The following is a 57,222-nucleotide window of genomic DNA, read 5'->3' as shown; positions in this document are numbered from 1 at the left end:
CCCAGGCCGACCTCCAGTGGCCGATGATCGAGCGGCTCCTGGCCGAGGCCGGCCTGCCCGCCCCGGCGACCGAGGCCACGCTGCGCGGCTGGATGCGCCGGGTCGGTGCCGACCGTTACCGGCAGGATCTGGCCGAGCTGCTCCGCGCCGACCCCCACCTGGAGTCGATGCTGCCGCACGTGTTCACCATCCCGCTGCTCGGCCAGGAGCTCGACGAGGAGTGGACGAAAGCGCTGGCCAAGCTGGCCGCCGACGGCGTCCTCGACCGCGGGGCCCTGCTCGACGGCTGCGTGCTGCGCCTGCACACCGGCGACCGGACCGGCTCGCTGCGCCGCATGGTCGTCCTGCACCGTCTGCTGGCCCCGTCAGCCGACGAGTTCGCCGCCCGCCGGGGTGAGTACGCCGGCATGCTCGCCGGCCCCGACTCCACGGTCGCCGAGCTGGCCCTCCGGGGCCTGCGCCTGGCCGACGACGCCGGCCTGCTGGACCTCGACACGGTCGCCGAGGCTTCCTGGGCGGTTCTGCCCCGCAAGGAGAAGAAACTGGTCCGCGCCCAGCTGGACTGGCTCGCGGCGGCCCTGACCCGCAAGCCCGACCCGCTGTTGTTCGAGGCCCTGCTCACCGGCCTGTCCCATCCGGCCGCCGACTTGGCGGAGCGGGCCCTCAAACTGGCCGGCAAGCACCTGCCCGCCTTCGGCGACTCCGGCCTGGAGCTGCTCACGTCGGCCAGCACCGGTTTACAGGGCGACGTCCGGCGTCAGGCCACAGCCCTTCTCGCGGCCGCCACCGGCTGTTCTGCCCGCCCCGACCAGCCTTCCGCCTCGCCCGCTTCGAAGCCCACCGGCCCATCCCCGAGCGGCCCTTCCGCCTCGCCCACCTCGAAGCTCACCGGGCCGTCACCCGCCGAACCTCTCCCCTCGACCACCCCGACACCCACCACGCCATCACCCACCGAACCTCTCCCCTCGACCACCCCGACACCCACCACGCCATCACCCACCGAACCTCTCTCCTTGGCCGCTTTGACAGGCCCCTCTGCCGCCCTGTCCGGCGGCGCGGCGGATCAGCTCGCCGGTGCTGGAGCCACCGCGGGTTTCGCTGGGCTGCCGCCGACGCCGATGGCCGCACCGATGCCCGATCCGATCGCATCGATTCCAGAGCTGGCCGCCGAGGCGAAGCACTACCTTCTCCAGGCCGAGGACCCGATCCGCCTCGAATTGATCTTGGATGGCCTGGTCCGGTTCGCGGCTGCCGACCGGCCGGCCCTGGCCAAGGCGCTGGAGCCGCTCCTGCCCCAGTGGCAGTCACCATTCGCCAACCTGTTGCGGTCGGTCGTCACCCGCGAGGCGATCAAGTGGACTCCGGCGGCATGGGAGCGGCGGGCCGGCCCACCGTTCTGGATGACGGTCCGGCGGATGGAGGAACTCGCCGTGCAGATGTGCACCACCCCTCCGCCGGCACTGCTGTCCACACCCGCCACAGTCGACGGCCACGTGGACCCGGCCAGAGTTCTGCGCCTCCTCAGCGAAGGCTGGGAGCCACAGCCACATGACCTGTCCCAGGCGATGCTGCGCCTGCCCCGTTCAATCGCTCCAGAGATCCGGACAGCAGCAGCCGCCCTCGCGTTCCCCACCCACGGCCCCACATCCACCACGGACCACGCAGCCACCATGGACCTCGCCGCCACCATGGACCTCGCCGCCGCCGCGGACCACGCCGCCGCCGCGGACCACGTCGCCACCGCAGATCGCGGCTTCACCGGCACCGGTTCTGTCTCCAATCCATGCCTTGCCGATGCCGCCGGTCTCACTTCGGCTCGGATCTTCGCCGAATTCCTGGAGTCCGGCGGTCTGCCAGACCCGGCTGTGGTCACCCTCGATCCCACCCGTCCCTGCCATCATCGGCGCAAGGACAACTGCCGCTGCTCCAGCCGGACCCGCCGCCGGGTCGTCGCGTTCGACTCGATCAAGACCGACCTGACCGTCCAGCCCTACCTGCTGTTCCAGCCTGCCGAGTTCGCCGCAGACCGGGCGGACGCGTACAGCTGGGACCAGATGGCCGGGTGGCCGCTGATGTTCCCGAGCCACCGGGAGATCGCCGCCGCGCACATGCAGCCCCGGCTCATCAAGGCGACTGAGGGTAAGGGCGCCACCAGCGACATCACGGTCCTGCCGACTCTGGCGGCATGCGACGGCCCGTTCGGCGCCGCCATGGCACTGTGCCTGGCATACGGATTGAGTGCCGGCCGCCCCGAGGGCCGCCTGGCCACCAGCGACGCGTTCGTGGACCTGGCCGCCCGAGGCATCCTGAACGGCACGCTGATCGGCCGCGAACTCGCCGCGCTCCACAAGTCCAACGTCCTGACGCTGAAGCGGATGGTCGACTCCTTCACCCAGATCCTCCAGGCGGGCGCCGCCGCCGAGGTGTGGGCAGTACTCCGCGAGTACCTGCCGACGGTCCTGTCCGACCCGAAACCCCCCATCGGCACCCCTGACCTGCTCCTGGTCGCCGAGTCCGCAGCCGCCGCGGCCAACGCCCATGACGACATCCCCGAACTGACCGCCATCGCCACCCGCACCACCCGCAACCGCGTGACCACCGAGTCAGCCCGCCTGCACCGCACGTTGATCAACAACCGCCCATAACAGCCCACCCAACAGCCGAAACCACCCGCCGACCGTCGCCGTCCACTGTCGGCAGTCACCACCCCAGTCGCCCACGACAGCACTGACCACCAGCTCGATCCCGCTACCGGCCCCGACGCCGTCCACGGCGGCTGAACCGGCGCCCGGCAGTGGAGGGCCCGCCGTGGGCACCGTCTCCAGGCTGCTCATCCCACCCGGTTCGCGTACCCGCCGAACCGTGCGCGGCCCTCACCCGTTTCGGCTGGATGCGTGCTTGGCATCCACCTGCGGCCCGCTTTCGCTCAGCCGCAAGGACGGCGAGAGCACACACAACGTCAACGTGCGACACCATCACCGCCACGAGAATGAGCGATTGCTATCAATGGATTGCGCGCGCCGAACCTCGCTAGCGCGCAATACCGCCCGCTGACCGGAACCGACCCTGACTGTGGACACAGGAAAACTGCCCAGCAGACCAGATTCGGGTCGAGGCGGCGATATTGCGGATGGGTCGGCGGAGAAGAGGGCGCCCCGGCAACCGCACTCGCCATCCCCGATGGTGAGGCGTCGTGACATGCCAGGCCATCCTCGTCACCCCGACCGGCGGCAACCGCGACTATGACGCGGGTTCCACGCCCCCGCGATCAACCCCCGGTCGTGAAGACCCAGAGATGGGGCAGGCGTTCACCGGCGAATCTCGCACCCTGCCCGTTCAGGTCGACTCGTCAAGGACCGCCCCATGACGAGGACCGTCCGGAACACCCGCTGCCAGGCCGGGTACGCGAGCCCTCCTACGGCAGGACGCCAGACACACCCAACGCCGGACCGGGTACACGCGCCCTCCCTCAACAAGACGCCAGACACACCCAACGCCGCACCGGGTACACGCACCCTCCCTCAACAAGACGCCAGACACACCCATCGCCGGACCGGGTGCCGGTGCCGTCCTTCGACAGGGCGTCAGGCGCACCCAATGCCGGGCCGGGTGCGCGTGCCGTCCTTCGACAGGGCGTCAGATGTACCCGTCATCGGGTCTGGGTGCGACCACCGCCCCCAGGAGGGCGGTGACGGCACCCGCATCCGGCTCCGGGTACCGACAGGACACCCCCACCGAGAAGTCGTTCGCACACCAGGCCACCCTCCTCACCCCGACCAGCGACAACCGCGACCGGACCGCCGGTTTCACGCCCCGCGTGATCAACCTCCAGTGGTGAGGACTCAGAGGAACCCGGGGGCCGGCGGTACCCACTCGGATGATCAATATCAACACCCACTCGGGTGATCAATATAAACACGAATCCGACGTGCGTATTCGAAGGGCCGCCCGTCAACGTCAGGCTGAGCGACAGTTCCCGACGCAACGGTCATCGGATGCCTCGCTTGCGCGGTGACCACCGAGGTCACCGGGCTGCCCTGGCCGATTCTTGAGCGCTTCACCACCAGAAGCGGTGGTAGATCGGTCAAGATCCGGCAGGGCGGACCGGTAAACGATCGCGGTCAAGATCCGATACGGCGAACGGTGAAGGCTCGCGGTCAGTGCACCGGGTGCGATCGCCTGCGATCCGGACCCGGTTCTCAGTCGGTCACCGGTACCGACGTGATCGGGCAGTCGAGCGGCTTGCGCCCGGGACCCTGTTGGCTCGTTGCCGAGAGGGGGCCGGCAGCTGAGAGGGAACCCGCAGCCGAAAGGGCCGCCGGCCGAGAAGGAACCCGCAGCCGAAAGGGGCCGCCGGCTGAGAAGGAACCCGCAGCCGAAAGGGCCGCCGGCTGAGAGGGAACCCGCAGCCGAAAAGGGGGCCGCCGACCGAGAGGAGGCCGGCGGCGGGGCAGGTTCTCGTGCCCGCGTCGGTGATGAGCGGGTGTGAAGATTGAGAACGGGGAATGGACGGGCAACCGGAAATCCGCCTGGGAGCCTCATACTTTTCGCCATGACTGACTCGGATGAGCTCGTCGGCTACTGGGAAGACCGGCTGTTCGCCTACGGCTCGATGGAGGCGACCGACCTGGTTCTGCTCGCCGACGGAACCGGCTGGGGTCTGTGGGCGAATTCGGGTGGTGGGCAGGATCTGGTTCTCTTCGACTGGCGGCGGCTCGGGCCTGACCGGATCGGCATCGCCGAGAAGCTGATGGCCTCCGGAACCTGGGACGAGAAACGCCCCGGGCAGGTCATCTGCGACGAACCTCCGCAGCCCGCCGACGAACGTCAAGAGTTCCGCTACGAATTGTCGATCCAGGTCCCACCGTTAGGCGACGCCCCGGTGCGGACGTTGACGTTGGACAAGGCCTTCCTGTTCGCCCGCCGGTTCGGCCTGGCACGGCGGGACGTCACGGAGTCCGAGTGTCCGAAGGTCGTCACCGCCTAAACAGACGGGACGGCGAGACGGCGAGACGGCGAGACGGCGAGACGGCAGGACGGCAGGCGGGACGGCAGGACGGCGGGACGGCAGGACGGCGGGCGGGACCGTGTGGTCCCGCCCACCGTGGGCTACTAGCGGGTGAAGGCCTGGAACTCGGCGATGCGCACGTTCAGTGCCTGCGGGCTTGCCGTGGCACAGTCGGTGTTGGCTCGCGGGTCGAGGTCCTGTTCGCCGGCGAAGTCGGGAGCACCGGTGCACTGGTTGGTGACCGCTTCGATCCGGAGGTGGGTGGCGGAGACGTCCGGGATGTCGAACGACTTCACCAGTAGCTGCGGGGCCCGCGGGCGGGGCGAGACGGCCGGGAAGGCGTCCGGGCGGCTGGTGTAGACCGTCCGGAAGTCGGCGGGCGCCGCGCACGTGACGGTGGCCGTGGCCGTGCAGGCCAGGACCTTGAACTGGCGCAGAGCCGTGTACCTGTTCTGTGCGCCGGCGTCGACGTCACCGGTGACGGCCGGGCGGAGCATCGCGCTGACCTGGACCCGCCGGACCTTCTGCGCGTCACCGGCCAGGTCGACGGTGACGCCCTTGCCGGCGACCGTGCTGCCCAGCGAGGCCCAGTTGGTGGCCTCGTCGTCGTCGACGAGCCGGGCCAGGTTGATGCCGTCGCCGGTGGCGGTCGCGCCGTTGGCCGCCGAGGCGACGTTGCGCGGCAGCTTCACGGTGAGGCTCGCGGCCTTGCCGGACTTGAACGACTGCGGTGAGACACGGGCGTGGCCGTGGCCGGGAGCCTGCGCGACGAACGCATACGACCCGGGAACCAGGTCGACCGTGTCGGGCAGGGCGGTGGCCGGGTCGGTGTCGGCGACCGCGACGGCCCGCGCCTGATAGTCGCCCACGAACAGCTTCGCACCGGTCACGGGCTTGCCGTGCTCGTCGACCGGGCGGAACGTGACAGTGGACTCCTTGGCGTAGGCGGAGCTGAAGCTGGGCGTCGGGTCCGCGTCGGCGGCCCCGTTGCTGACAGCGCCCTCGCCGAGACCGCGCTTGGCGAACGCGTTCCAGATGATGTCCTGGTTGGCACCGCCGAAGCGGACCAGGTCGGCACCGAGGAGCGCGTCACGGGCGTCGACCTGGCTGTTGGCGCTGTTGGCCATCAGCAGGAACGAGTCGAACACCAGCTGGATCCAGCGCCGGTTGCCGGGGCAGGACGTGACCGGCTTCTTGCCGACGGCGCACGCCTTCTGCAGGGAGGCGGAACCGTAGCCGTAGCGCTTGATGAACGCCGACCGGACGTCGTAGTTGGTGGCACTCCACACCTCGCCGGAGGCGTGCACCTGGAGGCCGACGAAGTCATAGTCGACGGAGCTGTAGTTGAGCCGGTTGTTGCTCATGTTGTAGTTGCGGATACCGGCGACCGGGTCACTGGTCACGTACTCGCCGACGGTGAAGCCGCGCTCGCCCTTGGGGGCGTAGCCGTTCTCCGCCAGGTACTCCACGGCGAGCAGGTCGGACCAGCTCTCGCTCATGCCCTGCGGGGAGCTGAGGCCGCCGTTCGGGCCGGCGATCATGCGGTTGGTGATGGCGTGGGTGTACTCGTGGCCGATGACCGACATGTCGTAGTCACCGTCGGCGCACGCGCCGTAGAACGCGCCGGCGATCGGCTGCCACAGGTACATGTTGGTGATCGGTGCCTGACCGTCAGGCGGGGTGATCTGGTTGGCGTTGTTGCGGGCCGCGAAGTCCGGCGGGCCGCCGGTGATGCCGCCGGCCTGCGCATTGCCCTGTTCGGGGTCGCCGCCGTCCTTCTCCATGTTCCACGTGGCCTCGGTGAAGCCGAGAAGGTACGACCAGTCGTGCATCCGGTTGTGCTGGACGAACAGGTTGGCCCGGGCCGCGTCGATGTCGTTACGGGCGGGGGTGTCGAAGACGGTCGGCGCGCACCGCTCCCGATACCACTGGTTGGTCCATGGGTAGGTGTAGTCGCGGGTCGGGCTGGGCGTGGCCAGCTCGGTGCCGACAGTGAAAGCGTCGTTGGACAGCCAGTTGTGCACCGCGAACGAGTTGTTGCCGCTGGTCGTGTTGGTGGACAGCCCGGTGGCCGGGTCGACGTCCCACGCCTGCGGCGACGCGGGGCCGGAGACGACCTCGTCACAGCCGCGCGCCCGGACCCAGCAGAACGTGTCGCGGGTGTCGCGGGACGAATAGTCGGTACGCGGCGAGTTGGGGAAGACATCCCACTTCGGGTTGTCGGAGTCGTGGTCGACGATGTCCTCGCGGACCAGGATGCTGCCGTCGCGGGCGTCCACCCACGTCGTGTACGCCTCCGGGTCGGCGCTGCTCAGGCCGGCGCCGAAGGCCACCTGCCAGGCGGCCCGGACCCCCTGGCCGGGAGTGGGCACGGCGACCAGCTTGGTGCCGAGCGAGGTGGTGTCGGTGAGCCCGGCGTTGTCGGCGGCGATGCGCTGGGCCTCGGCCGCGGTCAGGGTGGCGGGCTGCGGTGCGGCGGCGTCGCGGGCGAGCGATGAGCTCACATACCACACCTTGCCGTCGCGGATGCCCACCGAGAGCAGGCCGTCACGGCCGGCTTCGAGGTCGCCGAACTTCTGCCGGAGCAGGACGATGCTGCCCTCGCCGAGGCTCTGCGTGGTGAGGACCTCGAGGGAGTCGGCGGCGGCCGCGGTGATACCGAGAACGTCACGGTTGCCTGCGACGTAGGCGTGGGCGGCGGCCACCGGGTCGGCCGGGAGCCCGGTCGCCAGCGGCTCGGCGGTGGTCGCCGTCAGGCTGGCCGGGGTGCCGAAAGCGTTCCACCGGGCGGAGGTACTCGCCTCGGCGGCGAGACTGCGCTGCGCCGCGGTGGGCGCAACCGTGCCCTTACGGTTGTCGATGATGTCGGCGTGGTCGTGGTCGCCGTGCACTTCCGGGGTCCCGGCCGCCGGGGCCGGGGTGGTTGGGGCCGCGCTGCTCCCCGCTCCTGGGGCGAGGACGAGCGCGGCTGTGACGAATGCTGTGGTGGTGGCCGCCATCGCACGGGATGGTGTGCGCACGGAACCTCCTCTATGGACGGTCGTTACCGGTCTCCTCGAATCCGATCGCACGAACGCATGATCACGGGATGGGCCGAACGTCCATAATCGAGATGTTTCAATCAAAGCTTCATCGATGTCTTGTGGGCGAACGCGACAGGAGACAGCCGCGAAACATCGCGGCAGGAAACGGCGCAAAACGCCGGGCGACAGCGGCGGGTTACGCCCGCCGACGAACGCAGCAGGGAGGGGACGGCGGGGAGCGGACCGCGGAGAAAGGACAGCAGGAAACAGACCGCTACGAGACGGCGGCAGGAAACAGACCGGAAGAGGAAGCCCACACGAGACAGACCGCCAGGACAGCGGCAGGAAACAGACCGCGAGGAGACGGCGGCAGGAAACAGACCGCAAGAGGAAGCCCACACGAGACAGACCGCCAGGACAGCGGCAGGAAACAGACCGCCAGGGGACGGCGGCAGGAGATAGACCGCAGGGAGACGGCGGCAGGAAACAGACCGCAAGAGGAAGCCCACAGGAGACAGACCGCCAGGAGACGGCGGCAGGGAACGGGCCGCGAGGAGGAGGACAGCGGGGAACAGGCCGCGAGGAGGGCTACCGGAACACGACCTCGGGGTGAGCGGTGGACGGGCTGTCGAGCAGGGGCTGTGGGATGCCGCGCAGATGCAGGTCGAAGAAGGCGGTGACGTAGGCACGGGTGATCTGGGCGGCCCGGCTGCCGGGAAGTGGGTATCCGGGGTCGGGGATGCCGGCCTGCTCGCCGATGACCGGGATGTCGGTGAAGTCCATGTGGCCGCTGCCGGTGACGTCGAGCCACCGTTTCCAGCCGTCGAGTGCCGGCCAGTCGCGCACCCAGCTGGCATCGGGGGTCGCGCCCGGTGCGCCCAGCAACATGAAGGGCCTCCGGTCGAGGCCCACGGCGGGCACGGGCGCGAAAAAGGTGCCGTCCATGTTGACCCCGGCCCGGACGCGCGGGTCGGTGGCCATCGTCGCGGCGGTGGCGTTGCCGCCGATCGAGTGGCCGGCCATGCCGATCCGGGAGCGGTCGATCAGGCCGGCGTGACGCCACGCCGGCCGGGGGCCGGTCAGGCGGTCGAGCACGAAGGAGAGGTCGCGCGCCCGGCTGGTGGCGACATCGGCATAGGCCTCCACCACGTCGCAGGCGGTGCAGGTCAACGTGCCGCCGGGGAAGTCGGTGCCCGCCGACTCGTAGGCGTGATCGACAGTGGCCACGACGTAGCCACGGCTGGCCAGCTCCTCGGCGAGCAGGGTGAGGGTGTGCCGGTGGAGGGTGAAGCCGGGCGAGAGGACGACGAGCGGGTAGCGGCCTCGGCGGGCGGGGGCGGAGAGGATCGCCGTGGTGGCGGTGGCACTCAGGTGCTCGGGAACGATGATGCCGGTGGCCCCCTGGCCGTCGATCAGCAGCCGCGCCTCGGCGGTGGACAGGTAGGGCGCGGGCCGGCCGGGCAACCCCACCGCCGGATAGAACATCGAGACCATCAGCTCGCGGGCACGGGACGGCACCCATGGGTCGGGCCTGGACCGGTCGGTCAGATGCACCACGTCACGGCCGACAGCGAACGGCCCCGTGGACGCCGGCAACACGAACGGCGAGGCGGCAGCGGCGACAACGCCCGCGGCAGGCGCGGCGCCGGCGGGAGTGGCCTGCAGCAGAGGCAGCGCGGACGCCGCGGTAGCCGCCGCGATCGTGACCGCCAGAGCCGCAGCAGAACGCCGGCCGAGCGAAGGAGGGGCGGACGGCACAGAGACGGAAGGCGGACCGGACGAGGACGGACCGGACGAGGACGGACCGGACGAGGACGGAAAGCTGGAGGACGGAAGGCGGGAGAGACGAAGGCTGGAGGGACGAAGGCTGGAGGGACGAAGGCGGGACGCGAAGGGCTCGGAAAAGGTCATGACCCAAGCCAACCCGACCCGAGCCCTCACCACAGTCGTCCTGGATGGACACTTCGAGGTAACGCCAGCACTACCCCTCGGCCACGACCTGGTACTTCACCATCCGGTCCGGCCCGGTCAGCAGGGCGAGATCCTCATCCTCCGCCACCGGCAGCGACCGCACCGTGTCGCCGATCGCGTCGAGCACTGCCGCCGACGAGGCGAGGTGCACGACGACGAAGCTCTGCTCCGCCGGCTGCCACAGGACGAGGGACCTGACCCGGCCCGGCAGGGGACCCAGCGCCGGATGGATCACCTCGCGGCCCCGGCGCCGGGCCGCGGCGATACGGGCCGGGCTGAGCGGACCGTCGAACCAGCCGACGAGAGCGGCTGTGGCCGTACCGCGGCCGGGAAGATCGTCTTCGATCTCGTAGACGGTGTCGGAGGTGAGCGTGATCGGCCGTGGTCCGGCGGCCGTCCGGGTGCGTTCGGAGGCGAGTTCGGCGTCCTCCCGGGACTTCCAGAGGGTCAGCAGGACGCCGGCCTGTCCCGAGGGCTCCGAGAGCAGGAACAGGCCGGCGAACCCGGGATGGCCGGAGATCACTTCGGTGAGGCCGAAGGAACCCGAGGGACGGTTGTCGGTGGTCTGGATCCGCGCGTAGGTCATGCTCCGATCGTCGACGCCACCGGCGTCAAGGGGATCAGTGGCAGTACTGAGGTGGCGGTACTGAGGTGGCGGTACTGAGGTGGCGGTACTGAGGTGGCAGTACTGAGAACGTCACGTGCGGCTCGTGCCCGCCGACGGTCCGGCGATCCGCTGGGCCAGCCACACCGGCAGCACCGACAGCACGATCAGCACCGCGGCGACCACGTTGACGATCGGCGCCTGGTTGGGCCGGAACAGGTTGTTGAAGATCCAGATGGGCAGGGTGGTGACTCCGGGCCCGGCGGTGAACGTGGTCACGATGATCTCGTCGAAGGAGAGCGCGAACGCGAGCAGGCCGCCCGCCAGCAACGCCGACCGGATCAGCGGGAATGTCACGTACCGGAAAGTCTGGAAACCGGAGGCACCGAGATCGGCCGAGGCCTCCTCGAAGTTGACGCCGGTCCGGCGCAGCCGGGCCAGGACGTTGTTGTAGACGGTGACCACGCAGAACGTGGCGTGCCCGACGACGACCGAGAACAGGCCCTTGCCGATGCCGAGGTCGCCCATGACGGATCGCCAGGCGCTGTCCAGGGCGATGCCGGTGACGATGCCGGGCAGCGCGATCGGCAGCACGATCAGCAGGGAGACGGTGTCCCGGCCGAAGAACTTGAACCGCTGCACCGCGAAGGCGACCATCGTGCCCAGCACCAGCGCGATCGCGGTGGCACCGAGGCCGGCCTTGACCGAGGTGAGCAGGGCCTGGCGGGCGCCCTCGTTCTCCCAGGCGGCGGCCCACCAGCGGGTGGTGAGGTCGTGCGGCGGCCAGGCGAAGGTGCGGTCGCCGTTGAACGAGTTGACCAGCACCAGCAGCAACGGCACGTAGATGAAGGTGAGCCCGAGCGCCATGACGACGCGCAGCACCCAGCGGGCGGACGGGGAGAGGGTCACAGCTCCTCCAGGGCGCCGGAGCGGCGGACCGCGACCAGGTAGATCACCATGATCAGGACAGGGACGGTGGCGATCGCTGCGGCGAACGGCAGATTGTTCGCGGCGCCGATGTTCGCGTAGACGAGGTTGCCGATGAGCTGCGTCTTCCCGCCGACGATCTGCACGGTGATGTAGTCGCCGAGCGACAGCGAGAAGGTGAAGATCGACCCCGCGAAGACCGAAGGGATCAAAACCGGCAAAACCACCGATCTGAAGGTACGCCCACCGCGCGCCCCCAGATCTGCTGACGCTTCCAGGAGCGAATCAGGTAAACGCTCCAGCCCCGCATAGATCGGCAGGATCATGTAGGGAAGCCACATGTACGACAGCACGAGGATCGTGGCGCCGATCCCGTACCCCGGCCCGCCGAAGATCGAGTCCATCGGCCCGTCGTTGGCCAGCAGGATCCGCCACGCGTACGCCTTGACGAGATAGCTGGCCCACAGTGGCGTGAGGATGGCGATGACGAGCCAGTGCCGTGATCGCGGCGAAGCCACCTTGGCCATGAAGAAGGCCATCGGCACCGCGAGGACCGCGCAGATCACGGTGACCGCGCTGGCCACCCCGAGACTGCGCAGGGTGACGTTCCGGTAGACCTCCTCGGTGAGGATGGTCCGGAAGTTCGCGAGCGAGAACTCCCGGACCACCTCTCCGGTGAAGCCGTTCACGGTCCAGAACGCCGACACCAGCAGCACCGCGAGCGCGCCGAGATAGGCGACGACCAGCCAGAGCAGGGGCGCCGAGAGCAGGCCGGCCAGGCGCAGGCGCGGGTGCCGGTGCAGGTACGAACCGAGACTGGTCACACTAGCCCTTGATCGTCGTCCAGGCCTGGGTCCAGGCCGAGTAGTCCTTGCAGGTCACGTCGGTCCGCCCGTCGACGCACTGGGCGAGCGGGGTGGTCCAGTACCAGACCTGCTTGAAGTAGTCCTCGTCGTCGGCGTGGAACGTGGCGCAGTGGTTCTTGTCCGCGGTCTCCGCGCAGGAGAGCTTGTTGGCCGGGGCCTCGCCGAACCACTCGGCCACCCCGGCGTTCGCCTTCGGGCTGATGATGTGGTTCATCCAGAGGTAGGCGCAGTTCGGGTGCTTGGCCTTGGCCGCGACCATCCAGGTGTCGGACCAGCCGGTGGCGCCCTCGGACGGCAGGATCGCCTCGACGGGCGCGCCGTCGGCCTTGGTCAGGTTGGCGATGACCTGCCAGGTGGTGCCGAGCACCGAGTTGCCGGCCTTGAACGCCTGCACCTCCTTGGTGTAGTCGGACCAGTACTCACCGATCAGCTCGTTCTGCTGCTTGAGCAGGTCGACGGCAGCCTGGAACTGGGTGTCGTCCAGCGCGTACGGATTGGTGATCTTGAGGTCGGGTTTGGTCTTCATCAGGTAGAGGGCCGCGTCGGCGATGTAGATCGGCGAGTCGTAGGCGGTGATCTTGCCCTTGTACGGCGACGCCGGGTCGAACACCGAGCTCCACGAGGTGGGGGCCGGGGTGACGTTGTCGGTGCGGTACATCAGCAGGTTGGCGCCACGGCCGTGCGGGACGCCGTAGGGCTGGCCGTCGACCGAGTTCCACTTCTGGTTCTTCAGGCCGTCGAAGACATCCTTGTAGTTGGCGATCAGGTCGGTGTTGACCGGCGCCACCTCACCGCCGTAGATGAGCCGCAGCGACGCGTCACCGGAGGCCGACACGACGTCGTACTCGCCGGTCTTCATCAGGGTGACCATCTCGTCGGACGTACCGGCGATCTTGTTGTTGACCTGGCAGCCGGTCTCCTTCTCGAAGCCGGTGACCCAGTCGACGGCCTTGTCGGTGCTGCCGTCCTCGACGTAACCGGCCCAGGAGACCACGTTGACGGTGCCCTCGCCGGCGCCGAGCGACGCCAGCTTGTCGATCTTCGGCACGCTCAGGCCGCCGGGGCCCGATCCGGCCGGCTCGGTGCCGCCGTCGCCGCCGCACCCGGCGAGGGTGAGCACTCCGGCGGCGAGGGCTGCGATGACTATTCTTCCGCTACGCATCCGCGGTCTCCTTTGCAACTGAGGGGATCTCGACGATGTGCTCGTCGTGCCACGAGAGCCCGACGCGGTCGCCGCGAGCGACCAGCGGCGCGCCGTTGTGGCGGTTCTGCGAGACGACCACGACACGGCTTCCCGCGTCGAGGTCGACGACATATCGAGTGACAGGACCTGCGTAAACGACCTCGGCGACGACTCCGGGGGCACCGTCGCCGGCGAACGAGATCTTCTCCGGGCGGACGGAGAAGGTGCCCTGCCGCTGGAAGAGGGCGGACGACACCGCGCCGGTGAAGACATTGGACGTTCCTACGAAGCCGGCGACGAACGGGCTGGCCGGTCGTTCGTAGACCTCTTCCGGCGTACCCACCTGGGCGATGCGTCCGGCCTCGAAGACCGCGACGCGGTCGCTCATGGTGAGGGCCTCGTCCTGGTCGTGGGTGACGAAGACGAACGTGATGCCGACCTCGCGCTGGATCTGCTTGAGCTCCACCTGCATCTGCTCGCGCAGTTTCAGGTCGAGCGCGCCCAACGGCTCGTCGAGCAGCAGGACCTTGGGCCGGTTGACCAGCGCCCGGGCGAGAGCGACGCGCTGCCGCTGCCCGCCGGACATGGCCGACGGCTTGCGCCCGCCGAAGCCCTCCAGCCGCACCGAGGCGAGCGCCTCCTCCGCTTGCGTACGGCGCAGGGCCCGTTTGACTCCGCGGACCTTGAGGCCGTACTCGACGTTCTCCTGCACCGTCATGTGCGGGAACAGCGCGTAGTCCTGGAAGACCGTGTTGACGTCCCGCTCGAAGGGGGCCAGGCGGGTGACGTCCTTTCCGGAGAGGACGACGCTCCCGGCCGTGGGCAGCTCGAACCCGGCGATCATGCGCAGCACCGTGGTCTTGCCGGAGCCGGAGGGCCCGAGCATCGAGAAGAACTCGCCGTCGGCGATCTCCAGATCGACACCGGCCACCGCGTCGACGGCGCCGAACGACTTACGGAGCCCGGTCAGCCGGATCGCCGGGGTGGGTGCATCAGTCACGTGATCGACTTTCTGAGAGGTCCCTGAGTGCGGGGTGCGGAAAACGTATGGCGTCAGACTTTAAAGGTCAAGACAGCCCGGTAACCGGTTCGTTAACAGCCGTACGGGAGAATCGCCGCCATGGGAACGGACCGAGCCAGCGCGCGCCCCGTGGTGTTCGCACCACTGGACCCGCACAGCCGCGCCGAGACCGTGATCCGCAGGCTCACCGACGCCATCACGTTCGGCCTGCTCACCGACGCCGAGCAGCTGCCCAGCGAGGCCGACCTGGCCGCACAGTTCGGCGTCTCCCGGGTGACCGTGCGGGAAGCACTGGTCGCCCTGCGCCAGCAGAACCTGGTGGAGACCCGCCGCGGCCGTGGCGGCGGCAGTTTCGTGCGCGCACCGGCCGCGAAAAACGACCTGCACTCCCGGCTCGCCGGGCTGAGCCTGCCCACCCTGCGCGACACCGCCGACCACTACGCCGCGGTCGCCGGCGCCGCCGCCCGGCTGGCCGCCCAGCGTGCCGACGCCGACGACATCCTGCGCATCGAGGAGGTCGACGCCGACGTCACCGGGCCACTGCACCGGATGGAACGGGCCTACCACCTGGAGGTGGCGGCGGTCGCCCAGTCGGCCCGGCTCGCCCGCGAGGAGGTCCGCTTCGCTACCGAGTTGGGAACAGTCCTGTGGTCGCCGGTTCTCCCGAGCGACGGCGGCGCATATGATCCGCACGCGGACCACCGGGCCATCACGGCCGCCATCGCGGCGGGCGACGGCGACCTGGCCCGCCGGCTCACCGAGGACCACATCGAGAAAGCCGTGGAGCGACTGGTCACCCTGCACCTGACGCTGATCGAGCAGTGAAGGCGAGTCTCGTGGGACAGACGACCACTCTGGAGGCCGCGGCCCTGGCCACGGACCTCGCCGAGCATGCCTTCGCGATCGCGGACGACCTCCGTGTGCAGGCCGAGCGCGTCCTGCGTACCCGGGCTGATCTCTCGGAGTTGCGGCCCGCGGTGACCGCGGCACTCGGCGGGCTGATCAGCGGCGCCGGCGTGATCACCGCCGAGCGCCCGCAGCGGCTGGAGTGGTGGATGGGGGCCGACCCCGCCCAGCGCACCCGGCTCGAGCTCGACCTCGACCCGGCCAGCGAGACGTTCGTCGACGTCGGCCGTCAGCAGTGGTTCGCGGTCCCCCGCGACACCGGCGTCCGGCACGTGACCGGCCCCTACGTCGACTACGTCTGCGCCGAGCAGTACGCCCTGACCTTCACCGTGCCGATCACCCACGACGGCCGGTTCGCCGGGATCGCCGGGGCCGACGTGTTCGTCGCCGACGTCGAGCGGGCGCTGCGCCCCGCGCTGCGTGCCGTCGGCAGTCCGGCCGCCCTGGTCAACACGCACGGGCGGGTGGTCGCCGGCACCACCGCCCACCACCTGGCCGGATCACTGATCCGCGACGAGCAGATCCGCGCCGCGCTGCTCGCCCACACACCGTCGACACTGCCCACCGGAGTCGTCCTGACACCGTGCGGCACACTGCCTTTGACGGTCCTGACCTGGCCCTGACCAAAACATGAAATAGTCTGAAATATGCGGACAGGATGGCGTTTCCTGGCCGCGCCGCTCGCGGTGTGGCTGGTGCTGACCTGTCTGGGTGCCGCCGTCCTGATCTGGGTCGAACGCACCACCAAGAGCGCCGTCGTCCAGCGCTACGACTGGCGGGCCGGCCTGGCCGCCGACTTCATCAAAGCCATGGTCAACGATTTGATCACCCGGCAGGCCACCCAGGCCGACGCGTTCCTCAGCGACAGGGCCGTGCAGGCCTCCGACTTCATCCGCTCGGTCGGTGGATTCGGCTACCCGGCCGCCGTCCTGCTCGACGGAGAGGGCCGGCTCCTCCAGGTCCTCCCGCCGAACCCGGCACTGCTCGGCGAGAAGATCTCCGACCGCTATCCCCACCTGAAGAAGGCTGTCGCCGAGGGCCGCGCCGCTGTCTCCCCCGTCGTCGCGTCAGCCGTCGAGGGCATACCGGTCGTCGCCTTCGCCGTCCCCTTCGACACCCCCTACGGCCGGCGCGTGTTCTCCGGCGCCGTGGCCGTCGGCAGCAGCCAGCTCTCGTCCTATCTGGCCACCGCCATCCCGTTCGACGGGGTCAAGGTGCACCTGGTCGACAACGCCGGCGCTGTCGTCGCCGCCAACCACCCGCATCCCAACAGCGTCACCCTGCTCGCCAACGAGGAACCACGCCTGCACACCGCCATCGAGCAGGCCGCCCGAGGCCGCTACCTGGACGGCGGCACCTGGTGGCGGTTCACGTCCCAGGCCATACCCGGCACCCCGTGGCGGCTGTCCGCCGCGGTCTCCGAGGACGTACTCTTCGCCTCCACCGCCGGCGGCCGCGCCGCCGGCCGGGCCGCGCTGGTCACCGCGTCGGTCGTCGGGCTGCTCGTCGTCGCGGCCGCCGCCCGGGCCCGCCGCAACCGGCGTGAGCTGCGCTCCAGCGAGCAACGACTGCGCAAGGTCTTCGACAACTCACGGATCGGCATGGCCCTGACCGACCTGGACGGACGGCTGTCACGGGTCAACCCGACGCTCTGCCACATGCTGGGCCGCACCGAACCCGACCTGATCGGCCGTCACGTCACCGACATCACCCACCCCGACGACAAGGTCCAGTCACTGCGCTGCGTCCGCGACTGCCGTACCGGCCGGATCGACGGTTTCGACGTCGACAAACGCTACCTGCACGCCGACGGCCGGATCGTCGACGTCGCCGTCACCGGCAGCCTGCTGCGCGACGAGGCCGACCGGCCGCAGTACATCGCCACCCAGATCATCGACATGACCGAACGGCACGCCCTGGAGAACGAGCGCCGCCGTGACGCCGCCGAACTCGCCCGCCACGCCGAACGCCTGGAACACGCCAACGAGCAGATGGCCGACTTCATGGCGATGCTCACCCACGACGTACGCCAGCCGCTCACCACCATCGTCTCGGCCGGCGAACTGCTGCTCGACGACTGGCCGGCCATGCCCGACGACACCCGCCTGCACTACCTGCGCCGGATGACCACCGCCGGCCACCGCGCCGACCAGCTGGTCACCGAGATCCTGACGCTCGCCCAGCTCGACGCCGGCGCACTCACCGCCCGCCCGGCCCGCCTCGACGTCAGCCACGCCGTCCGGGAGGCCGCCGCCGGTCAGGGCGCCGAGCCGGGCACGATCACGGTCACCGCCCCCGACGAGGTCACCGCGTTCGCCGACCCGGTCCACCTGCAGCTGCTGCTCGGCAATCTGCTGGCCAACGCGGTCAAATACGGCGCGCCGCCGGTCCGGGTCACGGTCACCCCCGACCGCGACCGTGTCCTGATCCGCGTGGCCGACGAGGGCGAAGGCGTACCGGCGGCGTTCATCCCGCACCTCTTCGAACGTTTCACCCGCGCGGAGACCGGCGTCGCCACCACCAAACCGGGCACCGGCCTGGGCCTCTACCTGGTCGCCCGCCTCGCGAACGCCTCCGGCGCCACCATCACCTACCAGGCCAACAAGCCGCACGGCGCGACGTTCCTCCTGTCACTGCCCTGCACTCCCGGCCCGGCACGGCCCGCGACGACCTCACCCGCCTCCCCCGTCGCGGTTTCCTAGACCCCGCAGCGGTACGGCCAGCCCGCCCCGCCGAATCCGACCCCGTCCCGGACCACACCGCGAGCACCCGCGCCGTCCCGCCCGAAACGCGACCGCCGGGGCGACGCGGCCCGTCACCCTCTCCCCTCCCGGCCGGGTGGCGCGGCAGTGCGATATTGACGGCGGGTCGGACCACGGAGGGGACGGCATGGCCAACGGCACTTCCGAGGGTGTGAGCAACCGGGTCCTGGGGATGCTCACCATGGTTCTGGTGCTGGTGGACGCCGGTCTGGTGGCGATCAACTCGATCATGTGGTCGGCCTACCGGGACGGAGAGGTGACCGCCGCCGAAGTGGCACCGTTCGTCCTGTTCGCCGGTTCCGCGGCCCTCGGCGCCGTGGTGATGCTGATGGCTGCGGTGGCATTGTTCCGCGACCGGCGCGGTCACCGCCTGGCCGAGGTGGCGGTGGTGCTGGCCGGTCTGCGGGTGGTCACGATCCCGATAGCCGTAGCGGTCGTCGTCACCACGGTCGGCACCTCCTCGGTCACCGGCCCATCCGACATCTTCCTGATCGTCCTGTCAGCCTTCGAGGCCATCGTCGAACTGATGGTCGCCCGAGTAGCCGTCACCCGAACCCAGCGCCCCTGAACACCCACCCTCGTCACCCCGACCAGCGACAACCGCGACCGGACCGCAGGTTTCACCGCCCCGCGTGATCAACCCCCGGTGGTGAGCAGTCGGAGGCGGATGCGCTCTTCAGAGGCGGATGCGCAGGTAGGCGCGGTCGTCGAAGCTCAGGCGGCCGGGCAGGACCGCCTTCGTGCCGGCGAGTTCAGCCACGCACCACGGGTCCTTCTCCAGCAGCCGGGCCAGTGTCGCCTCCGACTCGGCCAGCGTCTCGGCGATCACCGGATAACCGTCGCTCGCGAGGATCACCTCGTCCACGCCGCCCGGCACCGGATGCACGACGACCAGGGACATCGGCACCGGACGACCGTCGATCGCGGCATACCCGTAGGGCCCGGTCCGGTTGCGCAACGAGCCTTGGCGACCGACGAGAGCCCGCGCGGCCAGACGTCCCGGATCATCCTCGACGACCCGGTCCAGGCTGATCCGCCCGGCCGCGACCTCGGCGGCGATGACCGCGGCCCGGAACGACGCGGCCACCCGGTCGACGAGCTTGCGCGGCTGCCCGACCGACGACGGCAACCCACGGTAGGCGAACCCGACGTCACCGATCTGCCAGATCTCACGGCGTGCCGACGAGTAGACGGTCACCGACGCCGCGGCCTGCCCCGGTTCGGCCCGCGCCGCAAGTTCCCTGGTCAGGGCGCCGACTGCGGCTTCGGCGTCGACGTCGGCGGGGAGACACCCGATCACGTCACGGCAGGCCGCCATGGCCCACCATCCACCGGAACGGCCCTGGTGACCACGCCCGCTCACATCGGTCGCCCCGTCGATCACCGCTGCATACCCGGCGGTCACGACGACGGCGTCCTCACAGGTGTGCGGATCCCCGGCCTTACCGAGCACGAACTCTTCGACGATCTCCACGGGACCATTTTGGCCGTACCCCCTCAAGGTTTTTGTTATCCCGCGATGCGAGCCGCATCTACCGCAACGGGCGCCCCGGCCCCTCCCCCAGCGAAAGGAAAGCTCGTGAGCGGAAAACCCGGAAAGAGGCGGCTGTTCGGTGCGGTGGCGGTGCTCGCCGTGCCCGCCGCAATCGTCGGCTGGTCGATTCTTCCGTCGGATGCGGCCGTCGCGCCGACGACGGGGGTGACCTATCAACTGGTCGTCAAGAAGAGCGGGAAATGCCTCGACGTCCCGGCCGCGTCGAAGGACAACGGCGCTCTGCTCCAGCAGTGGGGATGTACCGCGAATTCGAATTGGCAACAGTTCACGCTGGTCGCGTCCGGCTCGAACTTCCTGATCAAGAACGTGAACAGCGGCAGGTGCATCGACGTTCCGGCCGCCTCGACGACGTCGGGCGTGCGGTTGCAGCAGTGGGGTTGCGCGAGTGGGCAGACCAATCAGCAGTGGAAGGTCGTGGCCAGCGGCACCGGCACGTTCCAGATCGTCAACGTGAACAGCGGGCTGTGCGTCTCGGATGAGGGCGCGTCGACCGCCAATGGCGCGTCGGTCATCCAGGAGACGTGTACCGCGAATTCGAACAAGCAATGGGCGTTCACCGCGGTCGGTGGCGGCGGATCGACACCGACGCCGACACCGACATCGGCACCGTCGACCGGCGTGATCGGCTGGGCCGCGCAGAACGGTGGCGTGACCGGTGGCGCGGGCGGATCGACGGTCACGGTGACGACGGCCGCCGCGCTGGACACCGCGCTGCAGGCGAGTGGATCGCGGATCATCAAGGTGTCCGGGACGATCTCGCTGACCGGCATGCACAAGGTGACCTCGAACAAGACGATCCAGGGTGTCGGCGCGGGTTCGGGGTTGAAGGGCGGCGGGTTGACGCTGTCGGCGGTCAGCAACGTCATCATCCAGAACCTCAACTTCACCGGATCGACAGATGACGCGATCAATGTTCAGGATGGATCGCGCAGCGTGTGGATCGACCACAACACGTTCTCCAGCGCCGCCGACGGTCTCGTCGACGTACGTCTCGGTTCGGATTTCGTGACGGTCTCGTGGAACATCACCCGCAGTCACGACAAGACGATGCTGCTCGGTTCGGCGGACACCGACACCGGTGACCGTGGCAAGCTGCGCGTCACCTACCACCACAACTGGTTCGACGGCACGAACCAGCGGCACCCGCGGGTCCGGTTCGGCAACCCGGTGCACGTGTTCAACAACTACTACGACGGCACGACCAGCTACGGTGTCGCGTCGACCATGGAGGCCGGCGTGCTCGTCGAGGGCAACTTCTTCGAGAACGTGTCGCGGCCGACCACCCTGGCGCAGGGCACCTCACCCGACGGCAACCTCGTGCAGCGCAACAACCACTTCGTCAACTCGGGAACGCCGGCGACCAACGGCACGGTCAAGGCCATCCCGTACGCCTACACGCTCGACACCGCGGCCGACGTCAAGTCGATCGTCACCGCGGGAGCCGGCACCGGCAAGCTCGGTCTGTGAGACCGGCGCCTTCCGCCGGTGGCAGGATCGGCGGAAGGCGTCGGACGGGGGAATCATGCGGCGGGCTGTCGTGCTCGTTCTGCTGCTCAGCGGCTGTGTGCGGCCGGCGCCCCCGGCACCGGCTCCGTCCCGGACGCCGGCACCGGCTCCGGCCGCTGTGTGGACCGGCACCTGGGCGGCCGCCGTTCAGGGTGGCGGTCGTTCGTTCGGCGACCAGACGCTGCGGCAGTTCGTGCACACCAGCATCGGCGGTGACGCCGCGCGGGTGCGATTGACCAACGAGTTCGGCACGGAGCCGCTGACGGTCCGGTCGGTGCGGCTGGCGCGGACGGCCGGAAGCGACACGATCGACCCGGCCACCGATCGCGCGCTCACCTTCGGCGGTCAGGACGTCGTGACGATCCCGGCCGGCGGCACCGCGGTCAGTGACGAGACGCCCTTCCCGGTGCCGGCCGACGCGGATGTGGCCGTCACGCTGCATCTGCCGTCGGCGACCGGCCCGAGCACCCGGCACGCTGTCGCGTCGCGACGTAACCAGGTCGCCGCCGGCGATCAGGTCTCCGCCGGCCGGCTGACCGAAGCCAAAACGGTGAGCAGCTGGTTCTTCCTTTCCGGGCTGGACGTGCGAGGTGGTGAGGGCGCGATCGTGGCGTTCGGGGCGTCGATCACCGACGGGCTGGGTTCGCCGAGGACCGGCGACGGGCGCTGGCCGGACCTGCTGTCGGACCGGCTGCGGGCGTCCGGCCGAGAGATCGGCGTGCTCAACACCGGGATCAGCGGCAACCGGCTGACCGCCGACGACCACGGCGAGAACGCGCCCGGCCGCTTCGAGCGCGACGTGCTGCACCGGCCCGGCGTGCGATGGGTGATCATCTCCGACGACCCGCTCAACGACCTCGGCGCGACCGCCCCGCCTCCGGCGGACCGGTTGACCGGCATCCTCCGGCAGCTGATCGCCGAGGCACATTCCTCAGGGGTACGGGTGATCTGCTCGACATTGACGCCGTTCGAGGGCGCCGGTTACTGGACCGGTCAGGGGGAGAGCGGGCGGGCCGCGGTGAACGCGTTCGTGCGTTCGGACGACAGCGGCTGCGATGCCGTCCTCGACCAGGCCGCGGCCGTTCAGGATCCGTCACATCCGTCCCGGCTGCTGCGACGCTACGACTCCGGTGATCATCTGCACCCGTCGGCCGAGGGGCTGCGGGCGATCGCCGACGCCGTCGACCTGTCCTGGTTCACCGACTGATCAGCGCCGGCCGCGCTCCCCGGCCGCACTGTCGGCCCGGCCACCGACTCGGTCGATCGTGCCAGCCGCTCCGGCGCGGCGGTCATACCCGCCGGCGGCGGTTCGGCGGGGGCGATGTCACGTCCTGCTCGTAGGCGGACATCTGTGGTCCGTACGGGCAACCCGCGGGAGGTGGCGGCCGCCGCACGTGGTGATCGGGCGGTGGTCCTCGGCATCCCGGCCGCCACCTGCCGTAACGGGACCGGGCCCGGCTCAGGGAGCTGTGGCCGGCAGCGGACGGGACGCCACCTTCCGGGCGTCTCCCTCGACCAGGCCGAACATACGCAAAAGGCTGAGGGCGAGACGGTCGGCGGCCTCGTCGATCGTCTGGTCGTCGGCGTGCAGGCTGTGGTGCAGGACGCCCAGCACCGAACCGTTCACGCAGGCGAGCGCCACCTCGGCGTCGTCGAAACAGAGCCGCCCCACGTCGTGGGCGTGCCGGAGCGTCTCGATCGGGTAGGCCGGCGGATAGCCGATACCGACCCGGTCGATGAGCCGGGCCAGGTCGGCGTGGGTGCGCGGGAACCGGGCGGTGACCCGCACCGCGACGGCCAGCGCCTCGGCCGGGTCGGTCAGGCCCGCGGTCGCGAGGTCGAGCAGCGCACGGTGCTCGGCCGCGGCCGCCGCCACCGCCAGGTCGAACAGCTCCTGCTTGGACGGGAAGTGGTTGTAGAAGGTGCCGAACCCGACATCGGCCGCCTCGGTGATCTCCTGAATGCTCACGCCGGCCGGATCCCGGCTGGTCAGGATCGAGCGGGCGGCGTCGAGGAGCGCGGCGCGGGTCTGTGCCTTGCGCCGCTCCAGCCGCCCACCGTTCATGACGGCCAGTCTAAGCCCGCTCGAAGGTGATGGATTCATCAGTTATGATGGCCTCCTCGGTTTGGGGAGGGCAGGATGACGATCATCCGAAATGCGGGTCAGGCGCTCCTCGGGGCGGTTCTGACGTTCGCCGGCATCACACATCTGACGGTGGCTCGCGATGAGTTCCAGGCTCAGGTGCCCGGCTGGTTCCCGATCGACGCCGACTTCGTGGTGCTCGCGTCCGGGGTCGTCGAGATCAGCCTCGGGGTCGCGCTGCTGACGGTGTGGCGACAGCCGGCCCGTGGGGTGCTCGGTCTGATCGTGGCGGGGTTCTTCGTCGTGATCTTCCCAGGCAACGTCGCTCAGTGGTTGGAGCACAAGGACGGTTTCGGCCTCGACACCGACACTAAACGGCTGGTCAGGCTCTTCTTCCAGCCGTTGCTCGTGTTGTGGGCGCTGGCCGCGACAGACGCGATCGGCACCGTGCGCCGACGACTCCGGTCTCGCGTCGGGGCCTGACCTCGGCTGCTACTACCGCCTTTACCGCCTCTACCGCTGGAGCGTTCAGCGGTTGAGGTCGTGGCGCCGGTGCACGATCTTCTCGACGATGCCACCGGGGAGCAGGCGTTTCAGGGCGAAGACGGCGGGGGCGTTGCTGCCGACCGCGTAACGGGCCTTCGGTCGGTCCGCCGCGATCGCGGTGACGATCGTCTGCGCGACCCGTTCCGCGGTGATCCCGGCGCGCTCGTTGCGGTCGAGGGCGGCCAGCATCCGCGCGAAGTCCTCCCGATAGGGCGAGTCGTCGCTGATGTACTTGGTGCGCCGCTCACTGATCCCGGTAGCGATCGAACCCGGCTCCACGGTAGTCAGCCACACCCCGAACGGTGTCAGCTCCTGCCGGGCCCCGTTGCTGAAGCCTTTGATCGCCGCTTTCGAAGCCACATACGACGAACGGTAGGCCAGTGGAAACGACGCCAGCATCGAACCGACCATGACCACCCGGCCGTAACCGCGCGCCCGCATCCCCGGCAACACCAGCTGCGCCAGCCGCACCGGCCCGAACACGTTCACCTGGAAGATCCGCCGCAACGCTTCCCCCGGCAGTTCCTCGATCGGCCCTGACTGGCTCTCCCCCGCGTTGTTGACCAGCACGTCCACGCCGGCCAGGGTTTCCGCGAGACTGTCGATCGACGCGTCGTCCCCCAGATCGAGCGGCAGATAGTCGACGCCGTCCGCCCGCTGCTCAGGCTTGAGGCGCTCCGGGTCCCGGCTGGTCCCGAACACCCGAAACCCCCGGGCGGCCAGGGCCGCCGCGGTCGCCAGACCGATACCGGACGAGGCCCCGGTAACCAACGCGGTGCGATCCATCGGCAAACCTTAGAGCCAAGGAGGTACGCCCGGTAGGCCCACCAGCCATTCCGGAACAACATGCCGCCCGCCCCACCTCCAGCCACCACCCGTGAACCCCGCTGGGTGGCGGCGCCACCGGCGGTAGCGGTCGGTCCGGGTGCCGGCGGGTCTTGTCCGGCTGGCCATCACCGCTGCGCCGAGGCCCGACAACCAGGCCTGACGACCAGGCCTCCGAAGACGACCAGGCCTCCGAAGCCGCCCCGGGCGAAGACCGGCAGCGGCGGTGCGGGCTTGTCGGGCTCAAGTGCGGCAGCGCGAAACTCCGCAGCGCGAACGGCGAACTATGGAAGGCGGGCCCGGGAGGCACACGCGGCACGGGCCGGGAGGTGCACGCGGCACGGGCCCGGGAGGCACACGCGGCACGGGCCGAGAGGTGCACGCGGCACGGGCCGAGAGGTGCACGCGGCACGGGCCGGGAGGTGCACGCAGCTCGGGCCGGGAGGTGCACGCAGCTCGGGCCGGGAGGTGAGGGCGGCTCGGTATGCGCGGATGGGGAGGTAGTGCTTGGTTCGGGTGGGCATCGGGGCTTGGAGGGAGGGCCGGGGATGGCGGTGGGTGTGGGGACGGTTGTGGGGGCGGGGTGGTGGTGATCATGTGGGTGGTGACGGTGTGGTTGCGGGGTCGTGGGGTGGCGGCGGCCTAGGGTTGGGGTGTTATGACTGTGCAGGAATCCGAATCTGAGACGCGGCCCTGTGGGCACTGTGGTCGGCCCGTGCCGCAACGATCGTCGGCTGGGCGGCCGTTCCGCTACTGCCGTGACAACGATGGGGAATGTCAGCGTGCGTCACGCAACGTGCGGATGCGGCATCGTCAGTCGCCTGGGCTGGCGGGGCAGGTCGCCCGTACGTGGGAGGTCGTCGATCGGCTTGATCAGCTCGTCGGGTCACTGACCGAGGCTCTGCACTCGGAGATGTCTCCGGCCGGAGTGGAACGGCAGGTCGCTGAGGTCCGCGCGGAGACGTCGGGGCAGGTAGCGGCTGCGCATGCGGAACGTGATGATGCCCGTCGTGACGCTGAGCAGGCGGCTACGGCGGCTGTGGCGGCTCAGCAGGTCGCCGGGGCCGCCACCGCCGAGCGCGATGAGGCACGCCAGCAGGCCGAAGCAGCGAAGCGTACCGCTGAGGAAGCCGGGAAACGGGCCCTGGAAGCGGCTACGGCGCGTGATGAGGCGGTGCGTGCGGCAACGGCTGCGGCTGCGCTTCGTGAGCGGGCCGAGGCCGAACGCGACGCTGCCGCCGAAGATCTGGAGGCGGTGCGACGCGAGCTTCAGGACGTGCGCGCGGCCCGCGACACCGCCGAGCGCGACTTGCGGACCGCGATTCAGGACGCCAAGGATTTCCGGGGTACGGCCGAAGCCGCACAACACCGCGCGGACGAGGCTCTGACGGCCGCACGGAAACAAGCCGAACAGCTCACCGCCGACACTGTCCGTGAGGGGCAGCGGGCCGAGACTGCGGAGCGTGAGCGTGACGCCGCTGTCGAGGAGTCCCGCCGTGTGGCGGCGGATGCGTCGGCAGCCAGGGAAGCACTGTCGGCCGCGCTGGGCGAACGGGACGCTTTACGGCGTACCAATGAAGATCTTGAAAGGTCCGCGGACCGTGCCTCGCGGGACCAGGCCGATCTTGAACGGCGGCTCGCGTTCGCCCGGGCCGACGCGGACGCCGCGCAGGACCGTGTTGCTCAGCTGACGTCGCAGGTCAGTGACCTGGCCGCGGCGTTGGCCGCGCTCGGTCCGGCCCGTTCGGCTCCGCCGGCGCCCACGCAGCCGTCCGCCTCCGGAAACAGCTGACCGCCTCCGCAACGACTCACCGGCTCCACCGTCGGCAGCCGATGGCCGGTCGGAGTCAGGTGCCGAGCGTGCGCCGGTCCCCGGCGGCAACCGGCAAGGCCGCCGGTCAGGGCCAGGTGTCGATGGTAGGCCGGGTTCCGGCGGCAACCGGCCCGGCGGTCAGTCAGGGCCAGGTGTCGATGGAGGTGCCGGGTTCCGGCGGCAACCGGCCAGGCCGCCGGTAACGGCCAGGTGTCGATGGAGGTGCCGGGTTCCGGCGGGAACCGGCCGGGCAGTCGATCAGGGCCAGGTGTCGATGGGTGTGCCGGTTCCGGCGCAGCTGTCGGCCATGTAGATCCAGGTCAGGGTGCCTGCCACGTTGCGCAGCTGGCGGCTGTAGAGGCCCACCTCGGTGCCCTCGACCTGGTCGAGGATGGTGAGGATCTCGGGCATCGCGTCGGGATGCAGTGTGTACAGCGTGCCCGGGGCCTTGCGGGTGGCCGAAGCGGTGAGGGCCGGGTAGCCGTAGCCGGTGTCGCGGAGGTCACCGAACGCCTCGGCGGGTGCCGGCTCGGTCGTCACGTGGCCGGTGAGCAGGTGGGCGCGGCTCCGGCCGGGCATCAGGGTGCCGTAGGTGAACACGGCCGGGGTGCACTCGCCCGGATGCGGATAGCGGCCGGCGGGCACGACGACACCGATATCCGTTGGGGGCGGGCCGCCGAGGGCCGGGCGCAACAGGGTCACGGCCTCCTGATCGGCGTGGATGACCCGGAGAGGGGCACCGTCGATCAGGGTGGGACGGCGTTCGGGGCGGGCACCCACATAGGCCGCGGGGCGCAGGACACGGGCGCCGTTCTCGAGTGTCACCCGGCCGGTGTGCAGGATCTGCAACGCGTACCAGCCGGTGGGCCGGCCTTCGACGACGTCCAGGCGGGCGAGTTCGGCGGGGGTGGTCATGGCCATCACCGCGGGCTCGGTGTGGGCGGGGACCGCGGCCAGAGTGGACGGGATGCGGCCGGCCCGGGTGGTTCCGGTGCACCACACCGAGGCCAAACCGTCGATCTCGCAGGCCAGGTTGACCGCCGGAAGCGGGGTGGCGTTCATCAGGATCTTGCCGGGGCAGGCGTTGGAACCGTAGCTGAGCAGCGGAATCCGGCCGGCGAGCGGGGTCGCGCCGCGGTCGGTCAGCCAGCGGTCGAGGCAGTCGGTGGACGCCGGCCCGATCACCGCCCAACCGCTGGGCCTGCCCTCGTCGGGACGCACCGGCCAGCACCGCTGCTCCCGGTCGATGACCCAGGAACCGGACGGGCGTCTTCCGGGGTACGGGTCGACGGGGAAATCGGTGGCCGGCTGCCCTGGGCGTACCGTCATGGAGGTTGCTCTTTCCCGCATCCCCTATTCTGCGCCGATGATCACGCTGGATCAGTGGCGGCGGCTCGACGACGACGGCCGGCTGCGGTATGCGCAGGCGCTGGCCGCCGCGATCGGGGCGGACCGGTACGAGCTGACGTGGCCGGCGACGGCCCACCGGGTGATTCGGGTGGCCCGGTTCACCGTGCGAGGCCGCGACTTCGTCTTGGTGCCGGGTGGTACGGCGCGGCTGGGTTTCGACGCCGGCCGGTTCGAGCCGACCCGCGCGGAGATGGGGTCGTTCCTCGGCGACGATGTGGAATTGTGGCGACGCGAGGACGACGACGAGCCGGAACCGGAACCCACACCGGATCCCTGGCTCCAGCAGGTCCCGGTGATCCCGGGGCAGGAGGCGCTGTTCCCCTGGGAACCCTCGGACCTGCCGTCAGCCCCCGCGTCGCCGCCGCTCGTCGCCGGACCCGACGTGCCGTGGCGGGCCGCGGACGAGGATCTGGCGCGGCTGCGGGAGTTCATGGCCGCGAGACTGACCGCACCGAGGACGGTGACGATGCCGACGCTGCTGGTGGGCGTCGAGTTCGTGCAGGCGGGGCGCGCCGAGGTGCCGGTTGATCATCCGGCGGTCGTCGCCAGGTTCGAGGCCTGCGAGTGGCCGCCGGGCGCGCTCGGCTGGGACACCGGGTGGATCGGCGAGGACAATCGGGGTACGTACACCGCGGCACGCTTCGAGGGCGGCCGGCTGGCGCGTGCCTGGACCGACTCGTACGTGACCTTCGACGAGGTGGTGGCGGGACTGGCCGCCGACGGCCGGCGGCTGCCGAGTCCGGACGAGTACGAGTACATGACCGGGCTGGGCTCGGGGCACCTGTTCGCGTGGGGTGACCGGATGGCCGAGCCGCCGGACCTGGACCTCGTGACGGGGCTGCGACGACCGACCGGCTACTTTCCCGAACTGACAGGTGTGCGCGCCGAGGTGCGGGGTAGTGACTGGGGTGAGGCGGCCTGCGGGGGCTACGGCGACTTCCACAACACGATCATGTGGGCGCCGGCCTATCGCAACGCCGAGGTCGTCGCTGGTGAGGCCGGAATCGACGGGGTACGGGCACGGGTGTACCGGCCAGTGTTCGAGGCCCCGCAGGTGAACATTCTCACGTTCGAGGGGTAGCAGGGGAAGGTCTCCGGAAGGCTTCAGCACGTGGCCTGATAGCCGATGACTACGGTGTGCGCACCCGGTCGTGACCGAAGGTGCCGTGAATTACGAGTGAATCTGGCCGAGTGACCGACATCGCACCACCCGAAGAAGCGTCAAAGACCCATAAAGTGGACCAAGGTCCACTCGAACGCCGGTTCGGTTTGCGAGCTGGGGTGAGTGGCCGGTTACGCTCATAGCGTTAACACCGCCGATACAGCGGTGCCGACAGACAACTTAGGCGGCCGTCGGGGATCCCGGCGGAGGAATCCAGCGGCCGCGCCTTTCGTTACACCAACGAGAGCAGCACCACGAGCGAGGGGAAAGCCGATCATGGGCGAACGCATGCTGCGCGGCAGCCGTCTTGGCGCAGTCAGCTACGAGTCCGACCGTAACACTGAGCTGGCGCCCCGACAGACCCGCGAGTACCTGTGCGTCAAGGGTCACCAGTTCGAGGTGCCGTTCGCCGTCGACGCCGAGGTGCCCACCACCTGGGAGTGCAAGTTCGACGGCAGCGTCGCCCGACTGGTCGACGGCAGCGAGCCGGAGCAGAAGAAGGCCAAGCCGCCGCGCACCCACTGGGACATGCTCCTGGAGCGGCGTTCGATCGCCGAGCTGGAGGACATCCTCAACGAGCGGCTGCAGGAGGTTCGCACCCGCCGCGGTCGCTGAGGACCACACCGTGACAAGGCCGTCCCTTTCGGGGCGGCCTTTTCGCATGCCCATCCGGTACGGGCGCGGCGCATCCGGGCCGGACACCGGACGAACTACCTCGAAGTCCCGGGCCGGGGTCGCGAGCCGTGGCCCGGACACCCCATCGGCCACTCCTGGGTGTCGGAGCCGCGGCTCACGGTGACTTCACGGGCGAACCCCTGCCGGGGAAGGTATCCAGGCAAGCGGCGGAGCCCGGCGAGCCGCAGCAACCTGGCAAGCGGCTACGGCGGCCAAGAGGGCGCGAGCCGGGCCAGCAGCGCGGGCGCACGGTCAACCGGGCAAGCAGGCCGGACACGGCAACCGGGCAAGCAGGCCGGACACGGCAACCGGGCAAGCAGGCCGGACACGGCAACCGGGCAAGCAGGCCGGACACGGCAACCGGGCAAGCAGGCCGCGCACGGCAACCGGGCAAGCAGGCCGGACACGGCAACCGGGAAGCAGACCGGGCACGGCAACCGGGCAAGCAGGCCGCGCACGGAAGGAAGCAGCCCGGGCGCACGGCAGCCGGGCAGGCAGCCCTGTGGCCTGGCGGGCTGCGGGGCCATGCGGGCCATGCCGCCCCGCCGCTTGTTTGGCGAACCCTGCAGGGAACCTGGTGGGCTATCGCTCTGGCGCCTGCCGGATCTTGACCGGGACACCACCGCTTTCGGTGGTGTCCCGGTCAAGATCGGCGGCTGACGACGCGGCAATCACCGGGTGGACGCCGCACCATGCAGAACCAGAGATCGTGCCGGGAACCGGGCCAGCCGCACGGAGACAGACGATCTTGTGAAACTGGCACAACGATCAGCACAGGCGCACCGGACCTCAGGAAGAGCAACGCCAGCGCCGAGGCCCGTTCGGGCAGGTAAGGCGGCCGATTCCGGGCGGCGAGGCGGGACAGGTCAGTGATCAACCCCGCCCACGACGGCCCGGAGGGGGCGATCTCGCCGCGACGGCCCGGAGGGGGCGACAGGTCAGCGGACGATCTCGCCACGACGACCCAAGGAGAAGGCGGACGATCTCGCCCACGACGACCCGAGGAGAAGGCGGACGATCTCGCCCACGACGACCCGAAGAGAAAGTGGCAGGTCCGCGGACGATCTCGCCCACGACGACCCGAAGAGAAGTGACAGGGCCGCGGACGATCTCGCCCACGACGACCCGAAGAGAAAGTGGCAGGTCAGCGGACGATCTCGCCCTCGATGGCTCCCGCTGGTGGGGTGGGGCGCTGCTCGTCGACGACGACCACGGTGACCGGGTCGCTCTGGTGGACCCGCACGCGGCGGGGGCCGAACAGGTCGCCCGTGGCAGCGCCGCCGAGACGGCGGGAAGCGATGCGCTCGACGCTGCGGCGGGCCAGGGCTCGGCTCGGGGGCAGCAGCAGGACGATGCCGGCGACACCGGTGATGAAGCCGGGCATGGCCAGGAACAGCGCCCCGCCGAGGCCGATCAGCGAATTGGTCACCTCGGCCGCGGGCGGACGGCCGTCACGGGCCGCCTCCTGGAAGGCACGGAAACCGCGGATGCCCTCACGGCGCAGCAGGAGCACGCCGGCGATGCTGGAGGCGGCGAGCAGCAGGGTCGCCCAGCCGAAACCGATGGCGTGGGCCACCGAGACGAAAGCCAGGAACTCAGCGAAGGCGAGCAGCGGAAACACTAGGGGCAGGTAGGCCAGTCTGCTTCGGCGCATCGTCGATCCTCCGGAGGGTGCCACGCGAGCCCGCCTCACGACGGGCTCGCTCAAGCATGACACCTCGAAGCTGTGCGTTTCCTTAACGCGCTTTGCGGCTGACGAGGTTGGTGAGGCTCTCCTTGCGGGCCTGCACACCCCACACGGTGACCCTCAGCAGCTGCTCCTTGAAAATGTTGCCGCTCATCTTGGAGACGCCGATCTCACGCTCGGTGAACGTGATGGGCACCTCCTTCATCCGGAAGCCCTGCTTGTAGGACCGCCAGGCCATCTCGACCTGGAACGAGTAGCCGGTGGACGCGATCGTCCCGACGTCGATCTTGTCGAGGACGGCGATCCGGTACGCCCGGTAGCCGCCGGTGGCGTCCTTGAACGGCATGCCCAGCGCCATCCGGATGTAGATGTTGCCGCCGCGGGACAGCAGCAGGCGGCGCATCGGCCAGTTGTGGACGCTGCCGCCGGGAATGTAGCGGGTGCCGAGGACCACGTCGTGGTCCTTCAGCGCGTCCAGCAGGTGCGGCAGCTCCTCGGGGGCGTGGGAACCGTCGGCGTCCATCTCGACGACCGCGTCGTAGCCCTTGTCCTTGCCCCACGCGAAACCGGCCTTGTAGGCGGCGCCGAGGCCCTCCTTGCCGGCCCGGTGCAGGACGAAGATGTGGTCGTCAGCCAGCGCGAGCTCGTCGGCGATGGCGCCGGTGCCGTCCGGGGAGTTGTCGTCGGCGATCAGGATGTCGACGTCGGGGGTCGCCTTACGCACCCGGTCGGTGATCAGCCGGACATTGTCCGCCTCGTTGTACGTGGGGATGATCACGAGGACCCGTCCCACTCCCGGGTAGCCTTCGGCCTCGCTCACCGTTCCTCCGAAACTGTCACGTCGTCACTGTCAATTCTGCTCTTGCGGCGGCGCAGGGGCAGCACGCCGATGAGGGCGACGACCGTACCAAAGACGATCGACATCTCGGGCCAGGAGCCCGAACGAGTCGCCAGCGTACGCGGTCCGTCGAGGAACATGTCACGGACCACCACCGCAGCGGTGTTGAAACCGGTCGAACCGTGGACCGATCCCTCGGCATCCACGAAACCGGACACTCCGACGGTGGACACCATCAGCGCCTCCCGGCCGTGCTCGACGGCCCGCAGCCGGACCATCGCCAGCTGCTGCAGGGCCTCGGCCTCGTTGAAGGTGGCGTTGTTGGTCTGCACGGTGAGGATCTGCGCGCCGCCGAGGACGGTGTCGCGGACGATGCCGTCGTAGGCGACCTCGAAGCAGATGACGTCACCGACGACGACCGGGCCGGTGTCGATGACGCCGGGGTGGTCGCCGCTGAGCATGTTGCGGACCAGGTCGACCTTGTCGGTGACGAGGCGGGCGATCGAGCGCAGCGGCATGTACTCGGCGAACGGCACCGGGTGGCGTTTCTCGTACTGCTGGTCGAGGTCGGGGCCGGCGCCGCCGGGACGCCACAGGATGCCGACGTTGTAGATGTCGCCGGGCACGTCGGTGCGCTGCAGGGTGCCGACCAGGATGGGTGCCTTGATCGCGTCGGCGGCCGACTGGATGAGGTCGCCGGCGTCGTCGTTGAGCAGCGGGTCGATGTCGCTGGAGTTCTCCGGCCAGACGACCAGGCCGGGCTGTTTCTGCCGGCCGGCGGCGACGTCGGCGGCCAGGGCGATGGTGGCGTTGACGTGGTTGTCGAGCACGGCCCGCCGCTGGGCGTTGAAGTCGAGGCCGAGGCGGGGCACGTTGCCCTGCACGATCGCGACGGTCGTGGAGGTGCCGCCGGTGGGCTGCAGCGGCAGGGCGGCCGGCCCGGCCAGCAGCGCGGCGGTCAGCGCGGCGAAGCCGGCGGCGGCCAGCACACCGGTGCGCCGCCAGGCCAGCGCGAGCAGAGCGCCACCGGCGACGGCGACGGCGAACGTGACCAGCGGGGCGCCACCGTACGCCGCCAGGCGCAGCGTGGGGGCGTCGCCCTGGCTGAACGCGAGCCGTCCCCAGGGGAAGCCGCCGAAGGGGGCCCGGTCGCGCAGGAACTCCTGCCCGGTCCAGATCAGGCCGGTGAGCAGTGGCCACAGGGCCCGCCACCGGTCGGCCAGCGGTGACGTCCACGACCCGGCGAGCCCGGCCAGGCCGATGTAGAGGGCCTGGAAGACGCTGAGGATGATCCACGGCAGCCAGCCGGCGCCGATGGTCGTCCACCACAGCAGCGGCACGAACAGCACCAGCCCGGCGAGGTAGCCGAGGCCGAACCCGGCCCGCAGGCGCCGCCGGTGCACGGCCGCGGCGAGCAGCGCCACCCCGACGGGGGCGAGCCACCACAGGTCGTACGGCGGCAGGGCCAGCAGCAGCGCCACGCCGGAGGCGACGGCGAGCGCCACGGCCACCGGCAGCCGCAGCGGGCGCGGCGGCGAATCGGCCGCGGGGCCCGGCTCGGTGAGCGCCGGAGGGGGCAGAGTCATTTCCACGCCAGGCAGGCTACCCGGCGATGAGCAGGCACGACTGAGGGGCGCGGTCACGGTTCAACCACGCCCCTCGGGTGCTCCACACCTGTTGACGGCCGGTGAGGAACCGGCGGGCGGCGGGCGAAATCCGGTGACCTCGTCATGACCTTCGGACCGACCCGCCGCGTGCCGGCTGCCCGCGTCGTGCCGTTGTCTACTGGCCATGATCCCGGCCCCCGGAGGGCCACCCGTGCGTGGCCCGTCTCGTGCCGCCTGCGTCTCGGCATCCCCTGGACCTGGCAGAACGCGCGACCCCTGCGGGGACTGCGGCCAGTGGACGACGAAACGTGGAACAGGACCTGAAGACGGTACGTCCCGCCCCCGCCCGGTTGTCAACCGGGCGGCCCGTGTCGCGGCGTGTCTCATTCATCGGCGTGTCACCCGGATCACCGGATCGAGTTACCCAGCAGCCGGCTGACGACCTCCGGATGATCGGCCGCCAGCAGGCCCGCCGCGGCCAGTATGTACTGCTCATCGACCAGGGAGCGGGCCCGTTCGGGTGGTGCCCAGCCGCCTCCGAAGTCGGCGAGGACCGCCTTGAGGACGTCGTCGCCACCACCGTGGCGCAAGACCCCGCCCGAACCTATGACGAGACGTACGTCACGTAGCCCGAGACGGCCGCGGGCGTGGCGGCGCATCGCGATCACCGCGGCCGTCGCGGCGAGCTGCCGGTCGCCGGTGGGGACGGGCAGTTTCTCGGCCACCGCGGCGGTACGGGTGCCTCCGGCGCCGACGGCCACACCGAGGTCGCCCTCGACGGTGCGGGAGCGCCACAGGGTGCCGGCGACGTCACGGCGCGGGCCGGTCTCGGCCTCGGCGTCGGGGACCAGTGCCGAGTAGACGTCGGTGGTGGCCCCGCCGACGTCGACGACGAGGATGCCGTAGCCGGTGAGGTCGGCCAGCGCCTCCACGCCGGCCAGCACGGCGTCGGGGGTGGCGGCACGCACCAGCCGGGCGAACCGGCGGCCCTTGGACAGCCGTTTGCCGCCGATGACGTGCCGCAGGAACACGTCACGGATCGCGGACCGGGCCGGCAGTGGGTCGAGGACGCCGATGCGCGGCAACACGTTCGCGGTAGCGGTGACGGGGACACCGCGTCCGGTCAGAATCGTGTGCGCCTCGTCCCGTACCTCCAGATTTCCGGCAAGGACCACCGGAAGCCGGATGCGGGCCGCGGCGAGTCGTCTCGCATTGTGGAGAAGGGTTTCGGCGTCGCCGCCGTCGGTGCCGCCGGCCAGCAGCAGCACGTCCGGGCGGGCGGCGCGCAGCCGGGTGAGGTCCGGGCCGGTCATCGGGCCGGCGGCGACGTGCACGACCTGAGCGCCGGCGGAGAGGCCGACGCGGTGGCCGGCCTCGGCGGTGACCAGCTGCTCGTAGCCGATGACGGCCAGGCGCAGGCCGCCGCCGGCCGAGGAGCAGACATAGAGCTCGTCGCCGCCGCCCACGGCGGCCACGGCGGCGTCCAGGCCTTCCAGGACGTCCGACGAGGAGGTGGTCGGCACCTCGGCGCGGTGGACCAGTTCCGCGCCGTTCAGATCGATCTTGGCGGCTTTGGTGTACGTGGACCCGACGTCGACGCAGACGGCGGTCGTCACGGCTTCGGTGGCACCACGACCGTGCCGACCGCGGTGGTGGCCACGATCGGTTCGTCCAGGGCCGCCGCACCCGATCCCGACGTGCCGCGGCAGACCACCCGCACCTCGAAGGAGATCTTCCGGGAGCGCGTGCCCATCTTGGTGACCGTGCCGACGATCTCCAGCACGTCCCCGGCCCGGACCGGCGCCTTGAACTGCACGTCGTCGTAGGAGGCGAACAGCCCCTCGTCGCCGTCGAGCTGGATGCAGATCTCGGTGGCCACGTCACCGAAGAGGCCGAGCGAGTAGGCGCCGTCGACGAGATTTCCGGCGTAGTGGGCGTGGGCGTAGGGAACGTAGCGACGGTGGGTCACGGTGATCATTTGCTGCCTCCGGCGAGGGCGTGGACGAGATAGGAGGCCACCTCACGCGGGGTGGTGCCGCGGCTGAAGATCCGGTCGACGCCCAGCTCCGGCGCCATCAGCTCGTCGAAGCGGGGGCCGCCGACGATCAGCAGCGGCCGTCTCCCGGCGGGCAGCGCCTCCCGGAACGCCGCCGACATGGCCCGGGTGTTCTGCAGGTGCGCGTCGCGCTGGGTGACCACCTGGGAGACCAGCACGGCGTCGGCCTTGCGCTCACGGGCGGTCTCCACCAGGTCCGGCACCGACACCTGGGCGCCCATGTTGGTGACCGAAAGCTCGGAGTAGTACTCCAGGCCCTTCTCGCCGGCGATGCCCTTGAGGTTGAGGATCGCGTCGATGCCGACGGTGTGCGCGTCGGTGCCGATGCACGCGCCGACCACGTTGAGCCGCCTGCGCAGCCGGCGCTTGATCGTGGCGTTCACCTCCTTGGCGCTCAGTAGCGGGAAGTCACGCTCGACGACCTGCACCTTGTCGGTGTCGACGAGGTGGGTGACCTTGCCGTAGACGACGAAGAAGGTGAAGCCGTCGCCCATCTGCTTGGCGTGCACGAGCATCGCCGGGTCCATGCCCATCCTGTTCGCCAGCTGCAGGGCGGCGCCCTCGGCCCGTTTGTCGTGCGGGATGGGGAGGGTGAAGGAGAGCTGCACCATGCCGTCGCCGGTGGTGTCGCCATAGGGGCGGACGATGCTCATGCGAGGCCCTCCGAGACCGGGTTGTAGTAGTCCTCGTCCTGCGCAGAGACGCCGTCGAGGCCCTTGCCCCGGTCGGCGGGGCGCTTCATGATCCCGAAGGTGCCGTCGGCGATCGCGGTGAGCATGCCGTCGTCGACGATCTTCTCCAGCAGGTCGATGGCCTCGCTCAGGACCTGGTTGGCGCGGCCGCGGATGAACGGGCCGGGGGTGAAGTCCTCGTGCAGGTTGCCGGCGCCGTTGAGCACGTATCGGACATTCTGCAGCGCGATGTCGCGATCCGAGAGCCACGGGGTGACGACTGCCTCGGTCATCATGCCGACCAGCAGGATGCCCTGGCCGGTCAGCGCGCCGGCCAGGTTGAAGAAACCGTCGAGCAGGTTGCCGCGGAAGACGTCGCCGGTCATGTGCTTGGTCGGCGGCATCCACTTGAGCGGGGCGTCCGGGAAGAGTTCGCGGGCGAGCAGGGCGTGCGCCAGCTCCAGCCGAAACGAGTCCGGCAAGTCCGGATTTATCTCAAATGCGTGGCCGAGGCCGAGCTGCCAGTCCTCCAGTCCGGCCTCATGGGCGAAGTACTCGTTCATGAGCTGGGAGACCGTCACCGTGTGCGCCGCGTCGACGGCGTCGGCGGTGGTGAGGTAGTTGTCCTCGCCGGTGTTGATGATGATCCCGGCGCGCGCGTGGATCTGCCGGGAGAACCGCTGGTCGACGAAGGTGCGGATCGGGTTGATGTCGCGGAACAGGATCCCGTACATCGAGTCGTTCAGCATCATGTCGAGGCGCTGCAGCCCGGCCAGCGTCGCGATCTCCGGCATGCACAGCCCGGACGCGTAGTTGGTGAGCCGCACATAGCGGCCCACCTCCTTCGACGTCTCGTCCAGCGCCGCCCGCATCAGCCGGAAATTCTCCTGCGTGGCGTAGGTGCCGGCGAACCCCTCCCGGGTCGCCCCCTCCGGCACGTAGTCCAGCAGCGACTGGCCGGTCGACCGGATCACCGCGATCACGTCCGCACCGGCCCGCGCCGCCGCCTGCGCCTGCGGGATGTCCTCGTAGATGTCCCCGGTCGCGACGATCAGGTAGATCCACGGCCGCTGTTTCGGGTCACCGAACCGCTTGATCAGCCGGTCCCGCTCGGCCCGCCGCCGGTCGATGGTCCGCAGACCGGCCGCGGTGGCCCGCTTGGCCCGCTGCCGGGCCTTGGCGGGACGGGACGGCATGGTGAACCGGATCGACCCCGCCGCCGCCTTCTGCGCCAGGACCGTCACGTCCTCCACACCGGCCGTCTCCATCGCGTGGAACACCGGGACAGCCACCCCGTGACCGAGCCCGACGTCCGCACGCACCGCGTCGACCAGCCGGTTCACCCACGGGATGCCGTCCGGGTCGGCGCCGGTCACCCCGGCCAGCCGCAGCACCGCACGCTCCACCGACACGGTGGTGTGCGACCGCGCCAGGTCGACCACCGGCTGCCCGGCCCGGGCCGCGAGCGCCCTTGCCCGCGCCACCACGGCAGCATCCAGATCCAGCTTCCCGGCCAAAAGAAACGCCTCCTGTTACCTCTCGAAAATCGTGTCGCCGTGCAGCACCGTGCGCAGGCAGACCGGCCGCTCCGGCTCGGCACCGTCGGAGTCGGCCAGCAGCACCGGCAGCCCGCCCTCCACACCGGCCGGGGTGTCCCAGACCGCGAACGTCGCCGACGCGCCCGGCTTGAGCACACCCGCCCCGCTGATCGCGGCCGCCCGCCAGCCACCGGCGCTGCTCGCCGCGAACGCCGACCGCACGCTCATCCGGAACCGCGGGTTACGCGGGGCGGCGGCCGCCACGACCGTCGCCCACGGGTCCAGCGCCGTCACCGGCGAGTCCGAACCGAACGCCAGCGCCACCCCGGTCGCGTGCATCGCACCGATCGGGTTGCTGGCCAGCGCCCGCTCCACACCCAGGCGCTGTGCGTACATCCGGTCCGGGCCGCCCCACAGGGCGTCGAACACCGGCTGCACCGAGGCGATCACGCCGAACTCGACCATCCGGGCGATCATCGCCTTGTCGATCAGCTCGACGTGCTCGATCCGGTGATGTCCCTCCCGCAGCCGGTCCACGCCGACGGTCTTCGCCGCGATCGCGAAACCCTCCAGCACCGTCGCGATGGCGGCGTCACCGATCGCGTGGAAACCGCCCTGGAAACCGACCCGGATGCAGTCCAGCAGGTGCTCGGCCGCCTGCTCGGCGGTCACGAACGCCTCGCCGCAGCCGTGGTCGCCGTCGAGGTACGGCGCACGCACCGACGCCGTCCGCGATCCGAGCGCGCCGTCGGCGTACAGGTCACCGGCAGCGCCGTGGGCGCCCAGCTCCCGCGCCCGGTCCGCGCCGCCCAGCTCACCCCAGAAACCGAACACCTGCGGCAGACCCTGCCCGGACAGGGCCAGCACCGACGCGAAATCAGCCTCGCTGGAGGTGCCCGGGCCGGCGCACTCGTGCACCGCCGCGATCCCCATCGACGCCGCCCGCGACAGTGCCGTCGTCTGCGCCGCGGTCCGCTGCGCGATCGTCAGCGAACCCAGCGCGATCGCCCGGACCGCGTGGTGCGCGGCCTCCCGGACCCAGCCCGACTCGTCGTAGCCGTCCACCCCGCGCGCGGCCGGGAGCAGCGACGACGACGCCAGCGCCGAATGCACCGACGCCTGCGACAGATACACCCGGCGGCCCGCCGCGGCCCGGTCCAGCTCGGCCGCGGTCGGCGGCGTCTGGTCGGTCCAGGTCGACTCGTCCCAGCCGTGCCCGTGCACCACCCCGTCGGCCGGGCGGGTCGCCGCGAACGCCGCGACCCTCTCCAGCAGCTCCCCCGGCGACCGCACCGCCGACAGATCCAGCCCGTCGAACGCCAGGCCGGTGTCGGTGGCGTGCAGGTGCGCGTCCACGAACGCCGGCGTGACCAGGGCGCCGCCCAGGTCGACGGTCACGTCGGCGGACGGGGCGTCGGCGGAGTCACCCAGCCAGGCGATGGTGTCGCCGCTGGTGACCATGGCGGTGGCGCGGGGTTCCGCGGCCGAGTAGAAGCGGCCGTTGACGTAGCGGACCGAGGGAGTGTTCGTCATGCCGGTCAGTCTGCCGCCAGACGCGCCTCGAACAGCGCCCGCACCGCGGGAACCTGGCGCAGCAGATCGACGGCGAACTCGGCGTGACCAGGCACGTATCCGTTGCCGATGACCATCGTCACGTCGGCGGCCAGCCCTTCGGCACCGAGCGCGGCCGCCGGGAAGCTGGTCGCCATCGAGAAGAAGACGACGGTGCCCCCGTTCGCGGTCGCCAGGATCGCGCCGTGCTCGCAACCGGGCACGTCGACGCAGACCACCGTGACGTCGGCGGGCTCCCCCACGGCCTCCGCGACAGCGACCGGGTCGCGGGCGTCGGCGATCGCGACCTCATCCGCCAATCCGGCTTCGATCAGCGCGTCCCGCTCTCTTTCATTGACAACCACCGCCTGGGTACGGGCACCCGCACGCCTGGCCGCAGCAAGAGTGAGCGACCCGCTCTTGCCCGCACCGCCGAGCACGACGACCTTCACCCCTGCCGGATATTTCCTGACAATGCGGTCGGTCAGCGCCGGCGCCCCACAGACGTCGTAGACGGCCAGCGCCAGCTCCGGCGGCAGGTCGTCGGGCAGCACGCCCACGATCGAGCGTCCGAACAGGATCGCCGTGCCCTCGGCCGGCACCTGCTCGCCGAGCCCGTCCCACCCGGCCAGTCCGTCGGTGATCAGCAGCGGGGTGAGCGTCAGCGACACCAGGGTGGCCACCCGGTCCCCCGGCTTGACCGGCAGCGGCGACTCCGGCCCGACCTCCTCGACCACCCCGATCAGCATCCCGCCGGACCCGGTGACCGAATTGTGCATCTTGCCGCGCGTCCGCACGATCTCGAGCACCTCGGCACGGATCGCGTCGCCGTTGTTCGCATGCTTCTCGGCCAGCTGCCGATAACTGGCGGCGTCGAGGTTGAGCCGCTGCACCCGGATCCGGGTCTCATCGGGCCCGATCTCCGGCGACGCGTCCAGCCTCCAGGCGGCCTGCGGCAGCACGCCGACCGGTTCCACTACCCGCCGCAACCCCACCATGCTCATGCTCCTCACGATCTCCACGCGTTAAAAACACTCTCACAGAGCTGCCTTCACCGTAAATCCTGCGTATACATGGTTACTAGACCGGAGGATCTCCGGTACCTTGATCCGAATCCAACGAGGGAGGATCTTCCGGTGGCGGACGACCTGGCAGGCCAGCCGTACGAGTACCAGCGGCGCGAGCTGATCGAGCCGGACTGGACCCGGTTCCCCGGCTGGCGCGACGTGACGGCCCAGCAGTGGCAGTCGGCGCAATGGCAGCGGGTCAACTGCGTCAAGAACATCAAGCAGCTGCGTACGGTCCTCGGCGACCTGGTCGACGAGAGCTTCTACGCCGACCTCGAAGCCGACCAGCAGCGGATGGCGACGATGTCGATGCTGATCCCGCCGCAGATGATCAACACGATGGTCCCCGGCCGGGTCCCGGACACCGCGTCGTTCTACGCCGACCCGGTCCGTAACTACATGATCCCGGTCGCCAGCGACCGCCGGCAGGACTGGCCGTCACACCCGCACGCGGCCCGCGACTCCCTGCACGAGCACGACATGTGGGTCGCCGAGGGCCTCACCCACCGCTACCCGACGAAGGTGCTGGCCGAGCTGCTCTCCACCTGCCCGCAGTACTGCGGGCACTGCACCCGGATGGACCTCGTCGGCAACAGCACCCCGGCCGTCGCCAAGCTCAAACTCCTGCAGAAGCCGGTCGACCGGTACGAGGCACATCTCGCCTACCTCAAGGCCCAGCCCGGGGTGCGTGACGTGGTCGTCTCCGGCGGGGACGTCGCCAACGTGCCGTGGAAGCAGCTCGAGGCGTACCTCATGGGATTGTTGTCGGTCCCGACCGTCCGTGACATCCGCCTCGCCACCAAGGCCCTGATGGGTCTGCCCCAGCACTGGCTGCAGGACGACGTCGTCGAGGGCATGCACCGGGTCGCCGTCACCGCCGAGCGGCGCGGCGTCAACCTGGCCGTGCACACCCACGTCAACCACGTCAACTCGCTGACGCCGCTGGTGGCGAAGGCCGTCCGCACCCTCCTCGAAGTCGGGGTCCGCGACGTCCGCAACCAGGGCGTGCTGATGCGCGGGGTCAACGCCACCACCGGTGACCTGCTCGACCTGTGCTTCGCGCTGCAGGGCGAGACGGGCATCCTGCCGTACTACTTCTACATGTGCGACATGATCCCCAACGCCGAGCACTGGCGGGTGCCGGTCTGGCACGCCCAGCAGCTCCAGCACGATCTGATGGGCTACCTGCCCGGGTACGCCACCCCGCGGATCGTGTGTGACGTGCCGTTCGTCGGCAAGCGGTGGGTGCACATGGTCGCCGAGTACGACCGGGAGCACGGCATCTCGTACTGGACCAAGAACTACCGCACGTCCATCGAGGCGAACGACAGCGAGGCGCTCTCCAAGCTGTACGCCTACTACGACCCGATCGACACGCTGCCGGAGACCGGCCAGGACTGGTGGCGCAAGCAGCAGCAGAACGCGGAATGACCTGAGGGGGAGGCGCCCGGCGCCTCCCCCTCACACATTGCCGTAGGTCGTTCCCGACCTACTTAAAAGCGTCGCGGACGTCGCGGCCGGCGTCCTTGACGTGCTCGCCCGCCTGCTTGGCGTGGGCGGCAGTCTCCTGCGCCTGACCCTCGGCGTAGAGGCGCTCGTTGTCGGTCGCCTCGCCGATGCCCTTCTTCGCCTTGCCGGTCAGTTCCTCGGCCTTGTTCTTGACCTTGTCGGCGATGCTCATATGTCCACGCTCCTAGGTCCGTATCGTCGCTGAACGCCTACAGTGGTGCCCGGTCCGTAATGCTTTGAAACACTTTGTGCCGTAGGCCACCTGTCGAGTGTCCTAGGACAATGTCAGTTATGATCTTCGTCGTGAATTCCCCATCCGGCGGCACTCACACCCCCTATCCCGACGAAGCCCTCGACTGGCTGCTGCCCGCCGGCAGCCCGCGGGTCCTCGACCTCGGAGCCGGAACCGGACGGCTCACCCGCCGCCTGCACGAACGCGGCCTCGACGTGACCGCCGTCGACCCGTCCGCCGCGATGCTCGCCGCCTTACGCCGCACCCTCCCCGGCGTGACCACCCACCAGGGCGTCCCCGAACACCTGCCGCTGCCCGACGGCTGCGTCGACACCGTGTTGGTGGCCGGCGGCTGGCAGTGGGACGACCCCGGCCGGGCCTGGGCCGAGATCGCCCGCGTCCTCTCCCCCGGCGGCCGCCTCGGACTGATCCGCACCGTCCGCGACGAACGCACCGACTGGGTGTCCCGCCTCGGCGAGATCCTCGGCGGCGCACCCCACCCCGAACCCCACATGGGCCCGCCGTTCAGCCGGGCCGAGCGGGCGTCGTTCCCCTGGGAGCAGCGGCTCACACCGGGCGACCTGATCAGCCTGGTCGGTTCGCGAAGCCACATGATCCTGCTGCCGGCCGACGAACGCGCCGCCGTCCTCGCCCAGGTCCGCCAGCTGATCGCCACCCACCCCGCGCTGCTCGGCCGCGACCGCTACACCCTGCCCTACGTCACCGCCTGCACCCGCGCCGACGCCGCTGCGCCCCTCGCCGGTACGCCGCTCGCCTGAGCCCGCCGCTTCCGCGGCGCGTTCTCCCCGCGGCGTCCGCGGGACTGCCGCTGCCGCACCGCGTTCTCCCCGCGGCGTCCGCGGGACTGCCGCTGCCGCACCGCGTTCTCCCCGCGGCGTCCGCGGGACTGCCGCTGCCGCGCCGCGTTCTCCCCGCGGCGCTCATGGACCCGCCGCTGCCGCGGCGCGTTCTCCCGCGGCGTCCGCGGGCCCGCCGCTCTACCGCAGCGTGTCGACGACCTGGTCGTAGGCTCGGCGGTGGCCCAGGACCTCGTCCATGTTCGTCTCGGCCCACGCCTTCAGGCCGCGCATCATCTCGTGCAGGGACATGCCGAGGAGAGTCAGTTCGTAGTGGACCATGACCGGCACCGTCGGTGTCACGGTCCTGGTGACCAGGCCGTCGCGTTCCAGAGCGCGCAGTGTCTGGGTCAGCATCTTCTCGCTCACCCCGGCCAGCAGGCGCAGCAACTCCGAGTAACGCATCGGTCGCGGGCCGCCGGCACAGTCGGGGCCGCTGCCCAGTGCGGACAGGATCAAGGCGACCCATTTGTCGGAGATCGCGTCGAGCAATCGCCGGCTCGGGCAGGCCGCGATGAACGCGTCGTACTCCGCCTTCGCCGCCGCCCTCTTCTGCGCCGCCGTCGCCATCCACGCACCTCCGAGTGCCTGACGCACCTGAAAGTGCGTACTTCCCGATAGGAAGTTACTCCCCGATAGTTACGCGCATGGTTTCCACATCACTTCCCGGCGGCACCTGGACGCTGGGGGATCTCACCGTCACCCGATTCGGCTATGGGGCGATGCAACTCGCCGGGCCCGGCGTGATGGGGCCGCCCGCCGACCGGGAAGGCGCGCTCGCCGTGCTCCGTGAGGCCGTCGACCTCGGGATCACCCACATCGACACCGCCGACGCGTACGGGCCGCACGTCACCAACCGGCTCATCCGGGAGGCGCTTCGTCCGTACCCCCAAGATCTTCATGTCGTGACCAAGGTCGGCGCGAACCGTGATGAAAAGGGTGGCTGGCCGCCCTCCCGGGATCCGGCGAGCCTGCGCCGGGCCGTCCGCGACAACCTGGAGAATCTCGGCCTCGACGTGCTCGACCTGGTCAATCTGCGGCTCGGCGACGCAGGAGGACCACGGCCCGAGCCGGTCGCCGAAGCCTTCGGGGCACTCGCCGACCTGCAACAGGAAGGGCTGATCCGGCACCTCGGGGTGAGCAACGCGACCGTCGCGCAGGTCGCCGAGGCCCGGACGATCGCGCCGGTCGTGTGCGTGCAGAACATGTACAACCTCGCCCACCGCCACGACGACGACCTGATCGACAAGCTCGCCGCCGACGGCATCGCCTACGTGCCGTTCTTCCCGCTCGGCGGGTTCAGCCCGCTGCAGTCGGCGGCGCTGTCGTCGGTGGCCGCGCGGCTGGACGCCACACCGATGTCGGTGGCACTCGCCTGGCTCCTGCAACGCTCGCCGAACATCCTGCTGATCCCCGGCACCTCGTCGGTCGCCCACCTCCGGGAGAACGTGGCCGGCGCGGGCCTCGCCCTCTCCCCCGAGGACATCGACGAACTGTCGGCGATCGGCTGACTCACAGCGCTGTACACGCGCAGGTGATCCGCGAGGTCGCCGTCGAGGTACGACAGGTAGCCGGCCTGGTGCGAGTCGCTCCACACGCGTGCTTCGCGGTGACCCACTCACGCGGGCGTTTCCCGGTCACGCCGCCACCCACGGACGAGCGACGGAGTCCGGTGCGCGTCGCATCGTGGGAGTCGGGCGCATCGTGGGAGCCGGTCGCGGGTTAGGGTCGCGGCGTGGACGTCGTCGTGGTGGGTGCGGGAATCGCCGGGCTCGCGTGTGCACGGGCCCTCGTCGACGGGGGCGCCCGGGTGCGGGTCGTCGAGCGGGGGCGGGTCGTTGGTGGGCGGCTGGCCAGCAAGCGCTACGACGGGCGGTACGTGGACATCGGCGCCGCCTATCTCGTCGCCGACGAGCCGGAGTTCGTCGCGCAGGTCGCGTCCTGGGAGGCGCGCGGTCTGGCCCGGCCGTGGATCGACACGTTCCGGGTGTTTCCGGGTGGCGAGGACGCGGCCGGGCCGGTGCGATGGGCCGCCGGTGGTGGGCTGCGCTCGCTGGCCGCCGACCTGGCCGACGGGCTGGACGTGCGGCTGTCGACGGCCCTCGACGCGGTGCCCGGGGGCTCCGACGCGGTCGTGCTCGCCATGCCCGGGCCGCAGGCGCTGCGTCTCGGGCCGCCGCCGGGTGTCGCCGCCGCGGCCGAGGCGCAGACCTGGCGGCCGGTGATCGCCGCGGTCCTCACCTATCCGTCACGGGAGTGGGGCGACCTGCGGGGCGCCTTCGTCAACGACCATCCCCTCCTCGCCGGCGTCTGTGACGACGGGGATCGTCGCGGTGACGGCGCGGCCGTGCTGGTGGCGCACTCGACGGGTGCGCTCGCCGCCCGGCACCTGGACGATCCGGAAGCCGCCGGGCCGGTCCTCGCCGGGGCCGTCGGTGAGCTGCTCGGACTCACGGCGCAGCCCGGGGTGCGGGTGCACCGGTGGACGTATGCGCAGCCGGAGGCCGGCGACGCGGCCTACGCCGTCGACGGGCGGGTCTGGCTGTGCGGGGACGCTTTCGGACGGCCCCGGGTGCAGACCGCCTGGCTGTCCGGCCGCGCGGTGGCCCAGGCGATCCTGAGCTGAGCGGGCGGCCGGTTCCAGGTCGGGCGGGAGCGCTCGGGCGGGTCAGGCCAGGGCGGCCTTCAGTTTCCAGTCGGTCTGGCGGGGGCGGGTGGGGAGGGCCAGGCGGCCGGTGCACCACAGGAGTGCGTCCACCGGGTCGCCGGGTGGGGCGTCCGGGAACAGGCGGGACAGGACGCGGGTGCACAGGGTGGGCGGGGGTGTCCAGCCGAGGTCGAGGCCCTGGGCGATGTCCCACGTGTGCACCAGAGTCTCGTTGACACCCAGGGCCGCGAAACCGGACGGGTCGGTCGGGCCCCAGTGCCAGGCACGGGCGTCGGGGCCGGCGGCACGCAGGGCCAGCGACAGGAGATCGGCGCAGGCCGCGACGATCTTCAGCACCACCGATGGCCGGGCTTCCGGCTGGACCAGCAGGTCGAGGGGCAGGTAGCCGCCGTCGGCACGGGCCGCCAGCTGGGTGGCGTAGGCGGTCAGGTCGTGGGCCACGTGCGCCGCCGTCTCGCGGCAGTCCCAGTCGAGCGGGCCCGCCCGTACCGTCCAGTCGCGGTCCTGCACCGGCGTGAGAACCCGCAGCATCTCCGCGACGGCCGCGTCGAGGTCATCCGCATTCAACGATTCCACGTGCTTCATCATGGACGGCATGCCCAAGAAGGTGGACCAGCGGGAGCGCCGCACCCTGATCGCCGACGCGCTGATGCGGGTCGCCGCCGACCGGGGGCTCGAAGCGGTCAGCCTGCGGCATGTGGCCGCCGAGGCCGGGGTGTCGACCGGGATGGTGCAGCACTGGTTCGGCACCAAGGACGAGATGATGGCGTTCGCGATGGAGGTGGTGCGGGAGCGCAACCAGGCCCGGGTCACCGAGGCGGTCGCCGCGCTGGGTGCCGATCCGGCGCCACGGGACCTGCTGCGGACCATCATCGCGACGCTGCTGCCGCTGGACGAGGAGAGCCGGGCGGACGGGCGGGTGGCGCTGGCGTTCCTGGCGTACACGGCGGTGCGGCCCACGGCGTCGGCGGTGCTGCGGGAGGAGACGGCGCAGATGGCCGGGTTCTTCGGGAGCTTGGTGCCCGTACCCGAAAGGGGTCTTGATCTTCTTGCTCTGATGGAGGGTCTCGGGGTCTATCTTCTCGGCGGGCAGTTCACGCCGGACCAGGCCCGTGCGGTGCTGGACGCACAACTCGACCTGCTATTCAGGACGCAGCACGATCATCGAGTGGGAGAGTGATCCGGTGAAGCAGGCGCAACGGCTCAAGGCGGTCCGGTACGACATTCGCGGGCCGGTGCTGCGCCGCGCACAGCAGATGGAGGACGCCGGGCACCAGATCATCAAGCTGAACATCGGCAATCCGGCGCCGTGGGGTCTCGCCACCCCCGAGCCGATCATGGCCGATGTGGTGCACAACCTCGGGTCGGCGACGGGTTACAGCGACGCCCGTGGGATCTACTCGGCGCGGGTGGCGGTCGCCCACAAGTATCAGATCCAGGGTGCCACCGACGTGCAGCCCGAGGACGTGATGCTCGGCAACGGCGTCTCCGAGCTGATCGTGATGTGTCTGCAGGCGCTGCTCGACACCGGTGACGAGGTGCTGGTGCCGAGTCCCGACTACCCGCTGTGGACCGGCGCGGTGTCGCTGTGCGGCGGCCGGGCCGTGCACTACCGCTGTGACGAGGGCAACGGCTGGCAGCCCGACCTGGAGGATCTGGCGTCGCGGATCACCCCGGACACCCGGGCCATGGTGATCATCAACCCGAACAATCCGACCGGCGCCGTCTACTCGCGCGAGGTACTGGAGGGCATGCTCGACATCGCCCGCCGGCACGGGCTGCTGGTGTTCGCCGACGAGATCTACGACCAGATCATCTACGACCGGGCGGTGCACCACACAGCGGCGGCACTCGCCCCGGACGTGCCGATGATCAGCATGGGCGGGCTGTCGAAGACGCACCGCGCCGCCGGGTTCCGCTCGGGATGGCTGGCGATCACCGGTTTCGGCCCGCAGGACACCGACTACATCGAGGGCCTGCAGCTGCTGGCGAACATGCGGCTGTGCCCCAACGTGCCCGCGCAGCACGCGATCCAGACCGCGCTCGGCGGGTACCAGAGCATCAATGCCCTGGTCACGCCGGGTGGCCGGCTCTACGAACAGCGCGAGCACGCGTGGCGGATGCTCACCGAGATCCCCGGTGTGGAGTGTTTCAAGCCGGAAGGTGCGCTCTACCTCTTCGCGCGGCTCGACCCGGCCGTCCACAAGATCCACGACGACGAGCGGCTGATCATCGACCTGCTGGAGTCGAAGCAGCTGCTGCTGTCGCACGGCACCGGCTTCAACATCGACACGCCGGACCATCTGCGGGTGGTCTTCCTCGCGCCGGTGGACATCCTCGACGACGCGATCGGGCGGCTGCGGAGCTTCCTCGCCACCTACCGGCAGTGATCACGCCGGCTCCCGGACACCGCCCTCGTCCCCGTCGTCCGGCATCGGCTCGACGGGGGCCGGCGGCAGCTCCTCCGGTGCGTCCGGAAGCAGCTCGCCCGGGTCGTCCGGGATCGGCTCCCGCGGGTCGATCGGCGGGTAGTCGTCGGGGTTCAGATCCGGCTGGCTCATGATCCCATTGTCGGTCACCGCGGCCGATGTCGCTCGGGCGTTCGGCCCCTGGCGTCCCGTTCCCGGATGGACCGGCCGGCTCTCGGCTACATTCTGCCGGTGAGCACATGGGAAGAGGAGTTCTCCCCGTCGGCCGCCACGCAGCGTGTGCTGGCCTGGGCGCTGCGGATGGGCGCGGCGACGCTGGGCGAGGCCTACGACATGCTCGATCACTTCGAGGAGAGCAACGATGTGCCCGAGGTGCTCGGCGAGGACGACACGATCGAGGAGGTCCGGGAGGACATCGAGTTCGGCCTCGACACGACCGGGCCGGACACCGAGCTGACGTCCCTGCTGTAAATCGGTTGGCCACCCTCTCCGGACGGGCCCCGTTTCGACCACGGGTCACCGTGCGCACAGGCCAGAGCCCGGCCACATCCGGGCGTCTGGCCCGCGGTCTTTCTCGTATCCTCCGCGTGTGGTGACCTTGATGACGTACGCCGGGGCGGCCGCTGCCGACGCCCCGGGGACGCGGACCGGTGGTGTCCCGCTCGTTCCCGCCGGGTTCGAGTGGCCGGTCTGTGCCGAGTGTGACGGGCCGATGCAGTTCCTGGCTCAGGTCGATCTCGGTGGCGGCCTGTTCTCCGTCTTCATGTGCCAGAACGATCCCGGCATGTGCGACGAGTGGGATGCGACGGCGGGAGGCAACCGGGCGTTCGTCTTCGGTGCCGGCGCGGTGCACGCCGCCACCCCGCCAGGCGACGGGGTCACGATGCTGGAGGAGGTCTGCGCTGTCGCCTTCGCGCCGGTCGACGCCGGCGGTTATCGCGAGGCGACGGAGAGCTGGAGCCGGCTCACCGGACGGCCCGCGCGGGAGGTTCTCGGCCACACCGGGACGGCTGCGCAGTGGCTGCAGAACGACGAGACACCGGAGTGCGGCGGGTGCGGGCGGCCGATGACGTTCGTGGTCCAGCTCGACGAGGGGCACGACCATCGCACGGCGATCAACTTCGGCAACGGGTACGGGTACGGCTTCCGCTGCGAGCCGTGCGGGGAGGCGGCGTTCCTGTGGCAGTGCTGAGTCAGCCGTCGAGGCGGGTGAGGGCCTCGGCCAGGCGGGCGTGCACCCAGGCGTGATGGTCGGCTCCCGGCAGTTTCCGGTAGTCGATCTCGACGGCCATGATCAGGGTCAGGTAGAGGCCGTACAGGCGACGGCGCACGCGCTCCGCACGGGTCAGGGGCGGGTGGCCGTACCCCCTGGTGAAAGGTTGTGAATCGCCGAAGGCGGGAAGCTCGAGGCCGGTGAAGCCGGCCTCGATCAGCGGGTCGCCCCAGAAGGCCCGCTCGTGGTCGATGATCGCGACGATCCGGCCGTCGCGGACCATGGCGTTGTTGTCCCACAGGTCCCATTCGACCAGGCGCGGCTCGGTGACGTCGTCCAAGCAGGCGGCGTTGTCGCTGATCAGCGTGCGGATGGCGGAGTAAGGGCGGCCGAGCCCGACCGCGCGGCGCTCACCGTCGGCCAGCACGCTGTCGATCATGGCGGTGAACGCGGCCCGCCAGGTGGGGACGCCGGGGCCGGTCAGCGGGCCGAAGGCGGTGCCCCGGACGGCGTTGAGACGGGCCGTCACCGCGCCGAGCTGCTCCTGGTAGGCGTCGCTCTCGGCCGCGGTCAGGCGGTCGCGGAGCATGCCCAGGTTGTCGCCGGCAATGAACGGCATCACGAACCAGTCGGCGTCGCACAGGTTGCGGCTCGTGTCGGCGTGGTCGACCGCCGGAACCGGCACGTCGGTGTGCTCGCGTATCAGCCGCAGCGCCGCCAGCTCGGTGGCCATCGCGCCGCGCTCGTAGGTCATCACCTCGACGGCCGGGGGCGGCGCGATCTTCAGGACCACCTCGGCGCCGTCGCGCAGCCGGATCCGGTAGGCGACGTTGAACCAGCCGTGGCCCAGCTCGGTGCACCAGTCGCCGGCCGGATCGGGCGCACGGTCCACGCCGTACGCCCGCACGATCATGGCGTGCAGCGTCGCGGGATCCTGCCGGTTCTTGGTCAGGCTCTCCACTTTTGCTCCATAGTAGAGGTACGGCTTCGGGCGTGACGGCAGGTTCCGGGACGGTAGGCGGCGCGGGTCAGGCTGACCCTGCCCACCCCATCCCGACCGCCGCAACCGCGGCGGGGCCCACGAGTTTCCAGCCCGGCGCCCTCGCGACACCGGGTTCCCGCCCCCACCCACACCCGTGACACCACGTAACCGACCAGCACCTCGACTGAGGGACCCTCGAGATCTCTGAGACGCTCTCCATCAGGAGGCGATGCGCGGGGGGCGATTCTCGTACGGCGTGGACAGCACCACCGTGGTCCGGGTCGTGACGTTCGCCGCGGTGCGGATGTCCTGCAGAAGGCGCTCCAGGTCGGCGGGGCTCTTCACCCGGACCAGGAGCATGTAGAAGTCCTCACCGGCCACCGAGTAACAGGAGTCGATCTCGGCGAGGTGGGCCAGCCGCTCCGGGGCGTCGTCGGGCTGCGACGGGTCGAACGGCCGGATCGCCACGAACGCGGTCAACGGCAGGTCCAAGGCCTCGTACGACACCTTCGCCGTGTAGCCGTTGATGACGCCGCGCTGCTCGAGCCGGCGGACACGCTGGTGAACGGCGGAGACACTGAGGCCCACCCGCTCGGCCAAGTCGGTATACGACAACCGGCCGTCCGCGGTCAGGGCCGACACGATCGCCCGGTCGATCTCTTCCACGGCGCCACACTACCGACCTCGGTGGCTCACCCCGTCATCGACCGGGCGATCACCAGCCTCTGGATCTGGTTGGTGCCCTCGACGATCTGCAGCACCTTCGCCTCGCGGAACCACCGCTCCACCGGGTGGTCCGAGACGTATCCGGCGCCGCCGAGCACCTGGACCGCGTCGGTGGTCACCTTCATCGCCATGTCGGTGGCGAACAGTTTCGCCTTCGCCGCCTCGATCGAGAAGGGCCGGCCGGCGTCCTTGAGGCGGGCCGCGTTCAGCAGCAGCGCCCGGGCCGCGGACACCTGGGTGGCCATGTCGGCGAGCATGAACCCGATCCCCTGGAACGATGCGATCGGCTTGCCGAACTGCTCCCGCTCCTTCGCATAGGCGGTCGCGTAGTCGACGGCGGCCTGGGCGAGGCCGACCGCGCACGCGGCGATGCCGAGACGGCCCGAGTCGAGAGCCCGCATGGCGATCGTGAAGCCCTTGTTCTCCTCGCCGACCAGACGGTCGCGCGGGATGCGGGCGTCCTCGAGGACGACCTGGGCGGGCGCCGACGAGCGCAGACCCATCAACTTCTCGGTCGCCTGCGGCATCAGCCCGGGCGTGTCGGCGTCGGCCAGCAGGCAGGAGATGCCCTTGGGACCCGGCCCACCCGTACGGCAGAAGATGTTGTAGAAGTCGGCCTGTCCGGCGTGGGTGATCCACGCTTTGGTGCCGGTGACCAGGAAGTCCTCGCCGTCGGGTACGGCGCGGGTGGTCAGCCCGGCGGCGTCGCTGCCCCCGTGCGGCTCGGAGAGCGCGTAGGCCCCGAGGAGTTCGCCGCCGATCATGTCGGGCAGCATGGCCCGCTGCTTGCCGGTGCCGAACTCGGCGACCGGGAAACACGACAGGGTGTGCACGCTGACCGCCTCGGCGATGCCCAGCCAGGAACCCGCAAGGATCTCCAGGACCTGCACATACACCTCGTACGGCTGGGCGGCGCCACCGAACTCCTCGGCGTAGGGCAGGCCGAGCAGCCCGGAACGGCCGAGCGTGCGCAGGATCTCGCGGGGGAACTCGCCGCGCGCCTCGAAATCGTCGACCCTGCCGGCCAGCTCGCGGGTGGCGAGCTCGGTGGTCAGGTCGAGCAGGTCGTGCGCTTCAGGGGTGGGAAGCAGTCGATCCACGGTCATGCCAGCAGCTTAACGGTCGTTAACCGGATGGGGTAACCAAGCCGGTCTCGTACGCCAGCACCACCGCCTGCGCCCGGTCCCGCAGATCCAGCTTCGAGAAGATGCGGGCCACGTGAGTCTTCACGGTCGCCTCGCTCAGCGTCAACGACTCGGCCAGCTCGGTGTTGGACAGGCCCCGCCCGAGCAGGGTCAGCACCTCCAGCTCGCGCGGAGTGAGAGCGGCCAGGTCACGGTGCACGGCCGGGGGCTCGCCCGCTCCGGCGAACCGCTGCACCAGCCGCCGGGTGATCGACGGGGCGAGCAGCGCGTCACCGGTACCGACCAGCCGGACCGCGGCGGCCAGGTGGTCGGCGGTCACGTCCTTGAGCAGGAAGCCGCTCGCGCCCGCGGCCAGCGCGGCGTAGACGTACCGGTCCAGGTCGAAGGTGGTCAGCATCAGGATCCGGCAGGCCGGGGCACGCGCCAGGATGCGCCGGGCCGCCTCGATGCCGTCCATCCCCGGCATCCGGACGTCCATCAGGATCACGTCGGGACGCAGCCGGCGCTCGGCCTCGACAGCGGCGGCACCGTCACCGGCCTCCCCCACCACGTCGATGCCGCGGGCCGACAGGATCAGCCGGAAGCCGGTACGGATCAGCTCCTGATCGTCGACGATCAGCACGCGCGGACCGGTCATGACCGGTCCAGGGGCAGTCGCGCCCGCACCCGGTAGCCGCCGCCCAGCCGGCGGCGGGCGTCGAGGTCCCCGCCGTAGACGGCGACCCGCTCCCGCAGACCGGCCAGGCCACGCCCGGCGCCGTCACCGGCTGCCGCGGCCGGGGCCGGGTCACCGGTCAGCACACTCGGGCCGGTGGTCAGCACCTCCACCCGCAACGCCGTCTCCGCCCAGCGGATCGTCACCTCGGCCTTACCTCCGGATCCGTGTTTGAGGGCGTTGGTCAGAGCCTCCTGCACGATGCGGTAGGCCGTGACGTCGATGCCGGTCGGCAGCGGCCGTGGCGCACCGGAGACGCGGACCTCGACGGGCAGTCCGGCGAACGCGATCCGGTCGACGAGCGGGCTCAGCCGGGCCAGGGTGGGCTGAGGTGCGAGCTCCGGGTCCTCGCCGGACGGGTCGGGCGCCAGCAGTCCGAGCAGGTGCCGCAGCTCGGTCATGGTGTCGCGTCCCGCGCGCTCGACCGCGGCGAGCGCCGCACCGGCCTCGGCCGGCATCGTGGCCAGCACCTCCCGGGCCGCGCCGGCCTGCACGATCATGACGCTGACGTTGTGGCTGACGATGTCGTGCAGTTCGCGGGCAATCCGGGCCCGCTCCTGGTCCACGGCGGCCCGGGCGGCGGCCGCCCGTTCGCGTTCCAGCAGCCAGCCGCGCTCCCCCAGGGCCCGCTCGTGCCGCAGCCGGGCCCGGCGCAACAGGACCGCCAGGGTCACCGCGACCACACCGGTCACCGCGAGCACCACCGTCACCACGCCGAACACCTTGGCACGTCCGGGCGCCGGACCGCATCAACCCGTGGGCGGGCGCCGTACATCCCGGGGATGAGACCGGCCGCCGATTGCATCCGGCGGCCGATGCGGTGGCCGTACGCCGATCCGTAGCGTCCGGTGGCATGACGACGGAGACGGTGGTCCGCCTCGATGAGGTACGCAAGGAGTACGGCGAGACGGCCGCGCTGGACGGGGTGTCGCTGACGATCCGCCGGGGTGAGGCGGTCGCCGTGATGGGCCCGTCCGGCTGCGGCAAGTCCACCCTGCTCAACATGATCGCCGGCCTGGACCGGCCGACGTCCGGGGAGGTGACGGTGCACGGCGAGCGGCTCGACGCGATGAACGAGACGCGACTGGCCCTGTTCCGCCGCCACCACCTGGGCATGATCTTCCAGTTCTTCAACCTGCTCGACGACCTGTCCGCACTGGACAACGTGGCCCTGGCCGCCCAGCTGACCGGCTCGTCGGCGTCCGCCGCCCGGCGCCGGGCCCTGGAGCTCTTCGACGAGCTGGGCATCGCCGGCCGGCGTGACGTCTATCCGGCCGCGCTCTCCGGTGGCGAGCGGCAGCGGGTCGCGGTGGCCCGCGCGCTGATGAACCGGCCGGCGCTGCTGCTGGCCGACGAACCGACCGGCGCCCTCGACAGCCGGGCCGGCGAGCAGGTGATGGACCTGCTGATCGACCTCAACCAGATCGGGCAGACACTGCTGATCGTCACCCACGACGAACGGCTCGCGCACCGCTGCGCCAGCCGCCTCATCGAGCTGGCCGACGGCCGGATCGCCGCCGAGTCCGCACTGGACCGGGTGTGAGCGCCGTCTGGGCGGCCGCGCGGGCCGCGATCCGCCGGCGGCGGCTGCAGACGTTCGTGATCGCGCTGGTGGCGCTGCTGTGCACGGCCACCGTCGTGGTGTCGCTGGCGCTGCTGGACGCCACGTCGGCGCCGTTCGACCGGATCTTCGGGAAGCAGCGCGGGGCGCACGCCGTGGCGTCGTTCGACCGGGCGCTGGTCAGTGACGCCCAGCTGGCGGCGGCGACCACCGGGGTGCAGGCCTCGGCGGGACCGTTCGGGCAGGCGGTTCTCGAACCCGCGGGCGGATCCGGTCCGCTGCTGGAGGGACCGCTGACCGTGGTCGGACGGTCCGGGCCGGACGGCGATGTGGACCGCCTCGATCTCTGGCGGGGCCGGTGGGCGACCGCTCCGGGCGAGATCGTGCTCGCCTGGGAGCCCGAGCCGGGCGGGATGTTCGAGATGGGGCCGCTCGCCTGGCTCACCTCGATCACCTCCACCGGCGGGCAGACGTTCCGCATCGTCGGCTGGGCGCACAGCGTGAGCGCGTCGGCGGACGGATGGGTGACGCCCGGGCAGGTGTCGGCGATGCGGCCGGCAGCGACGCAGATGCTCTACCGGTTCTCCGGTGACGTGTCGAGCCGTGAGGCGGTGACGCAGCGGCTGGCCGGGGCGACCACGGGGCTCCCCGGCCAGGCGCTGATCGCCGCCCAGCCCTACCAGACGGTCAAGGAGAAGGCGGGCGAGACCGCCGGCGTCTACCTGCCGTTCCTCGGCACGTTCGGCGTGCTCGGCCTGCTCGTGGCGATCATCATCGTGGGCAACGTGATCAGCGGAGCGGTGGTCTCCGGGTTCCGGCACATCGGTGTGCTCAAGTCGCTGGGCTTCACCCCGCGTCAGGTGGCCGCCGTATACCTGACCATGGTCACGATGCCGGCCGCGGCGGGGGCCGTCCTGGGCACAGGGCTCGGCGCCGCCGGGGCCGGGCCGCTGCTCGCCGACACGTTCCGGGGGCTGGGCTACGGGGAGGACACCGCGGTACGGCCGTGGGTCTGGCTGGCCGGGCTGCTCGGCGTGCCCGCCCTGGTCCTGCTGGCCGCGCTGCTACCGGCGTCCCGGGCCGGGCGCCTGTCGGCCGCCGAGGCGATCAGCGCGGGCAGCGCCCCACGGCGTGGCCGTGGCCTGCAGGTCCAGCGCGCCTTGAGTGGCATGCGGCTGCCCCGGCCGGTCAGCCTCGGGCTGGGCCTGCCGTTCGCCCGGCCGGCCCGTACCGCCCTGACCATGGCGTCGCTGCTGCTCGGAGTGACCACGGTGACGTTCGCGACCGGGTTGTCCGACTCGGTGCTGCGGGTCTCCGCGCTCGGCTCGGAGACCGGCGGGGACGTCGGCGTCCGGCCCCGGAATCCCGACTTCGGGCAGGCCCCGAGCACCCGGACCGACCAGGAGATCGAGGCGCTGCTCCGCAGCCTTCCCGGCACGGCGATGATCGGTGTCTCGGTCGGCCGCAGCTATGCGTCGCCCGGCCAGAGCAAGCCGATCCGGGTCGACTTCGTCCGCGGCGACGTCGCCGCCATGGGCCACGAGCGGCAGTTGCTCGAAGGCCGCTGGATGGCCGGGCCGGACGAGGTGGTCGCACCGGCCGAGATGCTCACCAAACGCGGGCTGGAGCTCGGCGACACCCTGACTCTCGAACGTGACGGCGCCCGGCTGCCCGTGACGATCGTCGGGGTGACGCTGATGGGGCTGCCCGGGTCCGGCGACGACGCCCTGTTCGCGACCTGGCGCGACGTGCCGGGCGCGATCCCGAACGATTACTACTACCAGGTGGAACTGGCCGAGGGTACCGATCTCCCCGGGTACATGGCGGCGATCGTGGCGGCTGATCCCGGGCTGGATCCCTGGGACAACAGCGGCGGTGACGAGCTGACGCCGATCGTGGCCGGGTTCTCCACCGTGCTGGCGGTGCTGCTGGCCACCGTCGCGGCGCTGGGCGTGCTCAACACGGTCGCCCTCAACGTCCAGGACCGCCGGCGCGACCTGGGCATGCTCAAGTCGATCGGGATGACCCCGCGCCAGGTGATCTCGATGCTGGTCACGTCGATGGCGGCGCTCGGGGTGATCGGCGGGCTGCTCGGGATCCCGTTCGGGATGGCCGCGCACCGGCTGGTGATCCCGCTCGCCGCGGACGCCGCGAAGGTCACCCTGCCCGACTACGTGATGCACGTGTGGGACCCCGCGACGCTGGTCCTGATGGTGGTCAGCGGGGTACTGATCGCGGTGCTGGGCGCGCTGCTGCCGGCCCGGTCGGCGGCCCGGCTCAGCATCGCCCGGGTGCTGCACAACGAGTGACGTCACCGGCCGGCG

Annotated in this window: 52 protein-coding genes (1 of these 52 only partly in view); 23 read left to right on the top strand and 29 right to left on the bottom strand. The window is 70.6% G+C overall.

The window, feature by feature from the left end:
* The 3 genes from ACFO0C_RS42410 to ACFO0C_RS42400 form a co-directional block, all read left to right on the top strand.
* A protein-coding gene (locus ACFO0C_RS42410; protein WP_378072503.1) for a DUF7825 domain-containing protein crosses the window boundary here: on the top strand, positions 1-2,645 show its 3' portion. It extends 406 nt beyond the left edge of the window; only the last 2,645 of its 3,051 coding nucleotides appear in the window; the start codon falls outside the window, past its left edge; it ends in the stop codon at positions 2,643-2,645.
* Between the two features lie 1,043 nt (positions 2,646-3,688).
* Positions 3,689-3,838: a hypothetical protein gene (locus ACFO0C_RS42405; RefSeq protein WP_378072502.1), complete on the top strand. Its 150-nt coding sequence runs from the start codon at positions 3,689-3,691 to the stop codon at positions 3,836-3,838.
* Between the two features lie 714 nt (positions 3,839-4,552).
* On the top strand, positions 4,553-4,987 hold the full coding sequence (locus tag ACFO0C_RS42400) for a hypothetical protein (protein WP_378072501.1): 435 nt from the start codon (positions 4,553-4,555) through the stop codon (positions 4,985-4,987).
* 125 nt (positions 4,988-5,112) lie between these two features.
* Here ACFO0C_RS42400 and ACFO0C_RS42395 read toward each other — a convergent pair whose 3' ends face one another.
* The 7 genes from ACFO0C_RS42395 to ACFO0C_RS42365 all read right to left on the bottom strand — a co-directional run bounded on the left by ACFO0C_RS42395 (position 5,113) and on the right by ACFO0C_RS42365 (position 14,582).
* Entirely contained in the window at positions 5,113-8,028 is a 2,916-nt protein-coding gene (locus ACFO0C_RS42395) for a M36 family metallopeptidase (RefSeq protein ID WP_378072500.1), read from the bottom strand.
* Positions 8,029-8,619: 591 nt separating this feature from the next.
* Entirely contained in the window at positions 8,620-9,789 is a 1,170-nt protein-coding gene (locus tag ACFO0C_RS42390) for an alpha/beta hydrolase family protein (RefSeq protein WP_378072499.1), read from the bottom strand.
* A gap of 223 nt (positions 9,790-10,012) precedes the next feature.
* Positions 10,013-10,588: a hypothetical protein gene (locus ACFO0C_RS42385; protein ID WP_378072498.1), complete on the bottom strand. Its 576-nt coding sequence runs from the start codon at positions 10,586-10,588 to the stop codon at positions 10,013-10,015.
* A gap of 111 nt (positions 10,589-10,699) precedes the next feature.
* Positions 10,700-11,515 carry an ABC transporter permease gene (locus ACFO0C_RS42380; protein ID WP_378072497.1) on the bottom strand — a complete coding sequence of 272 codons (816 nt, stop codon included), beginning with the start codon at positions 11,513-11,515 and terminating at the stop codon, positions 10,700-10,702.
* Entirely contained in the window at positions 11,512-12,357 is an 846-nt protein-coding gene (locus ACFO0C_RS42375) for an ABC transporter permease (protein ID WP_378072496.1), read from the bottom strand. The genes ACFO0C_RS42380 and ACFO0C_RS42375 overlap by 4 nt, the downstream gene beginning before the upstream one ends.
* A gap of 1 nt (position 12,358) precedes the next feature.
* A complete protein-coding gene (locus ACFO0C_RS42370; RefSeq protein WP_378072495.1) occupies positions 12,359-13,561 on the bottom strand; it encodes an ABC transporter substrate-binding protein in 1,203 nt (400 codons plus the stop codon).
* Complete coding sequence (locus ACFO0C_RS42365; RefSeq protein ID WP_378072494.1) at positions 13,554-14,582, bottom strand: ABC transporter ATP-binding protein; 1,029 nt, start codon at positions 14,580-14,582, stop codon at positions 13,554-13,556. The genes ACFO0C_RS42370 and ACFO0C_RS42365 overlap by 8 nt, the downstream gene beginning before the upstream one ends.
* A gap of 120 nt (positions 14,583-14,702) precedes the next feature.
* Between ACFO0C_RS42365 and ACFO0C_RS42360 the strand changes: the two genes are divergently transcribed.
* The 4 genes from ACFO0C_RS42360 (at position 14,703) to ACFO0C_RS42345 (ending at position 18,839) form a co-directional block, all read left to right on the top strand.
* Positions 14,703-15,428 carry a FadR/GntR family transcriptional regulator gene (locus tag ACFO0C_RS42360; protein ID WP_378072493.1) on the top strand — a complete coding sequence of 242 codons (726 nt, stop codon included), beginning with the start codon at positions 14,703-14,705 and terminating at the stop codon, positions 15,426-15,428.
* Positions 15,429-15,439: 11 nt separating this feature from the next.
* Positions 15,440-16,132 carry a cache domain-containing protein gene (locus ACFO0C_RS42355; RefSeq protein WP_378072492.1) on the top strand — a complete coding sequence of 231 codons (693 nt, stop codon included), beginning with the start codon at positions 15,440-15,442 and terminating at the stop codon, positions 16,130-16,132.
* Between the two features lie 24 nt (positions 16,133-16,156).
* Positions 16,157-18,211, top strand: a complete 2,055-nt coding sequence (locus tag ACFO0C_RS42350) for a sensor histidine kinase (protein ID WP_378072491.1) — start codon at positions 16,157-16,159, stop codon at positions 18,209-18,211.
* A 187-nt stretch (positions 18,212-18,398) separates the two neighbouring features.
* A complete protein-coding gene (locus ACFO0C_RS42345) occupies positions 18,399-18,839 on the top strand; it encodes a hypothetical protein (RefSeq protein ID WP_378072490.1) in 441 nt (146 codons plus the stop codon).
* Between the two features lie 108 nt (positions 18,840-18,947).
* Here the strand turns inward: ACFO0C_RS42345 and ACFO0C_RS42340 are convergent, their stop codons facing one another.
* Complete coding sequence (locus ACFO0C_RS42340) at positions 18,948-19,745, bottom strand: hypothetical protein (protein ID WP_378072489.1); 798 nt, start codon at positions 19,743-19,745, stop codon at positions 18,948-18,950.
* 105 nt (positions 19,746-19,850) lie between these two features.
* Between ACFO0C_RS42340 and ACFO0C_RS42335 the strand changes: the two genes are divergently transcribed.
* Together ACFO0C_RS42335 and ACFO0C_RS42330 are read left to right on the top strand one after the other, a co-directional pair.
* Positions 19,851-21,293 (top strand): RICIN domain-containing protein, encoded by a 1,443-nt coding sequence (locus ACFO0C_RS42335; protein WP_378072488.1) that lies wholly within the window; start codon positions 19,851-19,853, stop codon positions 21,291-21,293.
* A gap of 55 nt (positions 21,294-21,348) precedes the next feature.
* Positions 21,349-22,539, top strand: coding sequence for a GDSL-type esterase/lipase family protein (locus ACFO0C_RS42330; RefSeq protein ID WP_378072487.1), 1,191 nt, complete (start codon positions 21,349-21,351; stop codon positions 22,537-22,539).
* A gap of 252 nt (positions 22,540-22,791) precedes the next feature.
* Here the strand turns inward: ACFO0C_RS42330 and ACFO0C_RS42325 are convergent, their stop codons facing one another.
* Positions 22,792-23,397, bottom strand: a complete 606-nt coding sequence (locus ACFO0C_RS42325; RefSeq protein WP_378072486.1) for a TetR/AcrR family transcriptional regulator — start codon at positions 23,395-23,397, stop codon at positions 22,792-22,794.
* Positions 23,398-23,472: 75 nt separating this feature from the next.
* On the opposite strand from ACFO0C_RS42325, the gene ACFO0C_RS42320 reads away from it, so the two are divergent.
* Positions 23,473-23,898 (top strand): DoxX family protein, encoded by a 426-nt coding sequence (locus ACFO0C_RS42320; protein ID WP_378072485.1) that lies wholly within the window; start codon positions 23,473-23,475, stop codon positions 23,896-23,898.
* 45 nt (positions 23,899-23,943) lie between these two features.
* On the opposite strand, the gene ACFO0C_RS42315 is transcribed toward ACFO0C_RS42320, so the two are convergent.
* Entirely contained in the window at positions 23,944-24,747 is an 804-nt protein-coding gene (locus tag ACFO0C_RS42315) for an SDR family oxidoreductase (protein ID WP_378072484.1), read from the bottom strand.
* Positions 24,748-25,444: 697 nt separating this feature from the next.
* On the opposite strand from ACFO0C_RS42315, the gene ACFO0C_RS42310 reads away from it, so the two are divergent.
* On the top strand, positions 25,445-26,578 hold the full coding sequence (locus ACFO0C_RS42310; protein ID WP_378072483.1) for a serine/threonine protein kinase: 1,134 nt from the start codon (positions 25,445-25,447) through the stop codon (positions 26,576-26,578).
* Between the two features lie 279 nt (positions 26,579-26,857).
* Here the strand turns inward: ACFO0C_RS42310 and ACFO0C_RS42305 are convergent, their stop codons facing one another.
* Positions 26,858-27,928 carry a gamma-glutamylcyclotransferase family protein gene (locus ACFO0C_RS42305; protein WP_378072482.1) on the bottom strand — a complete coding sequence of 357 codons (1,071 nt, stop codon included), beginning with the start codon at positions 27,926-27,928 and terminating at the stop codon, positions 26,858-26,860.
* Positions 27,929-27,965: 37 nt separating this feature from the next.
* Here ACFO0C_RS42305 and ACFO0C_RS42300 point away from each other — a divergent pair, with 37 nt between their 5' ends.
* The gene (locus tag ACFO0C_RS42300) at positions 27,966-29,090 is read left to right on the top strand and encodes a hypothetical protein (protein ID WP_378072481.1); all 1,125 of its coding nucleotides are present in this window, start codon (positions 27,966-27,968) and stop codon (positions 29,088-29,090) included.
* 357 nt (positions 29,091-29,447) lie between these two features.
* Complete coding sequence (locus ACFO0C_RS42295) at positions 29,448-29,786, top strand: RNA polymerase-binding protein RbpA (protein WP_014689763.1); 339 nt, start codon at positions 29,448-29,450, stop codon at positions 29,784-29,786.
* A gap of 1,204 nt (positions 29,787-30,990) precedes the next feature.
* On the opposite strand, the gene ACFO0C_RS42290 is transcribed toward ACFO0C_RS42295, so the two are convergent.
* The 9 genes from ACFO0C_RS42290 to kdd all read right to left on the bottom strand — a co-directional run bounded on the left by ACFO0C_RS42290 (position 30,991) and on the right by kdd (position 40,798).
* Positions 30,991-31,500 (bottom strand): FxsA family protein, encoded by a 510-nt coding sequence (locus ACFO0C_RS42290; protein WP_378072480.1) that lies wholly within the window; start codon positions 31,498-31,500, stop codon positions 30,991-30,993.
* A gap of 82 nt (positions 31,501-31,582) precedes the next feature.
* Complete coding sequence (locus tag ACFO0C_RS42285) at positions 31,583-32,353, bottom strand: polyprenol monophosphomannose synthase (protein WP_378072479.1); 771 nt, start codon at positions 32,351-32,353, stop codon at positions 31,583-31,585.
* A complete protein-coding gene (lnt, locus tag ACFO0C_RS42280; RefSeq protein WP_378072642.1) occupies positions 32,350-33,957 on the bottom strand; it encodes an apolipoprotein N-acyltransferase in 1,608 nt (535 codons plus the stop codon). The genes ACFO0C_RS42285 and lnt overlap by 4 nt, the downstream gene beginning before the upstream one ends.
* A 428-nt stretch (positions 33,958-34,385) precedes the next feature.
* Complete coding sequence (locus ACFO0C_RS42275) at positions 34,386-35,594, bottom strand: glutamate mutase L (protein WP_378072478.1); 1,209 nt, start codon at positions 35,592-35,594, stop codon at positions 34,386-34,388.
* Positions 35,591-35,956, bottom strand: coding sequence for a 3-aminobutyryl-CoA ammonia lyase (kal, locus tag ACFO0C_RS42270; protein WP_378072477.1), 366 nt, complete (start codon positions 35,954-35,956; stop codon positions 35,591-35,593). The genes ACFO0C_RS42275 and kal overlap by 4 nt, the downstream gene beginning before the upstream one ends.
* The gene (gene kamE, locus ACFO0C_RS42265) at positions 35,953-36,687 is read right to left on the bottom strand and encodes a lysine 5,6-aminomutase subunit beta (protein ID WP_378072476.1); all 735 of its coding nucleotides are present in this window, start codon (positions 36,685-36,687) and stop codon (positions 35,953-35,955) included. The genes kal and kamE overlap by 4 nt, the downstream gene beginning before the upstream one ends.
* Entirely contained in the window at positions 36,684-38,222 is a 1,539-nt protein-coding gene (gene kamD / locus ACFO0C_RS42260) for a lysine 5,6-aminomutase subunit alpha (protein ID WP_378072475.1), read from the bottom strand. The genes kamE and kamD overlap by 4 nt, the downstream gene beginning before the upstream one ends.
* A gap of 15 nt (positions 38,223-38,237) precedes the next feature.
* Positions 38,238-39,776: an amidohydrolase gene (locus ACFO0C_RS42255; RefSeq protein WP_378072474.1), complete on the bottom strand. Its 1,539-nt coding sequence runs from the start codon at positions 39,774-39,776 to the stop codon at positions 38,238-38,240.
* A gap of 5 nt (positions 39,777-39,781) precedes the next feature.
* On the bottom strand, positions 39,782-40,798 hold the full coding sequence (gene kdd, locus ACFO0C_RS42250) for an L-erythro-3,5-diaminohexanoate dehydrogenase (protein WP_378072473.1): 1,017 nt from the start codon (positions 40,796-40,798) through the stop codon (positions 39,782-39,784).
* Positions 40,799-40,930: 132 nt separating this feature from the next.
* Here kdd and ACFO0C_RS42245 point away from each other — a divergent pair, with 132 nt between their 5' ends.
* A complete protein-coding gene (locus ACFO0C_RS42245) occupies positions 40,931-42,292 on the top strand; it encodes a KamA family radical SAM protein (RefSeq protein WP_378072472.1) in 1,362 nt (453 codons plus the stop codon).
* Between the two features lie 58 nt (positions 42,293-42,350).
* Here the strand turns inward: ACFO0C_RS42245 and ACFO0C_RS42240 are convergent, their stop codons facing one another.
* Positions 42,351-42,542: a CsbD family protein gene (locus tag ACFO0C_RS42240; protein ID WP_378072471.1), complete on the bottom strand. Its 192-nt coding sequence runs from the start codon at positions 42,540-42,542 to the stop codon at positions 42,351-42,353.
* A 131-nt stretch (positions 42,543-42,673) separates the two neighbouring features.
* Between ACFO0C_RS42240 and ACFO0C_RS42235 the strand changes: the two genes are divergently transcribed.
* Positions 42,674-43,381: a class I SAM-dependent methyltransferase gene (locus tag ACFO0C_RS42235; protein ID WP_378072470.1), complete on the top strand. Its 708-nt coding sequence runs from the start codon at positions 42,674-42,676 to the stop codon at positions 43,379-43,381.
* Between the two features lie 219 nt (positions 43,382-43,600).
* Here the strand turns inward: ACFO0C_RS42235 and ACFO0C_RS42230 are convergent, their stop codons facing one another.
* Positions 43,601-44,029: a winged helix-turn-helix transcriptional regulator gene (locus tag ACFO0C_RS42230; protein WP_378072469.1), complete on the bottom strand. Its 429-nt coding sequence runs from the start codon at positions 44,027-44,029 to the stop codon at positions 43,601-43,603.
* A gap of 77 nt (positions 44,030-44,106) precedes the next feature.
* Here ACFO0C_RS42230 and ACFO0C_RS42225 point away from each other — a divergent pair, with 77 nt between their 5' ends.
* Entirely contained in the window at positions 44,107-44,970 is an 864-nt protein-coding gene (locus ACFO0C_RS42225; RefSeq protein WP_378072468.1) for an aldo/keto reductase family oxidoreductase, read from the top strand.
* 224 nt (positions 44,971-45,194) lie between these two features.
* A complete protein-coding gene (locus ACFO0C_RS42220) occupies positions 45,195-46,085 on the top strand; it encodes an NAD(P)/FAD-dependent oxidoreductase (RefSeq protein WP_378072467.1) in 891 nt (296 codons plus the stop codon).
* Positions 46,086-46,127: 42 nt separating this feature from the next.
* Here the strand turns inward: ACFO0C_RS42220 and ACFO0C_RS42215 are convergent, their stop codons facing one another.
* Positions 46,128-46,694 (bottom strand): maleylpyruvate isomerase N-terminal domain-containing protein, encoded by a 567-nt coding sequence (locus ACFO0C_RS42215; RefSeq protein WP_378072641.1) that lies wholly within the window; start codon positions 46,692-46,694, stop codon positions 46,128-46,130.
* Between the two features lie 28 nt (positions 46,695-46,722).
* On the opposite strand from ACFO0C_RS42215, the gene ACFO0C_RS42210 reads away from it, so the two are divergent.
* Entirely contained in the window at positions 46,723-47,307 is a 585-nt protein-coding gene (locus ACFO0C_RS42210) for a TetR/AcrR family transcriptional regulator (RefSeq protein ID WP_378072466.1), read from the top strand.
* A gap of 4 nt (positions 47,308-47,311) precedes the next feature.
* On the top strand, positions 47,312-48,517 hold the full coding sequence (locus tag ACFO0C_RS42205; RefSeq protein WP_378072465.1) for a pyridoxal phosphate-dependent aminotransferase: 1,206 nt from the start codon (positions 47,312-47,314) through the stop codon (positions 48,515-48,517).
* Here ACFO0C_RS42205 and ACFO0C_RS42200 read toward each other — a convergent pair whose 3' ends face one another.
* Entirely contained in the window at positions 48,518-48,688 is a 171-nt protein-coding gene (locus tag ACFO0C_RS42200; RefSeq protein ID WP_378072464.1) for a hypothetical protein, read from the bottom strand.
* 99 nt (positions 48,689-48,787) lie between these two features.
* Between ACFO0C_RS42200 and ACFO0C_RS42195 the strand changes: the two genes are divergently transcribed.
* Positions 48,788-49,027, top strand: a complete 240-nt coding sequence (locus ACFO0C_RS42195) for a hypothetical protein (RefSeq protein WP_378072463.1) — start codon at positions 48,788-48,790, stop codon at positions 49,025-49,027.
* A gap of 118 nt (positions 49,028-49,145) precedes the next feature.
* On the top strand, positions 49,146-49,748 hold the full coding sequence (locus tag ACFO0C_RS42190; protein ID WP_378072462.1) for a DUF1963 domain-containing protein: 603 nt from the start codon (positions 49,146-49,148) through the stop codon (positions 49,746-49,748).
* A gap of 1 nt (position 49,749) precedes the next feature.
* On the opposite strand, the gene ACFO0C_RS42185 is transcribed toward ACFO0C_RS42190, so the two are convergent.
* From ACFO0C_RS42185 to ACFO0C_RS42165, 5 genes are all read right to left on the bottom strand, one after another.
* Complete coding sequence (locus ACFO0C_RS42185; protein ID WP_378072461.1) at positions 49,750-50,730, bottom strand: phosphotransferase family protein; 981 nt, start codon at positions 50,728-50,730, stop codon at positions 49,750-49,752.
* A gap of 240 nt (positions 50,731-50,970) precedes the next feature.
* Positions 50,971-51,417, bottom strand: coding sequence for an Lrp/AsnC family transcriptional regulator (locus tag ACFO0C_RS42180; protein WP_378072460.1), 447 nt, complete (start codon positions 51,415-51,417; stop codon positions 50,971-50,973).
* A gap of 26 nt (positions 51,418-51,443) precedes the next feature.
* The gene (locus ACFO0C_RS42175) at positions 51,444-52,583 is read right to left on the bottom strand and encodes an acyl-CoA dehydrogenase family protein (RefSeq protein ID WP_378072459.1); all 1,140 of its coding nucleotides are present in this window, start codon (positions 52,581-52,583) and stop codon (positions 51,444-51,446) included.
* Positions 52,584-52,602: 19 nt separating this feature from the next.
* Positions 52,603-53,259, bottom strand: a complete 657-nt coding sequence (locus ACFO0C_RS42170; RefSeq protein WP_378072458.1) for a response regulator — start codon at positions 53,257-53,259, stop codon at positions 52,603-52,605.
* Entirely contained in the window at positions 53,256-54,050 is a 795-nt protein-coding gene (locus tag ACFO0C_RS42165) for a sensor histidine kinase (RefSeq protein ID WP_378072457.1), read from the bottom strand. Before ACFO0C_RS42165 ends, ACFO0C_RS42170 begins: the two co-directional genes overlap by 4 nt.
* 140 nt (positions 54,051-54,190) lie before the next feature.
* Between ACFO0C_RS42165 and ACFO0C_RS42160 the strand changes: the two genes are divergently transcribed.
* Together ACFO0C_RS42160 and ACFO0C_RS42155 are read left to right on the top strand one after the other, a co-directional pair.
* A complete protein-coding gene (locus tag ACFO0C_RS42160) occupies positions 54,191-54,880 on the top strand; it encodes an ABC transporter ATP-binding protein (RefSeq protein WP_378072456.1) in 690 nt (229 codons plus the stop codon).
* Positions 54,877-57,207 carry an ABC transporter permease gene (locus tag ACFO0C_RS42155; RefSeq protein WP_378072455.1) on the top strand — a complete coding sequence of 777 codons (2,331 nt, stop codon included), beginning with the start codon at positions 54,877-54,879 and terminating at the stop codon, positions 57,205-57,207. Before ACFO0C_RS42160 ends, ACFO0C_RS42155 begins: the two co-directional genes overlap by 4 nt.
* Positions 57,208-57,222: the final 15 nt, after the last annotated feature.

It is taken from the genome of Actinoplanes subglobosus (assembly GCF_042650585.1).
Classification (GTDB): Bacteria; Actinomycetota; Actinomycetes; order Mycobacteriales; family Micromonosporaceae; genus Actinoplanes; species Actinoplanes subglobosus.
Note: the sequence above shows the minus strand (reverse complement) of the source record. Positions and strands in the feature narration are given on the sequence as shown.

What these genes read in the sequence shown, in the direction of transcription:
- ACFO0C_RS42400 (WP_378072501.1), top strand. Translation starts at nt 4,553, where the DNA reads ATGACTGACTCGGATGAGCTCGTCGGCTACTGGGAAGACCGGCTGTTC.
- ACFO0C_RS42385 (WP_378072498.1), bottom strand. Translation starts at nt 10,588, where the DNA reads ATGACCTACGCGCGGATCCAGACCACCGACAACCGTCCCTCGGGTTCC.
- ACFO0C_RS42370 (WP_378072495.1), bottom strand. Translation starts at nt 13,561, where the DNA reads ATGCGTAGCGGAAGAATAGTCATCGCAGCCCTCGCCGCCGGAGTGCTC.
- ACFO0C_RS42360 (WP_378072493.1), top strand. Translation starts at nt 14,703, where the DNA reads ATGGGAACGGACCGAGCCAGCGCGCGCCCCGTGGTGTTCGCACCACTG.
- ACFO0C_RS42350 (WP_378072491.1), top strand. Translation starts at nt 16,157, where the DNA reads ATGCGGACAGGATGGCGTTTCCTGGCCGCGCCGCTCGCGGTGTGGCTG.
- ACFO0C_RS42345 (WP_378072490.1), top strand. Translation starts at nt 18,399, where the DNA reads ATGGCCAACGGCACTTCCGAGGGTGTGAGCAACCGGGTCCTGGGGATG.
- ACFO0C_RS42330 (WP_378072487.1), top strand. Translation starts at nt 21,349, where the DNA reads ATGCGGCGGGCTGTCGTGCTCGTTCTGCTGCTCAGCGGCTGTGTGCGG.
- ACFO0C_RS42325 (WP_378072486.1), bottom strand. Translation starts at nt 23,397, where the DNA reads ATGAACGGTGGGCGGCTGGAGCGGCGCAAGGCACAGACCCGCGCCGCG.
- ACFO0C_RS42320 (WP_378072485.1), top strand. Translation starts at nt 23,473, where the DNA reads ATGACGATCATCCGAAATGCGGGTCAGGCGCTCCTCGGGGCGGTTCTG.
- ACFO0C_RS42315 (WP_378072484.1), bottom strand. Translation starts at nt 24,747, where the DNA reads ATGGATCGCACCGCGTTGGTTACCGGGGCCTCGTCCGGTATCGGTCTG.
- ACFO0C_RS42310 (WP_378072483.1), top strand. Translation starts at nt 25,445, where the DNA reads ATGACTGTGCAGGAATCCGAATCTGAGACGCGGCCCTGTGGGCACTGT.
- ACFO0C_RS42305 (WP_378072482.1), bottom strand. Translation starts at nt 27,928, where the DNA reads ATGACGGTACGCCCAGGGCAGCCGGCCACCGATTTCCCCGTCGACCCG.
- ACFO0C_RS42300 (WP_378072481.1), top strand. Translation starts at nt 27,966, where the DNA reads ATGATCACGCTGGATCAGTGGCGGCGGCTCGACGACGACGGCCGGCTG.
- ACFO0C_RS42295 (WP_014689763.1), top strand. Translation starts at nt 29,448, where the DNA reads ATGGGCGAACGCATGCTGCGCGGCAGCCGTCTTGGCGCAGTCAGCTAC.
- ACFO0C_RS42290 (WP_378072480.1), bottom strand. Translation starts at nt 31,500, where the DNA reads ATGCGCCGAAGCAGACTGGCCTACCTGCCCCTAGTGTTTCCGCTGCTC.
- lnt (WP_378072642.1), bottom strand. Translation starts at nt 33,957, where the DNA reads ATGACTCTGCCCCCTCCGGCGCTCACCGAGCCGGGCCCCGCGGCCGAT.
- kal (WP_378072477.1), bottom strand. Translation starts at nt 35,956, where the DNA reads ATGATCACCGTGACCCACCGTCGCTACGTTCCCTACGCCCACGCCCAC.
- kamE (WP_378072476.1), bottom strand. Translation starts at nt 36,687, where the DNA reads ATGAGCATCGTCCGCCCCTATGGCGACACCACCGGCGACGGCATGGTG.
- ACFO0C_RS42255 (WP_378072474.1), bottom strand. Translation starts at nt 39,776, where the DNA reads ATGACGAACACTCCCTCGGTCCGCTACGTCAACGGCCGCTTCTACTCG.
- kdd (WP_378072473.1), bottom strand. Translation starts at nt 40,798, where the DNA reads ATGAGCATGGTGGGGTTGCGGCGGGTAGTGGAACCGGTCGGCGTGCTG.
- ACFO0C_RS42240 (WP_378072471.1), bottom strand. Translation starts at nt 42,542, where the DNA reads ATGAGCATCGCCGACAAGGTCAAGAACAAGGCCGAGGAACTGACCGGC.
- ACFO0C_RS42230 (WP_378072469.1), bottom strand. Translation starts at nt 44,029, where the DNA reads ATGGCGACGGCGGCGCAGAAGAGGGCGGCGGCGAAGGCGGAGTACGAC.
- ACFO0C_RS42225 (WP_378072468.1), top strand. Translation starts at nt 44,107, where the DNA reads ATGGTTTCCACATCACTTCCCGGCGGCACCTGGACGCTGGGGGATCTC.
- ACFO0C_RS42210 (WP_378072466.1), top strand. Translation starts at nt 46,723, where the DNA reads ATGCCCAAGAAGGTGGACCAGCGGGAGCGCCGCACCCTGATCGCCGAC.
- ACFO0C_RS42200 (WP_378072464.1), bottom strand. Translation starts at nt 48,688, where the DNA reads ATGAGCCAGCCGGATCTGAACCCCGACGACTACCCGCCGATCGACCCG.
- ACFO0C_RS42175 (WP_378072459.1), bottom strand. Translation starts at nt 52,583, where the DNA reads ATGACCGTGGATCGACTGCTTCCCACCCCTGAAGCGCACGACCTGCTC.
- ACFO0C_RS42170 (WP_378072458.1), bottom strand. Translation starts at nt 53,259, where the DNA reads ATGACCGGTCCGCGCGTGCTGATCGTCGACGATCAGGAGCTGATCCGT.
- ACFO0C_RS42160 (WP_378072456.1), top strand. Translation starts at nt 54,191, where the DNA reads ATGACGACGGAGACGGTGGTCCGCCTCGATGAGGTACGCAAGGAGTAC.